Annotated in this window: 50 protein-coding genes (1 of these 50 only partly in view); 31 read left to right on the top strand and 19 right to left on the bottom strand. The window is 74.0% G+C overall.

The annotated features are described in order from the left end of the window. Positions 1-75 precede the first annotated feature (75 nt). Entirely contained in the window at positions 76-471 is a 396-nt protein-coding gene (locus ACFPGP_RS02445) for a hypothetical protein (RefSeq protein ID WP_378586376.1), read from the bottom strand. 249 nt (positions 472-720) lie between these two features. On the opposite strand from ACFPGP_RS02445, the gene ACFPGP_RS02440 reads away from it, so the two are divergent. Further along, positions 721-972 (top strand): WhiB family transcriptional regulator, encoded by a 252-nt coding sequence (locus ACFPGP_RS02440; RefSeq protein WP_011755173.1) that lies wholly within the window; start codon positions 721-723, stop codon positions 970-972. Positions 973-990: 18 nt separating this feature from the next. On the opposite strand, the gene ACFPGP_RS02435 is transcribed toward ACFPGP_RS02440, so the two are convergent. Next, a complete protein-coding gene (locus ACFPGP_RS02435) occupies positions 991-2,469 on the bottom strand; it encodes a sensor histidine kinase (RefSeq protein ID WP_378586374.1) in 1,479 nt (492 codons plus the stop codon). 90 nt (positions 2,470-2,559) lie between these two features. On the opposite strand from ACFPGP_RS02435, the gene ACFPGP_RS02430 reads away from it, so the two are divergent. The 5 genes from ACFPGP_RS02430 (at position 2,560) to ACFPGP_RS02410 (ending at position 6,212) form a co-directional block, all read left to right on the top strand. Continuing rightward, positions 2,560-3,405, top strand: a complete 846-nt coding sequence (locus ACFPGP_RS02430) for a DUF2785 domain-containing protein (RefSeq protein ID WP_378586371.1) — start codon at positions 2,560-2,562, stop codon at positions 3,403-3,405. Positions 3,406-3,429: 24 nt separating this feature from the next. Beyond that, positions 3,430-5,127 (top strand): acetolactate synthase, encoded by a 1,698-nt coding sequence (locus ACFPGP_RS02425; protein ID WP_378586369.1) that lies wholly within the window; start codon positions 3,430-3,432, stop codon positions 5,125-5,127. A gap of 7 nt (positions 5,128-5,134) precedes the next feature. Next, positions 5,135-5,641, top strand: a complete 507-nt coding sequence (locus ACFPGP_RS02420) for a GNAT family N-acetyltransferase (RefSeq protein ID WP_378586367.1) — start codon at positions 5,135-5,137, stop codon at positions 5,639-5,641. Next, on the top strand, positions 5,638-6,012 hold the full coding sequence (locus ACFPGP_RS02415; protein WP_378586365.1) for a thioesterase family protein: 375 nt from the start codon (positions 5,638-5,640) through the stop codon (positions 6,010-6,012). Before ACFPGP_RS02420 ends, ACFPGP_RS02415 begins: the two co-directional genes overlap by 4 nt. Before the next feature lie 125 nt (positions 6,013-6,137). Further along, complete coding sequence (locus tag ACFPGP_RS02410) at positions 6,138-6,212, top strand: 50S ribosomal protein bL37 (protein ID WP_369759046.1); 75 nt, start codon at positions 6,138-6,140, stop codon at positions 6,210-6,212. Between the two features lie 70 nt (positions 6,213-6,282). Here ACFPGP_RS02410 and rsrA read toward each other — a convergent pair whose 3' ends face one another. The 5 genes from rsrA to ACFPGP_RS02385 form a co-directional block, all read right to left on the bottom strand. After that, complete coding sequence (gene rsrA / locus ACFPGP_RS02405; RefSeq protein WP_378586362.1) at positions 6,283-6,543, bottom strand: mycothiol system anti-sigma-R factor; 261 nt, start codon at positions 6,541-6,543, stop codon at positions 6,283-6,285. Beyond that, on the bottom strand, positions 6,540-7,169 hold the full coding sequence (locus tag ACFPGP_RS02400; RefSeq protein ID WP_378586360.1) for a sigma-70 family RNA polymerase sigma factor: 630 nt from the start codon (positions 7,167-7,169) through the stop codon (positions 6,540-6,542). The genes rsrA and ACFPGP_RS02400 overlap by 4 nt, the downstream gene beginning before the upstream one ends. A gap of 63 nt (positions 7,170-7,232) precedes the next feature. After that, positions 7,233-7,904: an alpha/beta hydrolase family protein gene (locus ACFPGP_RS02395; protein WP_378586357.1), complete on the bottom strand. Its 672-nt coding sequence runs from the start codon at positions 7,902-7,904 to the stop codon at positions 7,233-7,235. Beyond that, the gene (locus tag ACFPGP_RS02390) at positions 7,901-8,668 is read right to left on the bottom strand and encodes an SOS response-associated peptidase (protein WP_378586355.1); all 768 of its coding nucleotides are present in this window, start codon (positions 8,666-8,668) and stop codon (positions 7,901-7,903) included. The genes ACFPGP_RS02395 and ACFPGP_RS02390 overlap by 4 nt, the downstream gene beginning before the upstream one ends. Positions 8,669-8,698: 30 nt before the next feature. Beyond that, complete coding sequence (locus ACFPGP_RS02385) at positions 8,699-9,361, bottom strand: hypothetical protein (protein WP_378586353.1); 663 nt, start codon at positions 9,359-9,361, stop codon at positions 8,699-8,701. Between the two features lie 235 nt (positions 9,362-9,596). On the opposite strand from ACFPGP_RS02385, the gene ACFPGP_RS02380 reads away from it, so the two are divergent. Genes ACFPGP_RS02380 through rsgA form a run of 4 tightly spaced genes read left to right on the top strand, consistent with a single transcriptional unit; the run spans position 9,597 to position 14,136 of the window. Beyond that, a complete protein-coding gene (locus tag ACFPGP_RS02380; RefSeq protein ID WP_378586350.1) occupies positions 9,597-11,216 on the top strand; it encodes a sigma-70 family RNA polymerase sigma factor in 1,620 nt (539 codons plus the stop codon). Between the two features lie 57 nt (positions 11,217-11,273). Further along, positions 11,274-11,804: a DoxX family protein gene (locus ACFPGP_RS02375; RefSeq protein ID WP_378586347.1), complete on the top strand. Its 531-nt coding sequence runs from the start codon at positions 11,274-11,276 to the stop codon at positions 11,802-11,804. A 35-nt stretch (positions 11,805-11,839) separates the two neighbouring features. After that, a complete protein-coding gene (gene aroA, locus ACFPGP_RS02370) occupies positions 11,840-13,147 on the top strand; it encodes a 3-phosphoshikimate 1-carboxyvinyltransferase (protein WP_378586344.1) in 1,308 nt (435 codons plus the stop codon). Then, positions 13,144-14,136: a ribosome small subunit-dependent GTPase A gene (gene rsgA, locus ACFPGP_RS02365; protein WP_378586342.1), complete on the top strand. Its 993-nt coding sequence runs from the start codon at positions 13,144-13,146 to the stop codon at positions 14,134-14,136. Before aroA ends, rsgA begins: the two co-directional genes overlap by 4 nt. Before the next feature lie 9 nt (positions 14,137-14,145). On the opposite strand, the gene ACFPGP_RS02360 is transcribed toward rsgA, so the two are convergent. Beyond that, positions 14,146-14,580: a DUF2231 domain-containing protein gene (locus tag ACFPGP_RS02360; RefSeq protein WP_378586339.1), complete on the bottom strand. Its 435-nt coding sequence runs from the start codon at positions 14,578-14,580 to the stop codon at positions 14,146-14,148. A 42-nt stretch (positions 14,581-14,622) separates the two neighbouring features. On the opposite strand from ACFPGP_RS02360, the gene ACFPGP_RS02355 reads away from it, so the two are divergent. Genes ACFPGP_RS02355 through ACFPGP_RS02340 form a run of 4 tightly spaced genes read left to right on the top strand, consistent with a single transcriptional unit; the run spans position 14,623 to position 16,723 of the window. After that, positions 14,623-15,513, top strand: coding sequence for an inositol monophosphatase family protein (locus tag ACFPGP_RS02355; RefSeq protein ID WP_378586338.1), 891 nt, complete (start codon positions 14,623-14,625; stop codon positions 15,511-15,513). Between the two features lie 56 nt (positions 15,514-15,569). After that, positions 15,570-16,001 (top strand): CBS domain-containing protein, encoded by a 432-nt coding sequence (locus ACFPGP_RS02350; RefSeq protein ID WP_378586336.1) that lies wholly within the window; start codon positions 15,570-15,572, stop codon positions 15,999-16,001. A gap of 45 nt (positions 16,002-16,046) precedes the next feature. Further along, on the top strand, positions 16,047-16,415 hold the full coding sequence (locus ACFPGP_RS02345; RefSeq protein WP_378586334.1) for an FKBP-type peptidyl-prolyl cis-trans isomerase: 369 nt from the start codon (positions 16,047-16,049) through the stop codon (positions 16,413-16,415). A gap of 11 nt (positions 16,416-16,426) precedes the next feature. Then, a complete protein-coding gene (locus ACFPGP_RS02340; RefSeq protein WP_378586332.1) occupies positions 16,427-16,723 on the top strand; it encodes a hypothetical protein in 297 nt (98 codons plus the stop codon). A gap of 4 nt (positions 16,724-16,727) precedes the next feature. On the opposite strand, the gene ACFPGP_RS02335 is transcribed toward ACFPGP_RS02340, so the two are convergent. From ACFPGP_RS02335 to ACFPGP_RS02320, 4 genes are read right to left on the bottom strand one after another with little or no spacing between them, the layout of a single operon-like run. Beyond that, the gene (locus tag ACFPGP_RS02335; RefSeq protein ID WP_378586330.1) at positions 16,728-16,943 is read right to left on the bottom strand and encodes a hypothetical protein; all 216 of its coding nucleotides are present in this window, start codon (positions 16,941-16,943) and stop codon (positions 16,728-16,730) included. A gap of 20 nt (positions 16,944-16,963) precedes the next feature. Then, complete coding sequence (locus ACFPGP_RS02330; RefSeq protein WP_378586327.1) at positions 16,964-17,959, bottom strand: hypothetical protein; 996 nt, start codon at positions 17,957-17,959, stop codon at positions 16,964-16,966. 51 nt (positions 17,960-18,010) lie between these two features. Beyond that, positions 18,011-18,262, bottom strand: coding sequence for an RNA-binding S4 domain-containing protein (locus tag ACFPGP_RS02325; protein WP_378586325.1), 252 nt, complete (start codon positions 18,260-18,262; stop codon positions 18,011-18,013). Beyond that, positions 18,255-19,523, bottom strand: coding sequence for a DUF445 domain-containing protein (locus ACFPGP_RS02320; protein ID WP_378586323.1), 1,269 nt, complete (start codon positions 19,521-19,523; stop codon positions 18,255-18,257). The genes ACFPGP_RS02325 and ACFPGP_RS02320 overlap by 8 nt, the downstream gene beginning before the upstream one ends. Before the next feature lie 213 nt (positions 19,524-19,736). On the opposite strand from ACFPGP_RS02320, the gene ACFPGP_RS02315 reads away from it, so the two are divergent. Further along, entirely contained in the window at positions 19,737-20,456 is a 720-nt protein-coding gene (locus tag ACFPGP_RS02315; RefSeq protein WP_378586320.1) for a response regulator transcription factor, read from the top strand. Positions 20,457-20,618: 162 nt separating this feature from the next. Here the strand turns inward: ACFPGP_RS02315 and ACFPGP_RS02310 are convergent, their stop codons facing one another. The 3 genes from ACFPGP_RS02310 to ACFPGP_RS02300 all read right to left on the bottom strand — a co-directional run bounded on the left by ACFPGP_RS02310 (position 20,619) and on the right by ACFPGP_RS02300 (position 22,904). Next, the gene (locus tag ACFPGP_RS02310) at positions 20,619-20,801 is read right to left on the bottom strand and encodes a hypothetical protein (RefSeq protein ID WP_378586317.1); all 183 of its coding nucleotides are present in this window, start codon (positions 20,799-20,801) and stop codon (positions 20,619-20,621) included. 149 nt (positions 20,802-20,950) lie between these two features. Next, positions 20,951-21,910 carry a universal stress protein gene (locus ACFPGP_RS02305; protein WP_378586314.1) on the bottom strand — a complete coding sequence of 320 codons (960 nt, stop codon included), beginning with the start codon at positions 21,908-21,910 and terminating at the stop codon, positions 20,951-20,953. 37 nt (positions 21,911-21,947) lie between these two features. Further along, entirely contained in the window at positions 21,948-22,904 is a 957-nt protein-coding gene (locus ACFPGP_RS02300) for a universal stress protein (RefSeq protein ID WP_378586311.1), read from the bottom strand. A gap of 234 nt (positions 22,905-23,138) precedes the next feature. Between ACFPGP_RS02300 and ACFPGP_RS02295 the strand changes: the two genes are divergently transcribed. Genes ACFPGP_RS02295 through ACFPGP_RS02280 form a run of 4 tightly spaced genes read left to right on the top strand, consistent with a single transcriptional unit; the run spans position 23,139 to position 25,848 of the window. Next, positions 23,139-23,714, top strand: coding sequence for a flavodoxin family protein (locus ACFPGP_RS02295; protein ID WP_378586308.1), 576 nt, complete (start codon positions 23,139-23,141; stop codon positions 23,712-23,714). Positions 23,715-23,744: 30 nt separating this feature from the next. Continuing rightward, positions 23,745-25,010 (top strand): type III sulfide quinone reductase, selenoprotein subtype, encoded by a 1,266-nt coding sequence (gene sqr / locus ACFPGP_RS02290; protein ID WP_378586306.1) that lies wholly within the window; start codon positions 23,745-23,747, stop codon positions 25,008-25,010. Continuing rightward, a complete protein-coding gene (locus ACFPGP_RS02285) occupies positions 25,007-25,321 on the top strand; it encodes a TusE/DsrC/DsvC family sulfur relay protein (protein ID WP_378586303.1) in 315 nt (104 codons plus the stop codon). Before sqr ends, ACFPGP_RS02285 begins: the two co-directional genes overlap by 4 nt. Before the next feature lie 11 nt (positions 25,322-25,332). Then, positions 25,333-25,848 carry a DsrE/DsrF/DrsH-like family protein gene (locus ACFPGP_RS02280; RefSeq protein ID WP_378586301.1) on the top strand — a complete coding sequence of 172 codons (516 nt, stop codon included), beginning with the start codon at positions 25,333-25,335 and terminating at the stop codon, positions 25,846-25,848. Between the two features lie 12 nt (positions 25,849-25,860). Here the strand turns inward: ACFPGP_RS02280 and ACFPGP_RS02275 are convergent, their stop codons facing one another. Both ACFPGP_RS02275 and ACFPGP_RS02270 read right to left on the bottom strand, forming a co-directional pair. Next, positions 25,861-27,603, bottom strand: coding sequence for a sensor histidine kinase (locus ACFPGP_RS02275; protein WP_378586298.1), 1,743 nt, complete (start codon positions 27,601-27,603; stop codon positions 25,861-25,863). Positions 27,604-27,692: 89 nt separating this feature from the next. Beyond that, positions 27,693-28,367: a response regulator gene (locus tag ACFPGP_RS02270; protein ID WP_378586295.1), complete on the bottom strand. Its 675-nt coding sequence runs from the start codon at positions 28,365-28,367 to the stop codon at positions 27,693-27,695. Positions 28,368-28,538: 171 nt separating this feature from the next. Here ACFPGP_RS02270 and ACFPGP_RS02265 point away from each other — a divergent pair, with 171 nt between their 5' ends. The 6 genes from ACFPGP_RS02265 (at position 28,539) to cydD (ending at position 36,709) form a co-directional block, all read left to right on the top strand. Further along, positions 28,539-29,129 carry a CBS domain-containing protein gene (locus tag ACFPGP_RS02265; RefSeq protein WP_378586293.1) on the top strand — a complete coding sequence of 197 codons (591 nt, stop codon included), beginning with the start codon at positions 28,539-28,541 and terminating at the stop codon, positions 29,127-29,129. 141 nt (positions 29,130-29,270) lie between these two features. Beyond that, the gene (locus ACFPGP_RS02260; protein ID WP_378586292.1) at positions 29,271-29,750 is read left to right on the top strand and encodes a hypothetical protein; all 480 of its coding nucleotides are present in this window, start codon (positions 29,271-29,273) and stop codon (positions 29,748-29,750) included. Next, positions 29,747-30,733, top strand: a complete 987-nt coding sequence (locus ACFPGP_RS02255; protein ID WP_378586289.1) for an Acg family FMN-binding oxidoreductase — start codon at positions 29,747-29,749, stop codon at positions 30,731-30,733. The genes ACFPGP_RS02260 and ACFPGP_RS02255 overlap by 4 nt, the downstream gene beginning before the upstream one ends. Before the next feature lie 118 nt (positions 30,734-30,851). Next, a complete protein-coding gene (locus ACFPGP_RS02250) occupies positions 30,852-32,300 on the top strand; it encodes a cytochrome ubiquinol oxidase subunit I (RefSeq protein ID WP_378586287.1) in 1,449 nt (482 codons plus the stop codon). Positions 32,301-32,315: 15 nt separating this feature from the next. Beyond that, complete coding sequence (gene cydB / locus ACFPGP_RS02245) at positions 32,316-33,371, top strand: cytochrome d ubiquinol oxidase subunit II (protein WP_378586285.1); 1,056 nt, start codon at positions 32,316-32,318, stop codon at positions 33,369-33,371. Then, positions 33,371-36,709, top strand: a complete 3,339-nt coding sequence (cydD, locus tag ACFPGP_RS02240; protein ID WP_378586283.1) for a thiol reductant ABC exporter subunit CydD — start codon at positions 33,371-33,373, stop codon at positions 36,707-36,709. Before cydB ends, cydD begins: the two co-directional genes overlap by 1 nt. 65 nt (positions 36,710-36,774) lie before the next feature. On the opposite strand, the gene ACFPGP_RS02235 is transcribed toward cydD, so the two are convergent. Further along, complete coding sequence (locus tag ACFPGP_RS02235; RefSeq protein WP_378586281.1) at positions 36,775-39,522, bottom strand: bifunctional acetate--CoA ligase family protein/GNAT family N-acetyltransferase; 2,748 nt, start codon at positions 39,520-39,522, stop codon at positions 36,775-36,777. Positions 39,523-39,630: 108 nt separating this feature from the next. On the opposite strand from ACFPGP_RS02235, the gene ACFPGP_RS02230 reads away from it, so the two are divergent. The 6 genes from ACFPGP_RS02230 to ACFPGP_RS02205 all read left to right on the top strand — a co-directional run bounded on the left by ACFPGP_RS02230 (position 39,631) and on the right by ACFPGP_RS02205 (position 46,447). Continuing rightward, on the top strand, positions 39,631-40,554 hold the full coding sequence (locus tag ACFPGP_RS02230) for a universal stress protein (RefSeq protein WP_378586279.1): 924 nt from the start codon (positions 39,631-39,633) through the stop codon (positions 40,552-40,554). A gap of 18 nt (positions 40,555-40,572) precedes the next feature. Further along, on the top strand, positions 40,573-41,496 hold the full coding sequence (locus tag ACFPGP_RS02225) for a universal stress protein (RefSeq protein ID WP_378586277.1): 924 nt from the start codon (positions 40,573-40,575) through the stop codon (positions 41,494-41,496). 50 nt (positions 41,497-41,546) lie between these two features. Further along, positions 41,547-44,318 carry a pyruvate, phosphate dikinase gene (gene ppdK, locus ACFPGP_RS02220; protein ID WP_378586391.1) on the top strand — a complete coding sequence of 924 codons (2,772 nt, stop codon included), beginning with the start codon at positions 41,547-41,549 and terminating at the stop codon, positions 44,316-44,318. An 86-nt stretch (positions 44,319-44,404) separates the two neighbouring features. Continuing rightward, positions 44,405-45,139 (top strand): hypothetical protein, encoded by a 735-nt coding sequence (locus ACFPGP_RS02215; RefSeq protein ID WP_378586274.1) that lies wholly within the window; start codon positions 44,405-44,407, stop codon positions 45,137-45,139. After that, positions 45,136-46,026 carry a hypothetical protein gene (locus tag ACFPGP_RS02210; RefSeq protein WP_378586272.1) on the top strand — a complete coding sequence of 297 codons (891 nt, stop codon included), beginning with the start codon at positions 45,136-45,138 and terminating at the stop codon, positions 46,024-46,026. The genes ACFPGP_RS02215 and ACFPGP_RS02210 overlap by 4 nt, the downstream gene beginning before the upstream one ends. Positions 46,027-46,063: 37 nt before the next feature. Further along, positions 46,064-46,447 carry a carboxymuconolactone decarboxylase family protein gene (locus ACFPGP_RS02205; RefSeq protein WP_378586269.1) on the top strand — a complete coding sequence of 128 codons (384 nt, stop codon included), beginning with the start codon at positions 46,064-46,066 and terminating at the stop codon, positions 46,445-46,447. Positions 46,448-46,483: 36 nt separating this feature from the next. On the opposite strand, the gene ACFPGP_RS02200 is transcribed toward ACFPGP_RS02205, so the two are convergent. Then, on the bottom strand, positions 46,484-46,731 hold the 3' end of the coding sequence (locus ACFPGP_RS02200; RefSeq protein WP_378586266.1) for a histone deacetylase family protein. The gene runs 832 nt beyond the window's last position; 248 of the gene's 1,080 nt are visible here — the last part of the coding sequence; its start codon lies off the right edge, out of view; it ends in the stop codon at positions 46,484-46,486.

Genomic DNA, 46,731 nt, shown 5'->3' with positions numbered 1-46,731 from the left:
TCCCATTCGGAGGTTCTCGTTCGTTCAACCAGGCTCGCCGCTACCAACGTCCTGGCCGGGTACAACTAGCGCGCCTCAGCGTGAGCGGGGCTCGTCGGAGAGCGCCTGCATGCTCGCCGGGTGCAGCACGCCCACGGCGACGACCAGGGCGACGACCGCCAGGCAGATCGCGACCCAGGTCGTCTCCCCGCCGCGGAAGCTCCACGCGGTGCCCAGCTGGATCAGCTGCGCCAGCAGCACCGGGCTGCGCGCCCAGGCGCGGCCACGGTGGAGGTACCAGGCCAGCAGGACCAGCGCGAGGCCGTACGCCGCGAAGAAGATCGTCGTGGTCAGACCCATGGTGAGCCGGTCGGAGCTGAGGTTGCCGAGCTCGAGCACGGCGAACAGCACCAGCAGCACACCCTCGACGCCGACCAGCGAGGCGGCGACGACGAGGGGCGGCGGCATCACCGCGGGTCGCTCGTCGCTCACGGAGCCCACTCTAGGCAACCGCCGGGAGCGCCCCGGAGAGCGGTCGCCGACGCCCGGTCTGGACGGTTGTGATGAAGCGAACCCGCACGACACCGGCTCAGGGGTTGTTTCACGATCAAATCGTTGCCACGCTAGGGGGCGCGCTCGTGAAGGTGTTCACAGCCTCTTCGGCGTGCCCACGAGCAGCCGCACGTCGTCCCCCCGGACCTGCGGCACACGAACTGCGAAGGAAAGAGGAACCCTCCAGCCATGGATTGGCGCCATCGCTCTGCGTGCCTCGACGAGGACCCGGAGCTGTTCTTCCCGATCGGCAACACCGGCCCGGCCATCCTCCAGATCGAGGAGGCCAAGCAGGTGTGCCGTCGCTGCGAGGTGCGCGAGCAGTGCCTCGCGTGGGCGCTCGAGGCTGGTCAGGACCACGGCGTCTGGGGTGGCCTCAGCGAGGACGAGCGTCGCGCGCTGAAGCGCCGCAACGCCCGGGCCCGCGTCCGCACCGCCTGATCCGGGGCTGCCGCCGGCTCACGCCAGCGGGACGTCGACCACGACGCGGGTGCCCGGTCCTCCCGGCACCGGCCCCAGGCTGAGCTGCCCGCCGAGCTCGGACTCCACCAGCGTGCGCACGATCGAGAGCCCGAGGTTGGTCGAGGAGTCGAGGTCGAAGCCCTCGGGGAGCCCGCGCCCGTCGTCGTCGACCACCACCCGCAGCCGGCCCATCAGCCGCCCCGGGGAGACGGTGACCGTGCCGCCCGGCCCCTCGGGGTCGTAGCCGTGCTCGGCGGCGTTCTGCAGCACCTCGGTGAGCACCATCGCCAGCGCGGTGGCCGCCTCCGAGGAGAGCTCGCCGAAGCTGCCCTCGCGCCGCACGCGGACGCGGCCCTCGGTGACGCCGACCTCGCTGACCATGACGCCGAGCCGGTCCACCACGTCGTCGAAGGCGACGTACTCGTCGACGGTCTGGCTCAGGGTCTCGTGCACGATCGCGATCGAGCCGACACGGCGCACCGCCTCCTCGAGCGCGGACCTCGCCGCCGGCTCGTCGATCCGGCGGGCCTGCAGCCGCAGCAGCGCGGCCACGGTCTGGAGGTTGTTCTTCACCCGGTGGTGGATCTCGCGGATCGTGGCGTCCTTGGTCACCAGCTCGCGGTCGCGCCGGCGCAGGTCGGTGACGTCGCGGAGCAGCACCAGGGCCCCGATGTGGTCGCCCTGCGGCCGCAGCGGGATCGAGCGCACGATCAGCGAGACGCCCTCCCCACCCTCGGCGCCGAGCTCGGTGTCGCGGTACGCGCGACCGCCGAGGACCGCGCTCAGCGTCTCCTCGTCGGGCCGTCGCCGCGGCGGCACGAGGTCGCGGGTGGCGTCGGCCAGGCTCAGCCCGGCGAGGTCGCCCGAGAGACCGAGCCGCCGGTAGACCGAGAGCGCGTTGGGGCTGGCGTAGACGGTCCGGCCGGCGGCGTCCACGCGGACGAAGCCGTCACCCACGCGCGGTGAGTCCGCGTGGTCGCTGCGCGGCCCCGGGACCGGGAAGAAGCCGTGGGCGATCATCTGCGTCAGGTCGGCCGCGGTCTGCAGGTAGGAGAGCTCGAGGCGGCTCGGGGTGCGCACCCCGAGCAGGTTGGTGTTGCGGGCCACGACGGCGATCACCCGGTCGCCGCGCCGCACCGGGATGGTCTCGACCCGCACCGGCACGTCGTCGCGCCACTCCGGGTCGCCCTCGCGGACCAGTCGGCCCTGCGCCCACGCCGCGTCGAGCATGGGCCGGCGCCCGACCGGGACGAACGTGCCGACCACGTCGTCCACGTACGCCGTGGGCCCGGTCGTGGGGCGCATCTGGCCCCCCGCCCAGAAGCCGCGGCCCTCGCGGTCGGGCAGCCAGAGCACGAGGTCGGCGAAGGACAGGTCGGCGATGATCTGCCAGTCCGCCTGCAGCAGCTGGAGCCACGCCACGTCCTCCTCGGAGAGGTCGGTGTGGCTGCGCACCAGCTCGGACAGGGAGGGCACGGGGACAGCCTAGGAGGGGTGCCCGGGGGGCCGTCCGCGGTGGGGGGACACCCTTCCGACGCCGATCGGGCGGCTGGCAGGATGTGCCGCATGTCGGGCTCCTACTGGAAACAGGTGGTCGATCACGACTTCGTGGTTCCCCAGGACCGTCCCCTCGACGACCTCACCGCCGAGCTGACGCGGATGCTCGGGTCGACCGACCCGGCCCAGCGCGACGACACGGCGTACACGGCTCTGGGCACCTGGACCGAGCGCGGCGTCTACGACGACCTGCTCGCCGGGCTCGGGGACGGCATGGCGGCCGGCCTCACGGTGGGCCTCGGCGAGAAGGGCACCGACTCCGTCTTCCGGCGGAGCTTCTCGGTGCTGATCCTCGCCGAGTGCCTGGCGCGCGACAACGTGGCGGCGCTGGTGCCGAGCGCGAAGGTCCTGGAGTGGGGCGACCGGATCGCGACGTGGTACCTCCGCGAGCGCGACCTGCGCGGCCACGTGCCCGGCAAGGGCTGGGCGCACGCGGTCGCGCACGGCGCGGACGCCATCGGCGAGCTCGCCCGCTCCCCCCACCTCGCGACGTCGGAGCTCACGGTGCTGCTCGACGTGATCGGCGAGCGGCTCAGCCTGCCCGTCGACGAGCTCTTCAGCCACGGCGAGCCGGACCGGATGGCCCTGGCCACGATGCACATCCTGCGCCGCAACGCCGTGCCGCTGAGCGTGCTCGAGCCGTGGGTGGCGCGGCTGGTCAGCATCGCCACGACCAAGGTCCGCGCCGGCACCGACCCCTTCCTGCTCCGCGGCAACGCCGAGACCTACCTGCGCGCGCTCTACCTCCAGCTGGCCCTCGCGCCGCACCCACCCGGCGTACGGTCCGACCTGCTGCTGTGCCTCGTCGACGCGCTCAAGCGCACCAACCCGCACTACCTCACCGCCCGCGGCTGACAACTCGTCGGTAACCTGCGCTGCATGAGCGACGCGGCAGCACCCCCCGAGGGTCCCGAGGACGGCACCGACACCACGCTGAGCGGCCACGCGGGTGAGCTCGCGGTCGCGGTGGCCCGCGCCCACGGCGTGGAGACCATGTTCACGCTCTCCGGCGCCCACGTCTTCCCGATGTACGACGGGGCGGTCAAGGCCGACCCGCCGATGCGGCTGCTCGACGTGCGGCACGAGCAGACGGCGGCGTTCGCGGCCGAGGCCACCGGCAAGCTGACCCGCGTGCCGGGCCTGGCCGTGCTGACCGCCGGCCCGGGCGTCACCAACGGTGTCAGCGCGATCGCGCAGGCCCAGTTCGCGGGGTCGCCGATGGTCGTCGTCGGCGGGCGCGCGCCGGCCAACCGGTGGGGCAGCGGCAGCCTGCAGGAGCTCGACCAGCCGCCGATCGTCGCACCGATCGCCAAGGCCGCCCGCACCCTGCACACCGCCGACGCCGTGCTCGAGGGCATGGACACCGCCTTCACCGCCGCCGGCAGCCCGCACCGCGGGCCGGTCTTCGTCGACGTGCCGATGGACGAGCTCTTCAACTCCGCCTCCGGCGCCCTGCCCGCGGCCGGCCACGCCCGGGGCGCCGACCCCGACCCCGACGCGGTCTCCGAGATCGCCGAGCTGCTTGCCTCGGCCACGCGCCCGGTGCTGGTGCTCGGCACCGACGTCTGGGCCGACGGCGCCGAGGAGGCCGCGCTGCGCCTCGTCGAGGGCGCGGGCCTCCCGACCATCACCAACGGCATGGGCCGCGGCATCGTGCCCGGCGGCCACCCGCTGCTCGTCACCAAGGCCCGCGGTGCGGCGTTCGGCGGCGCCGACCTCGTCGTCGTGGTGGGCACCCCCCTCGACTTCCGGCTCGGGTACGGCGTGTTCGGCGGCAAGGACGGCGCGACGCCGGCCCAGGTCGTGCACGTGGCCGACTCCCCCGGGCAGGTCTCGGGCCACGCGACGCTCGCCGCCTCGGTCAGCGGTGACCTGACCGCCGTCCTCGACGGCCTCCTCGAGGCACTCACCCAGGTGGTGCGGCGCCCCGACTGGTCGACCTGGGTGAGCGAGCTGCAGGACACCGTCAGGGCGGCCACCGAGCGTGACGCCGCGCTGCTCGGCGCCGAGGCCGACCCGATCCACCCCGCCCGCATCTACGGCGAGCTGGTCCCGCGGCTGGCCGACGACGCGGTGGTGATCGGCGACGGCGGCGACTTCGTCAGCTTCGCGGGCAAGTTCGTGGAGCCGAAGCGCCCCGGAGGCTGGCTCGACCCGGGCCCCTACGGCTGCCTCGGGGCCGGGCTCGGCGCGGCCATCGCCGCGCGCCTGGCCCGCCCCTCCGCGCAGGTGGTGCTGCTGCTCGGCGACGGCGCGGCCGGCTTCTCCCTGATGGACGTCGACACGCTGGTGCGGCACGGACTGCCCGTCGTGATGGTGATGGGCAACAACTCCGCGTGGGGCCTGGAGAAGGGCCCGATGCAGATGCTCTACGGCTACGACGTCGCGGCCGACCTGGCTGCCCGCACGCCGTACGACCAGGTGGTGACGGCGCTCGGTGGCGCCGGGGAGACCGTCACCGACCCCCGCCGGATCGGCGAAGCCCTCGACCGGGCCTTCGCGTCGAACGTGCCCTACCTGGTCAACGTGATCACCGACGTCGACGCGGCGTACCCCCGCACCACCTTCGGGATCTGAGGCACCGGTGCGGCTGCGGCGGGCCACGCCCCACGACTACGCCCGGGCGGGCGAGATCACGGTCGCCGCGTACGCCGACTTCACGCTCGGACCCGCCGACCCCTACGTCGCGCACCTGCTCGACGCCGCCACCCGCGACCGCGAGGCGGAGCTGTGGGTGGCGACCGACGACGACGGGACGCTGCTCGGCTGCGTCACGCTGTGCCCACCCGGGTCGCCCTGGCGCGAGCTCTCCGCCGACCACGAGGGCGAGTTCCGGATGCTCGCCGTCGCCCCGGAGGCGCAGGGCCGCGGCGTCGGCGAGGCGCTCGCCCGCCTCTGCCTCGACCGGTTCCGGGCGGAGGGCTGCACCGCCGTCCTGCTCTCGAGCCTGCCGGACATGACGGCGGCGCACCGCCTCTACGACCGGCTCGGCTTCGTCCGGCTGCCCGAGCGCGACTGGGAGCCGGTGCCGGGCGTCTCGCTGATCGCCTTCCGCCTCGACCTGACCGACCACCCCGAGGAGCCGGCATGACCGACCTGACCGCCAGCCTCGGCTTCACCGTCGGCGACGACGACACCGCGCTCGCCGTCGGCTCGGGCAGCCTGCCGGTGCTCGGCACCCCGCGGCTGCTCGCCTGGTGCGAGGCCGCCACCTGCGCCGCGATCGAGCCCGCCCTCCCCGCGGGCGGCACCAGCGTCGGCACCCGCGTCGAGCTCGAGCACCGCGCCCCCAGCGCCGTCGGTCGCACCCTCGAGGTCACCGCCACCGCCACCCACGTCGACGGCCGCCTGCACCGCTTCGCCGTGGCCGCCCGCCACACCGATGGCGACCGCGCGGTCGTCGCCACCGGCGAGGTCACCCGCGTCGTCGTCGACGCCGAGCGCTTCCTCTCCCGCCTCTGACACGCTGACCCGCCGTTAGTTGACGGCGGGTCAGCGTGTGTCACCCCGATTTCCTCCTGCCGGGGGTGTCTGGGACCATGGGCGCTGGCCCCGACGGGCCGACGACGTCTCGATCAGGAGGAACCATGGGCAAGACCGGCCGCAAGCGCCGCGCTCGCAAGAAGAAGGGCGCGAACCACGGCAAGCGCCCCAACGCCTGAGCGCAGAAGCACCCGAGCCCCCGATCGTCAGGTCGGGGGCTCGCTCGTCGGTACGACGGGTGGCGGGGCGTCAGCCCTCGGTGATCCGGACCTGGACCTCGCGGATCCGCAGCAGCACCCGCTCGCGGAGCTCGGCCGGCGCCGACTCCGAGCACGAGCGCGCGACCAGCGCCTTCACGGTCCGCTGGAGGTCGTACTTCTCCAGGCAGGGGTTGCAGGCGTCGAGGTGCATCCGGACCGCCGAGCGGTCGGCCTCGTCGAGCTCGTTGTCGAGGAGGTAGACGATCTGCTCGAGGAAGTCGGCGCAGTCTCCCGGCTCGTGCTGGCTCATGACGTCTTCCCTTCCCGTCCGGCGGGCAGCAGGTCGTGGGCTTGGGCGTAGTCGGACAGCATGTCGCGGAGCTGCCGGCGACCACGGTGGAGCCGCGACATCACGGTCCCGATGGGGGTCTCCATGATCTCGGCGATCTCCTTGTAGGCGAAGCCCTCCACGTCCGCGAGGTACACCGCCAGCCGGAACTCCTCGGGCAGGCGCTGGAGGGCGTCCTTGACCTGGGAGTCGGGCAGGTGCTCGAGGGCCTCCATCTCGGCCGACTTCAGGCCGCTGGAGGTGTGGGACGAGGCGCGCGCGAGCTGCCAGTCCTCGACGTCCTCGGACATCGACTGCTGCGGCTCCCGCTGCTTCTTGCGGTAGGAGTTGATGAACGTGTTGGTCAGGATCCGGTAGAGCCACGCCTTGAGGTTGGTGCCCGGCCGGAACTGGTGGAAGGACGAGTACGCCTTCGCGAAGGTCTCCTGGACCAGGTCCTCGGCGTCCGCGGGGTTGCGGGTCATCCGCATCGCGGCCGAGTAGAGCTGGTCGAGGAACGGCAGCGCGTCACGCTCGAAACGAGCCTGTCGCTGCGCCTCGGTCTCCGTGGCGACGTCCACGGTCTCGGGGTTCTGGGTCTCTGTCATCGCCCCCCAGCGTACGCGGGTGACGGGTGGATCGAGGACGGCCAGCATGTCCGTCCCAACACGTCAGGTCGGCGAGTGATTCCCGGCGTCCGCGCCCACGACCTCGCGGACCACCCACTCGAGGGTCGCCTCCACGACCACCTCCATCGCCTCGGCCTCGGTGAGCCCCGCCGAGCGGGCGACGGCGAAGCCGTGGTCGGCGCCGGGGACGACCGTCAGGTCGAAGCGCGGGTCCTCAGGGAACTCCTCGGGCCGGCCCATCGGGTCGCGCTCGCCCTGCACGACCAGCGTGGGCAGGCCGGCGCCGAGCAGCTCCTCGAGCCGCGAGCGCTCCGGCTTGCCGGGCGGGTGCAGCGGGAAGGAGAGCGCGAGGCACCCGCTGGCACCGAGCATGCGGGCGCAGCGCGCCGCGGACCGGGCTCCCGCGGAGCGGCCGCCGACGACGAGCGGGGTGCGGGTGCGCAGCGCGTTGGCGGCCGCGGTGAGGCCGACGTCGAGCGTGGCGGGCGCCGTCGCGACCTTGCGGCCGGCGGTGCGCCACGGCTGCTCGAAGCGCGCGACGGTGATGCCGTTGCGGGGCAGCGCGGCCGCGAGGGCCGCGAGGTCGCGGGTGTCGATCCCGTTGCCCGCCCCGTGCGACAGCAGCAGCGTGGCGATCGGCCGCCGGGCGCGGTCGACGACCAGGCGCCCCTCGCCGTACGGCGTGGCGATCGGTCGCGGGTCGGTCGCGCTCACGTCAGTGCCTCCTCGAGCGGGATCGGCTCGACCAGCTCCGGGCCGTTGTTGCGGACGTTGCTCACCAGCGTCGAGACCGGGAAGGCCTCGAGCCGGCCCGGCGCCGCCGGCACGAGGAGCCCGAGCAGGTCGTCGCGAGCGGAGGTGCGCGGGTCGAGCCACGCGCCCCACCGCTCGCGCTCGACCATGAGCGGCATCCGGTCGTGGATGTGGCCGAGGTCGTCCTCGGCGTCGGTCGTCAGCACCGTGCACGTCCAGCGGAACCGGTCGGGGTCGTCGTCACCCCTGGTCGGGTCGCGCCAGATCTCGTAGAGCCCGGCCATGGCCAGGCTGCCGCCGTCCTTGGGACGGATGAAGAACGGCTGCTTGCGGGGCTTGCCGGCCGCGGTGAGCTGGGAGGTCGGGTACCACTCGAAGTAGCCGTCGGCCGGCAGCAGGCACCGACGCGCGGCGAAGGCGCGGCGGAAGGCGGGCTTCTCGGCCACCGTCTCCATCCGGGCGTTGATCATCCGGTTGCCGATGGAGGGGTCCTTGGCCCACGAGGGGACCAACCCCCAGGTCAGCACGCGCAGCTGGCGCTGCGGCTCCTCGACCGGGGCCTCGCCCTCGGCCGGCCGCGGCGGGCGCTCGACGACGGCGTACACCTCCTTGGTGGGGGCGACGTTCCAGTCGGGCGCCAGGGGCGCGGGCACGCGGCTCTCCTCGACCTCGAACTCCTCGATGAGGTCCTCGGGGCGACGGCTCGACGCATAGCGACCGCACATGCGGTCAGGCTAGTGGGTGGCGCGGACAGGTCAGGCGCGGGCGAGGTCGGCGATCGCGAGCGCCGCGCCCTCGGCGACCGGGGGCAGGCCCTCGACCCAGACCCGCGGCGACAGGGCGGTCTCACCGCCGCCACCGACCAGCCGGCGGACGAGCCGCACCCGCTGCGGCAGCCGGTCGTCGCGCACGGTGAGCACGACGATCCGGTCGCGGCCGAGGCGGGCGAGCGTCTCGGGACCGGTGAAGACCGCCCGCAGTGCCTCGGCGTGGCGTGCGGCGGCGAGCTCGCGGCCGAGCACGTCCGCCCCGGACGGCAGGTCGTCGACGAGCGGGGCGACCTGCGCGGCCGGCTCGGGGTCGACCACGACGAGGGCGTACTGCTCGTGCCCCGGCTCCGCCCCCGGGGCGGGGCGGTAGATCTCCGCGACCCGGGCCTGGAGGTGGGCCAGGCTGGCCAGGCCGGTGACGGGGTCCTCGCAGGAGAGGTGGTGGAGGTACCCGAGGGTGGCCTCGCTCCAGCCGAGGGCCAGTGCCCGGGTCTCCTCGAAGCCGGGCACGGCGCCGAGCACCGTCGCGGCCGCCGCGTGCAGCGCGTCGAGCGCCTCGGGCAGGGAGAGCCCGTCGGCGGCCAGCTGCCGGCCGGCCACCGTGCAGGCGTCGACGGAGCCCGCCCCGGTGGCGAGAGCCTCCCCCACTGCCTCGAACCGCGGCGGCAGTGCCGCTCGCTGGCTCGCCGACAGGTCCGCTCTCGTGCCGGGCCGGGCAGGAGAGGCCGTCCTCGCGCGCCCCGCGAAGATCCCCACGCCAGCCCTTCCTCTCCGTCGAACTGACTGTTGAACGACGCAGGCGAGCACCCATGACGCCGTTCGACGAAGATTTCCGATTCCCTGCCGAGGCTCTCTCGCGCGCCCGGGCGTCATCTTTCGCCGGGTGCGTCGTTGCACCCTCGTGGAGGGCATGCTGCGGGTCGAGGACGCCGCGGACGCCGAGCTCATCTCGGCGGTCCGCGACGGGGACCTCGACGCCTACGGGGAGCTGTTCGGCCGTCACGTCGACGCCGCCCGCCGCCTGGCGCGGCAGCTGGTGCCGCCCGCCGACGCCGACGACCTCGTCTCGGAGGCCTTCACCAAGGTGCTGGTCGTGCTCCAGCGGGGTGGCGGGCCCGACCTCGCCTTCCGCGCCTACCTCCTCACCGCCGTCCGCCGGCTGCACGTCGACCGCATCCGCGCGACGTCGCGGCTGCACACCACCGACGACATGGAGGCCTTCGACCCGGGCGTGCCGTTCCGCGACACGGCGGTCGAGGGCTTCGACAACGCCGCCGCGGCCCGCGCCTTCGCCTCGCTGCCGGAGCGGTGGCAGATGGTGCTCTGGCACACCGAGGTCGAGGGGCAGAAGCCGGGCGACATCGCGCCCCTGCTCGGCTTGAGCGCCAACTCGGTCGCGGCCCTCGCCTACCGCGCCCGCGAGGGGCTGCGCCAGGCCTTCCTCTCGATGCACGTGCAGGAGCTCGACGAGGACACCTGCACCTGGACCCACCAGAACCTCGGCGCCTACGTGCGCGGCGGCGCCTCGAGGCGCGACGCGGCCAGGGTCGAGGCGCACCTCGCCGAGTGCCGCCGCTGCACCGCGATCCACCTCGAGCTCACCGAGGTGAACTCCTCGCTCTCCGCGATCATCGCCCCGCTGCTGCTCGGTGCCGCGGCGACGGCGTACGTCGGCAGCAGCCTCGGTGCCCTCGCAGGTGCGGCCGGCGCCGCCGCGGCCGGCAAGATGACGGTGCCGGTGCTGCTCGACCGGGTCAAGGACCTCGCGGTGGCGAACGTCCCGGCCACCGCCGCGGGCGTGGCCGCGGCCGTCGCCGTCGCTGCGGTCGGCACCGGCACCTGGCTGACCTCGCGCGAGGACGAGGTGCCGACCGCCCGCGAGCCGGCCGCCACGGCGCAGGCGGTGCCGGGAGGTGCCGACCGCGAGCCCGTCGCCCGGGGCGCCCGGCGCGATCCCGCACCCCGGGACACGGCCGGGGACGGTCCCGGGTACCCCGCGTCGTACGCCGTGCCCCCGACGGACGCGACTGCACCGCCCTCACCCACCTCAGCTGCCGGGGCGGCGGAGCCGACGTCCCCCGAGACGGGCCCGGGCGACCCTCCGGGTGGGCCCTCGACCCCGCCGCCGGCTCCGCCGCCGGACCCCTCGACACCGCCCGGCACGCCCGCGCCCGGGCCCGACCTCGCGGTCTCCGCGGAGGCCTCGGCGACGCCCGGCGGGCTCTACCACGTGGAGGTGGCGGTCAGCGGCTTCGAGCGCGGCGTGACCGGCACGCTGGCGGTGGCCGGGGACGGCGTGCAGGCGACGCTGACCCTCGACGGGCGGTGCTTCGACGCGTCGCCGGACGCCGCGACCTGCACGGCCGACGGACCGACCACCTTCAGCTTCACCGCGCTGGCGCCGCTGCCGCCGGGGGCGTCGCTCACGTTCACCCTGACGCCGGACGGCGGTCCGGCGGACGCCGACCCGTCGGACAACCGGGTGGTCGTGCCGCTCGGCTGACCGGACCGGTCGGGGGTCGACGGTGTGACGGCTGGCCCCGGCGGGTAGGAAGGGGGCATGACCGTCAGCCGACTGATCGCCCGCCCGATGCTCGCCTCGATGTTCGTCGTGGGCGGGGTCAACGCCCTGCGCAACGTCGACCGCACCGCCGCCAAGGCCCAGGCGGTCACCGACCGGGTCGTCCCGCTGGTGCAGAAGGCCGCGCCGTCCCTCCCGATCCCGACCGACCCGGCGACGCTGGTGCGCCTCAACGCGGTGGCCCAGATCGTGGCGGCCGGCGCCCTCGCGACCGGCCGCGCACCCCGCCTCTCCGCGGCCGTGCTGGCCGCGTCGCTGGTGCCCACGACGGTGGCCGGCCACCGCTACTGGGAGGTCTCCGCGGAGCCCGCCCGCTCCCAGCAGCGCCTGCACTTCTGGAAGAACGTCTCGATGCTCGGCGGCCTGATCATCGCCGCCGGCGACACCGACGGCCGCCCCGGCGTCGCCTGGCGTGCCCGCCGGGTCGCCCGCGACGCCAAGCGCGAGGCGCGCCACCTCACCCGCAGCGCCCGGCAGGAGGCCCGCCTGGCCGCCGCCAAGGTCGGCTGAGGCTCGCGACCCGGGCAGGCCCTAGCCTTGGGCGGGTGACGACCGCTCCCGCCGGCGCCCCGACCGAGGCGCCCTGGCCCGCGCCGCGGGCCCGCACGCCCGTGCGCGCGACCGTGTCGCTGCCCGGCAGCAAGTCGATCACCAACCGCGCGCTGGTGCTGGCCGCGCTCGCCGACGGTCCGTCGGTGGTACGCCGCGCCCTGCGCTCGCGCGACACCACCCTGATGGCCGCTGCCCTCGCGGGCCTGGGCGCGGAGGTCGACACGTCCGGGGAGGACTGGCACGTCGTGCCGCACGCGTTCGCCGGAGACACGCAGGTCGACTGCGGACTGGCCGGCACCGTGATGCGGTTCGTGCCGCCGGTGGCCGGGCTGTCGACCGGGCGCGTGGCCTTCGACGGCGACCCGCACATGCGCCGGCGCCCGGTCGGCGAGGTGCTGACCGCGCTGCGCACCCTCGGCGTCGAGGTCGAGGACGGGGGTCGCGGCGCGCTTCCCTTCACCGTGCGCGGCACCGGCAGCGTGCCGGGCGGGCGCGTGGTGATCGACGCCTCGGCGTCGTCGCAGTTCGTCTCCGCGCTGCTGCTGGCCGGCGCCCGCTACGACGACGGGGTCGACGTGCGCCACGACGGCAAGCCGGTCCCCTCGCTCCCCCACATCGAGATGACCGTGGGCATGCTCCGCGAGCACGGCGTCGGCGTGGACGACTCCGGCGTCAACCGCTGGGCGGTCGCCCCCGGCCCGGTCGCCGCGCTCGACCGGGTGGTCGAGCCCGACCTCTCCAACGCCGCACCGTTCCTCGCACTGGCGGCCGTCAGCGGCGGCACGGTCGTGGTGCGCGACTGGCCGGAGCGCACCACGCAGGCGGGCGACGCGCTGCGGGAGGTCCTGGCCGCCTTCGGCTGCACCGTCGGCCGGGTCGCGGAGGGGCTGGAGGTCACGGGGCCGGCGGACGGGCTGGCCGGCGTCGACCTCGACCTGCACGACGTGGGCGAGCTGACGCCCGTGGTCGCCGCGCTGTGCGCGCTGGCCGGCGCTCCGTCGTACCTCCGCGGGATCGGGCACATCCGCGGCCACGAGACCGACCGTCTGGCCGCGCTGGCCCGCGAGCTCGGGGGGCTGGGCGCCGGGGTGACCGAGCACGCCGACGGGCTGTCGTTCGTGCCGGCGCGTCTGCACGGCGGGCTGTTCCACACCTACGCCGACCACCGGATGGCCCATGCCGCGGTGGTGGTGGGGGCCGCGGTGGACGGCGTGCTGGTCGAGGACGTCGCGACGACGAGCAAGACCTTCCCCGACTTCGCCGGCTTCTGGGCCTCGCTGCTGGAGATCGGGTCCGCGTGACGACCGGCCGCTACTCCGAGCACGACCACGAGCACTACGAGCGCCCCCGTCGGCGCACCCGGCCGCGCACCAAGGAGCGGCCCACCTACGACGACGCGGTGGACGGCGTGGTCGTGACGGTCGACCGGGGACGGTTCACCCTGCTCGTGGACGGACACGTCGTGAGCGCGGTCAAGGCCCGCCCCCTGGGCCGCAAGGGCGTCGTCGTCGGCGACCGCGTGCGTGTCGTGGGCGACACCTCCGGCGACACGGGCACGCTGGCCCGGATCGTCGAGGTCTCCGAGCGGACCACCGTGCTGCGCCGCACGGCCGACGACGACGACCCGGTCGAGCGCGTCGTGGTCGCGAACGCCGACCAGCTCGTGGTGGTCACCGCCCTGGCCGACCCGGAGCCCCGGCCGCGGCTGATCGACCGCGCCCTGGTCGCGGCGTACGACGCCGGCATGGCGCCGCTGCTGTGCCTGACCAAGTCCGACCTGGCCGACCCCGAGACCCTGCTCGTGACCTACCGGTCGCTGGGGGTGCCGTGGGTGGTGACCCGGCGCGACGGAGACCTCGACCCGCTGCGCGAGGCCCTGCGCGGGCGCACGAGCGTGATGGTCGGGCACAGCGGGGTCGGCAAGTCGACGCTGGTGAACGCGCTGGTGCCGGGCGCCGACCGCGAGATCGGCCGGGTGAACGCCGTGACCGGGCGTGGGCGGCACACCTCGACCTCGGCCTACATGCTGGCGCTGCCGGGGGGCGCGGGCTGGATCATCGACACCCCCGGCATCCGGTCCTTCGGGCTCGCGCACGTCGACCCCGTGCAGCTGATCGGCGCCTTCCCCGACCTCGACGCGCTCACGGACGCGTGCCCGCGCGGCTGCACGCACGGGGGCGACGAGCCGGAGTGCGGCCTCGACGAGGCCGTCGCCGAGGGGCGCACCGACCCCGACCGGGTCGACTCGTTCCGGCGGCTGCTCGCGGCCCGCAGCGAGCCGGCGTACTGACGGCCGGGCTCAGCCCCAGACGGCGCGGGCCCCGGCATCGCCGGTGAGCACGACGGCGACCAGCGTGGCCAGCGCGGTGACGACCAGCGCCAGCGTCGTGACCAGCCGCAGCACCCCGGGGCGGGGGTGCGCCCACCCGGCGGCGACGGCCACGACGCTGAAGGCCAGCGCGCACCACAGGGCGATCCAGGCGCGGTCGACGTGGGTCTGCACCTGCGCCAGCTGCTCGAGAGCGGGCTTGCTGTTGAGGAAGCTCCGCCCCGTGACGTACGCCGCGACGACGGCGAGGCCCGCGGCGGCGGCGAGCGCGACCATCGGCCACCGCAGGCGGTCACGCCACGACGGGACGGCGGCGTAGAGGAGGGCGACGACGGCAGCCACCGGAGCGAGGACAACGGCCGCATGGATGACGAGCGGGTGCAACGGGAGTCCGTTGATCTCCATGGCAGGCACGCTAGTGGAGCCCGATGAGAATAGTGTGAGGACGTGCCCGACTACACCGACGACCTCCGGCTGGCGCACGTGCTCGCCGACGACGCCGACTCCCTGACGACAGGGCGCTTCAAGGCCCTCGACCTGCACGTGATGAGCAAGCCGGACCTGACGCCGGTCACGGACGCCGACCACGCGGTCGAGGAGGGCATCCGGCGGACGCTGTCGCGGGTGCGCTCGCGCGACGCCGTGATCGGCGAGGAGCACGGCACCACCGGCCACAGCCAGCGGCAGTGGATCGTCGACCCGATCGACGGCACCGAGAACTTCCTGCGCGGCGTGCCCGTCTGGGCGACGCTGATCGCGCTCGCCGTCGACGACGAGGTCGTGCTCGGCGTCGTGTCGGCGCCGCAGCTCCAGCGGCGCTGGTGGGCCTCGGTCGGGAACGGCGCGTGGACCGGGCGCTCGCTGCTCAAGGCGACGCCCTGCCAGGTCTCCGACGTGCGCCGGCTCGAGGACGCCTCGCTCTCCTACGCCTCGCTCGGTGGCTGGGAGGAGCACGGGCAGCTCGACGACTTCATGGCGCTGTCGCGGCGCTGCTGGCGCACCCGCGCCTACGGCGACTTCTGGTCCTACATGCTGCTGGCCGAGGGCGCGGTCGACATCGCGGCGGAGCCCGAGCTCGCGCTCCACGACATGGCGGCGCTCGACATCGTGGTGCGCGAGGCCGGCGGCCGGTTCAGCAGCCTCGACGGCACCGACGGCCCCTTCGGCGGCAACGCGCTGGCGACCAACGGGCACCTGCACGACACGGCGCTCGCCTTCCTCGGCACCGCCCGGGCCGACGCCGACGACCCCGACAGCCGCGCCGCCGGGACCGGCTCGGTGCACGAGCTGCGGGCACGCCGTCCCGTCCCCGCGGACGACCCCGATGCCGAGGCCTGACTTTGGGCTAGCGTGGGACCTGTCCACTCACGGGGGGCCACAGACGGAGGCGAAGCATGCGGATCAGTGAGGTTCTCGGCGCGAAGCCGAGCCCGGACGTCGTCACGATCACCCCCGACGCGGGCGTGCGCGACCTGATCGCGCGCATGGCCGAGCACAACGTCGGCGCCCTCATCGTCAGCGCCGACGGCACCCACGTCGACGGCATCGTCTCCGAGCGGGACGTCGTGCGGCACCTGCACCACGACGGCACCGTGATCAACAACGTCGTCAGCGCGATCATGACCGCCGAGGTCGAGACCTGCGAGGAGTCGACCACCCTCGACGAGCTGATGCAGACCATGACCGAGCGCCGCATCCGCCACGTCCCCGTGGTGCGCGAGGGCGAGCTGGTGGGGATCATCTCGATCGGTGACGTGGTCAAGCACCGCATCAACCAGCTGCAGTTCGAGCGCGACCAGCTCGACCACTACGTGCACCAGACCTGAGCACCACCCGACCCGCGCACCCGACCGGAAGGACACCCCTCCCCCATGGAGAAGCCCGAGATCGACTTCGTCGACCCGGAGCCCCCGACCGAGCTCGTCGTCACCGAGATCACCGTCGGTGACGGCGCCGAGGCCACGAGCGGATCGACCGTGTCGGTGCACTACGTGGGGGTCGCGCACTCGACGGGCGAGGAGTTCGACGCGTCGTACAACCGCGGCGCGCCGCTGCAGTTCCGCCTCGGCATCGGCCAGGTCATCTCCGGCTGGGACCAGGGCGTCCAGGGCATGAAGGTCGGCGGCCGCCGCCAGCTCGTGATCCCGCCGCACCTCGCGTACGGCGACCGCGGTGCCGGCGGGGTGATCAAGCCCGGCGAGACGCTGGTCTTCGTGGTCGACCTGCTCGAGGTCAGCTGAGCGAGCGGCCCGTGGGCCGGCACGGCACCGTGTGGGTGGCGTGGCTCGACCCCACGGCGGATCCCGTGCCCGGCGAGGACGGCCGCGGAGCCGCCGGGTGGGAGGCGTCGTGGCAGCCCGACGGTGTCGGGACGCGGCCGCTGGAGGACGCGTGGTTCGAGACGCTCGACGAGGCGCTGGCCTGGGCGGGCGCCCGCACCGACTCGGTCGTCGTGCGGCCGTGGTGGGACCAGAGCCGCTACTACTGGGCGGGCAGCAGCCACGACCCCCGTGGCCTGCCGCGGCTGGGCCCTCCGCCGAGGGGCTGAGGCTTCAGCCCCGACGTTGACGGTGGACGTGGTCGGCAGCCACCACCATCGCCGTCACCAGCACGCCGGTGAACAGCGGTTCGATCACGTCGTCGCCGACGCCGAGCGTGTGGCGCAGCACGCCGAGCACGACCACGCCGACCACCGCGACCGCGAGGCCGAGCAGGAGCCCGGTCGCGATGGTCACGATCTCGGCGTCCTTGCGGTCGCGCGTCCTCACACCGCCATCGTGCACCACGGTCACGGTCGCGGCGCGCCGTCTCGCAGTGACGTTGCAGACAGGTACGGCCCCAGTGCGGCGTCGTCGAGGTCGGGCCAACGGCGGACCACACCGGCCAGGAGGTCGGCGACCTGGACCCGCGGGTCGTCGCGCGAGTCGACGGTGACCAGCCCGGCCAGCGGCGACGGCCCACCACCGGCGGCCAGCACGGCCTGCAGCCGCAGCAACCGGCCGGGGGTGAGGGCGCTCTGCTCGTCGTGGACGACCAGCACCTGCCGCTCCCCCGCGCTCCAGTGCAGCACCGTCTCGGCCAGCGCCGGCAGCAGCGGCTCGAGCGGCGGCGGGATCGACCGGTCGTCGCGCGAGAGCCGGGCGACGACCGCCCGCACCCGCTGAGGGTCGAGGCGGGCCAGCACGCCGGTCGCCCCGGCGGTCAGCCCCGCGCGCAGCAGGGCGTCGCGGGCGGCGAGGAAGCGGGCGACCCGGTCACGGTCGCCGTCGCGGTGCCGCTTGGTGCGGACCAGGTCGACGAACGCCGCGAGGAAGCCGGTCCACGCGGTCCCCCGGAGGCGACCGTCGCGGTAGACCGCGAGCGCGGCGGCGGGCTCGGCCCGCGAGAGCCGGGTGCCGGCGGCGTACGACGGGTCGACCAGGAACAGGTCGAGCACCCGCGTGACGAGGAAGTACTCCTTGTCGACGATGTGGACGTGGGCCCGTCCGGCGAGCACCGCGAGCAGCCACGCCGATGCCTCACCGGCGTGCGGGCTCCGGAAGAACTGTGCCGACTTGAGCTCCCCCAGCGACCAGCGCGAGCCCGACCGCAGCTCGGCGACCAGCGCCGCGGCCTCCGTGACGTCGAGGTCGGTGCTCGCGTGCGTGAAGACCGGCGTGGCGGGGTCGAGGAGGTTGGTGCCGGAGAACCCCGACTCGTCGCAGGCGACCTCCACGACCTCGCCCGTCGCCGGCGCCACCGGCGCGAGCCCGCCCTGGAGCGGGAGCCTCGGACCTGTCGCCACGCCCGCCATGCTCGCCCGCGGTCGGTCGGGGCGCCACCGGATTGCGCGCTGCTACCAGGGCAGGCCGTCGTCGACCTCGCCGGTGACGACCCGCGCGGCGGCGGCACCGAGGGTGACGACGTCGCCGGCGACGAGCTGGCGGCCGCGGCGGGTCTCGACCTCGCCGTTGACGCGGACCTCGCCGGCCGCGAGGAGCGGCTTGGCCTCGGCGCCGGTGTCGACGAGGTTGGCGAGCTTGAGGAACTGCCCGAGACGGATGACCTCGTCGCGGATGCCGACGTCGTACGGCGTGGGGTCAGCCACCGAGCACCACGCTCACGCCGTGGATCAGCACGCCGACGAGCCCGCCGACGATCGTGCCGTTGATCCGGATGAACTGGAGGTCGCGGCCCACGTGGAGCTCGATGCGCTCGGCCGCCTCCTTGCCGTCCCAGCGCTGGATGGTGTGGGTGATCACGGCGGTGAGCTCGGTGCCGTAGCGCTCCACGGCGAAGACCGCACCGTCGGCGACGACGCCGTCGAGGCGCCGGCGCAGCGTGTCGTCCTCGAGCAGCCGCCCGGCGAAGGCGACCAGCTCGCCCTGCAGGCGTTCGCGCAGCGGACCGCTGGGGTCGCGCAGGGCGCCGAGGAGGGCCCGGCGCAGGGCGTTCCAGAGCGAGATGCCGGTGGCGGAGAACTGCGGGTGGTCGAGCAGGCGGTTCTTCATCTGCTCGGCGCGGGCCTGGGTGTCGGCGTCGAACAGCAGGTCCTGGCCGAGCTGCGCGAGCATCGAGTCGAGCGCCTCGCGGGCGTGGTGCCGCGGGTCGGCCCGGATGTCGGCGAGCCAGCGGACCGCCTCGAGGTGGATCCGCTGGGTGACCGCCTCGTTGAGCCGCGGCGGCGCCCACCAGGGCGCCCGCTCGCTGAGCACCTCGGTGAAGGTCTCCTCGTTCTCGAGCAGCCAGCGGTGCAGCTCCTCGAGCGCGAGGTCGACGACGCCGTGGTGCAGGTCGTCGCGCACCATCTCGACCACGAAGGTGCCGAGCAGCGGTGCGATCGGCTCCTCGCGGAACCGGGGCACCAGCACCTGCTCGACCAGATCGGCGACGTGCCGGTCCTCGACCTTCGACAGCCCGATGCTGGCGACGTCGGCGACCTCGTCGACGACGCGGCGGGCGTGCGCGGGCTCCGCCAGCCAGCGCCCCAGCCGCAGGGACACGTCGGCGGCGGCGACCCGCTCGCGGATGATCGTCTCGTGCAGGAAGTTCTCGCCGAAGAACTCCTCGAGCCCCTTGGCGAGCTCGTCCTTGCGCTTCGGGACCAGCGCGGTGTGCGGCACCGGCAGGCCGAGCGGGTGGCGGAAGAGCGCGGTCACCGCGAACCAGTCCGCGATGGCACCCACCATCGAGGCCTCGGCGCCGGCGTTCACGAAGCCCCAGAACCCCGTCATCCCCCGGGTGGCGAGGTAGACGGCAGCGGCGAAGAGGAGCAGTGCCACGGCGAGGGTGCGCATCCGGCGCAGCCCCCGACGTCGTACGGCGTCGGCGGCGGGGTCGGCCATCATCAGGGCGGCGGTGGCACTCATCGAGCCGATTGTTGCGTACGGCGCCACGCGGCGACTCCACGCGGGCCCGAAGTCCCCCCACGGGCGTAGTGGTCAAGGTACTGTCTGCGTGTCGTCGTGAGGTTCACAAGTGCCTGACAGCAGCGCTGGCTAACCTTGAGCCTTGGGAGAGGACACACCGCGGAATTTCGGGCGCCGCGGGAGAACAGACCCGCACGACCCGACTGGAGGTGCATGGTGCAGCCGCAGACCGCGCTGGTGATCGAGGACGATGCCGACATCCGGCAGCTCGTCACCGACATCCTGACCGGCTCCGGGTGCGAGGTCCACCAGGCCGCGACAGGACGTGACATCGAGCAGTTGCTCCAGGAGCACAAGCCCGACCTGATCACGCTCGACCTCGGCCTGCCCGACCTCGACGGCCTCGAGGTCTGCCGCCGGATCCGTGAGCTCAGCGACGCCTACGTCATCATGCTCACCGCGCGCGCCGAGGAGAGCGACCGCCTGATCGGGCTCCACGTCGGCGCCGACGACTACATGAGCAAGCCGTTCTCCTCCCGCGAGCTCCGGGCCCGGGTGACCGCGCTCTTCCGCCGTCCGCGCCACATGGTCGGCGTCTCCAGCAACGGCGCCGCCGTCGGCTCCCCGACGCTCGACGCCGGGGGTGGCCTGTCCATCTCCCAGGACCGTCGCGAGGCGAAGGTCGGCGAGCAGACCCTGCCCCTGACCCGCACCGAGTTCGACTTCCTCGTGCTCCTCGCCAGCCGTCCCGGGCAGGTCTGGGACCGCGGCTCGATCGTCAAGGAGCTGTGGCAGTCGGAGTTCCACGGCTCGACCCACCTCGTCGACGTGCACGTGGCCAACCTGCGGCGCAAGCTCGACAAGGCCAGCCCCGGGACGGTCTGGATCCACACCGTCCGCGGCGTCGGCTTCCGGCTCGACCCGCCTGCCTGACGGGCCCCGGGCCCGACGCGACGACCCCACCTCCCCGGCCACGCCCCGGGCGCAGGCTCCTGGCTGAGCCGCCGGTAGCTGCGGGGTGAGGGAGACGCAGCGGGAGAGTGGCGGCCCAGCCAGGGGTTCAGCACGGGGCCGGACGACGCCGACCCCGCGGGCTCAGCGTTCGCGACCCCCGGACGCGGGCGCTCCGGCGCGGTCGCCCTCGGCGGCCGGACCGGCCGGCTCCGTCGGGTCGGCCCCGTCCAGGACGGCGTCGTCGAGCAGGCGTCGCCCGGCTGCGTCGACCTGGTCGACCAGCTCGTGCTCCAGGAACGGGCCCGTGGTCCGTGCGAATTGCATCTCGATCTCCCTCATGACGGGCGGCACCCCCTGGCCGCCCGGACCTCAGCCGTTCTTGAGGCTTTCTTGAGGATAGGGCGCGGGACGGCACCGTGTCCGGAGGACCGGCGATCTGGCTAGACCGCGCAAGCGGCCCGGCAGCGGCGGGGTCACTCCCCCGTCTCGACCACCATGACCGGGCCCTCGGAGTGACGCAGCACGCTGCGGGCCACCGGCCCGAGGTGGCTGCCGACCGGCAGCGAGGGGTGCCGGCGGCCGAGCACCAGCAGCTCCGAGCGGTGCGAGGCACGCACGAGGGCGTCCACCGGGCGCTCCCACACGACATCCCAGGTCACGCTGACCTCGGGGTGCGCGTCCACGAGGTGGCGGGTGGCGTCCTCGAGCTCGCGGCGGGCCTCGATCAGCAGCTCCTCGCGGGTCTGGTCCTGGAAGACCACGCCCTGGTAGGGCTGCGGCACCCACGCGGCGCGCAGCACGTGCAGCGCGGCACCGGTCGCGGCGGCCCGCTCGAGGGCGCAGCCGATCTCCGCGGCGCCGGAGGTCTCGGGGTGGTCGACCGCGGCGGTCACGATCCGGGGCCGGGTGGGCGACCGGCGCCAGCCGGGGGGCACCGAGAGCACCGGGACGTGCGCCCGGGCCGCGACACCGTTGGACACCGACGAGGTCACCAGTCGCTCGAGCCGGCCGAGGTCGCGGCGCGGCAGGAAGACGACCTCGGCGCCCGCGCTGCGCTCCACCAGCGTGGCCACGACGGGTCCGAAGAAGAGCTCGCTCGTCACCGGGACGTCGTCCCCGAGGCGCTCACGCAGCCCGTCGGCGGCCGCGGTCAGCACCCGCCGACCGACCTCGCCGAGCGAGGAGTCGACCTGGCGGACCTGGTCACTGCTGGCCGGCACCCCGATCGTCACGTGGACGACGTGGGCGAGCTCGATGCCGCAGCCGCGGGTGCGTGCCTCCTCGGCAGCCGCGTCGAGGGCCGCGTCGTCGAGGCCGCCCGCGGGCACGGGCAGCAGGACCCCGATCGTGGTGCCGGTGGCGCCGCCGCCGGTCTCCGTGGCCTGCTGGGTGGCCTGCTGGGTGGTGCCGGTGGTGCTGGTGTCGGTGGTCATGGCGGGATCCTTCCTCCGCGGTTTCGGGCCGGAGCGGTCACGCGTTGGCGGGGACCGGCCGCTCGCTGACCTCGTCGTCCTGGAGCAGGTGGTTCGGCGGGAGGATGCGCACCGGGCAGTGGGTCGAGCGCAGGACGGCCCGGGCGGTGCCGCCGAGGTGCACGGTCATCGGCAGCCCGTGGGCGCGGCGGACCAGCACCAACTGGTCGGCCTTGTCGGACGCGGTCACCAGGGCGTGGGCCGGGTGGTCGTGCACGACGCGCAGCTCGACGTCGACGTCGGGGAAGCGCTCGCGCAGCGGGGCCACCAGCTCCTCCATCTGGTGGCGGGCGCGGCCGCTCCACTCCTCGGCCGCGAGCCGCGACTCGATGATGTCGTCGTAGCCACCGGGCAGCTTCCACGCGTGCAGGACGGCCACGCCGTCTCCGCGCTCGGCGGCGGTCTCGAAGGCGTCGGCGAGGAGCTCGGTCGCGTGCTCGGTCGACTTCACGCCGACCAGCACCCGGCCGTGCTCGACCGGGGAGTCCCACCCGGGCGGGACGACCACGACGGGCACCGAGGCCCGTCCGGCGACGCCGCACGCGGTGTTGCCGACGACGAGGTGCTCGAGGAACGAGCGGTCGTCGCGACCGACCACGAGGAGCTCGGCGTCGGCCGCGCCGGCGGCCAGCTCCGCGGCCCGGGAGCCGTGGCGCAGCACGGAGGTGATGACCAGGTCGGGGGCCAGCACTGCGGCCTCGCGCTCGGCCCGGCCGAGGACGGTCACGCCGGTCTCGGTCAGGCTGTCGGAGGGGTACATCGGCATCATGGGCGTCATCGCGACGTAGTCGGGGACGACGTGCACCAGTCGCAGCGCGGTGCCGAGGCGGCGCGCCTCCTGCACGGCGTACCTGATGGCGCTCGAGCTGCCCCGCGAGCCGTCCACCCCGACGACGACCGGCCGGCGGGTGTGCGCCCGGTCGGCCCGACCCGACTGACCCGACTGACTGCTCATGACCTGGCCTCCTCGCCGTCGTCGGCAGCCCCATGCCGCCACCTCCATCGTGGGCACGGGCCTCCGGGAGCGGGCAGGGACCTCCGACACCGGAACACCGGACCTAGTGCCCCCTGTCCCCTGACTGCGGACCCGTGCGGCCACGAGAGCCGGGGACGAGGGTGGGACCAGAGCTGAGAGCAACCCAGCGGTGTCCGCCGTGCGCGGACGCCTGTGACGTCGAGGAGGACCCCGATGCAGGACTCCACCGAGCAGACGGAGCGCACCGCGCCGACCGGGCTCCTGGTCTACGAGTCGATGTTCGGCAACACCGCGCAGGTGGCCCAGGCCGTGGCCATGGGGCTCCGCGAGGGCGGCATCGACCTCGAGGTCGTGAACGTCCGTGACCACCCCACCCCGGAGAAGGCCGCCGAGGAGTGCGACCTGCTCGTGGTCGGCGGCCCGACGCACGGGTTCTCGCTCAGCCGCCCGAGCACCCGGCACGACGCGGTCCGCCAGGGTGCACCGCTGTCCGCGGAGGAGCACGGGCTGCGTGAGTGGATCGCCGCGCTGCCGCCCCGGGACGAGACCCGGCTGGCCGCGACGTTCGACACCCGGGTGACCAAGGTCCGCCGGCTGCCCAAGGCCGCCGCGAACCGTGCCGGCCGCCTGCTCCACGGCCACGGTTTCGACGTCATCACCAAGCCCTCGGGCTTCCTGGTCGAGGACGTCTCCGGCCCGCTCGTGCGCGACGAGCTGCAGCGGGCGCAGGCCTGGGGCCGCGACGTCGCCACCACGGCCACCCGCCGCCTCGCGGCGTCCAGGAACTGACCGGCCGAGGCCGGTCGAGAGGAGACGACGATGGGACACCAGCTGCTGGTCCTCGGGGCCGGGACCGCCGGGACGATGGTGGTCAACAAGCTGCGGCGACTGCTCGACCCGGAGGAGTGGGCGATCACCGTCGTGGACCGGGACGACGAGCACCACTACCAGCCGGGCTACCTGATGGTGCCGTTCGGCTCGATGGCGCCGGAGGCGGTCGTGCGGTCGCGGCACGCCCAGCTCGCGGACGGCGTCCGCTTCATCACCGCCGAGGTCGACCGCATCGACACCGATGCCGACGTGGTGCTGCTGGCCGACGGGACCCGGCTCCACTACGACCAGCTCGTCATCGCCTCCGGGACGACGCCGCGCCCCGACCAGACGCCGGGCATGGACGGCAGCCTGTGGCGCGAGAGCGTCCACGAGTTCTACACGCTCGAGGGAGCGGTCGCGCTGCGGCAGGCGCTCGAGCACTTCGACGGCGGGCGGCTCGTGGTGCACGTCACCGAGCTGCCGATCAAGTGCCCCGTCGCCCCTCTGGAGTTCACCTTCCTGGCCGAGAGCTGGCTGCGTGAGCACGGACGGCGCGACCGGGTCGAGATCGTCTACGTGACCCCGCTGTCGGGTGCCTTCACCAAGCCCGTCGCGTCGCGCCGCCTCGGTCACCTGCTCGAGGAGCGCAAGGTGCTCGTGGAGCCCGACTTCATGGTCGAGCGCATCGACGAGGAGAAGCACGCGCTGGTGTCGTTCGACGAGCGCGAGGTGCCCTTCGACCTGCTGGTCACCGTGCCGCTCAACATGGGCGCCGACTTCGTGGCCCGCTCGGGCCTCGGTGACGAGCTCAACTACGTGCCCGTCGACCGCGAGACCTTCCTGGCCACCGGGCACACCAACGTCTTCGCCATCGGCGACGCCAGCAACATCCCGACGTCGAAGGCCGGGTCGGTCGCGCACTTCTCCGTCGACGTCTTCGCCGAGAACTTCCTCGACCACGTCGCCGGTCGGCCGCTGACCCACCGCTTCGACGGGCACGCCAACTGCTTCGTCGAGAGTGGCGACGGCAAGGCGCTGCTGATCGACTTCAACTACGACGTCGAGCCGCTGCCGGGCAAGTTCCCGCTGCCGTTCGTCGGCCCGATGACGCTGCTCGACGAGAGCCGCGTGAACCACTACGGCAAGCAGGCCTTCCCCTGGGTCTACTGGAACGTCCTGCTCCCCGGCCGGCCCCTGCCGCTCCCCGCGGCGATGTCGATGGCCGGCAAGTCGATCCCACCGGAGACCCGGATGACAGGAGAGGACGCATGAGCACCACCACCATCGACGGCCACGTGCTGCACGTCGACGCCGAGGGGTTCCTGACCGACCCCGCGGAGTGGGACGAGCAGGTGGCCACCAGCCTGGCCCACCAGATCGGCATCGAGCTCGGCGAGCCGCACTGGACCGTGCTGCGCTACCTGCGCTCGGACTTCGCGGAGAACCACGAGACCGCGACCCTGCGCCGCGTCAGCACCGCCCTCGGCATCCCCGTCAAGCAGCTCTTCGAGCTGTTCCCGGGCAAGCCGGCCAAGAAGATGGCGTACGTCGCCGGGCTGCCCAAGCCCCGCGGGTGCGTGTGAGAGGACAGACGATGACCACCACCACTCCCGAGACCGCCCCGCTCGTCCCGTCGTTCGGCTCGGAGCAGTCGGGCCGCACGCTCGCGATCATCTGCTCCAAGGGCACCCTCGACATGGCCTACCCCGGGCTGATCCTGGCCAACGCCGCGCTCGGCGAGGGCGTCGAGGTGCACGTGTTCTTCACCTTCTGGGGCTTCGACATGATCAACCCCCAGCACATGGGCGACCTCAAGTTCACGATGCTCGGCAACACCGCGACCCACATGCCCCAGGGCCTCGGCGGCCTGCCCGGCATGACCGCGATGGCGACCCACAAGCTGCGCAAGTCGATCGCCGAGCTCGACGTCCCCGACGTCCCGGAGTTCCTCGAGCAGATCGTGGACTCCGGCGGCCACCTGTGGGCGTGCCGGATGTCGGCCGACATGCAGCACCTGACCGAGGACGACCTCTACGACCGCGTCGAGGGCATCATCAGCGCCAGCGACTTCATCGAGAAGACCGAGGGCGCGCAGCTGCTGTTCATCTGACCGACCGGCCGGTCAGCGCGCGGACGTCGCCGCGGGCACCGACCACTCCACCGTGGTCCCCTCCCCGGGGGCCGAGACGACGGTGCAGTGCCCGCCGAGGCGTTCCGCGCGCCGGCGCATGTTGGCCAGGCCGCTCTCGATCGCGTCCTGCGGCAGGCCGCGGCCGTTGTCGCGCACGGTGAGCGTCACGGCCTCGCCCGCGCTCAGCGCGACCCAGACCGACGTCGCCTCCGCGTGCCTCGCCGCGTTGGAGAGCGCCTCGCCGAGCACGGCGAGCACGTCGGGGGCCGCGGTGTCGTCGACCAGGGTGCGGACCGGTCCGTCGAAGGTGAGGCTGGGCCGGAACTTGAGCGTGCCCGCGGCCCGGTCGACGATCCGGGTGATCTCGGCCTGGATGTCCTCCCCCTGGTCCATCGAGCCGAGGGCGAAGATCGTGCGCCGGATGTCGCGGATCGTGGCGTCGAGGTCGTCGACGGCCGAGTCGAGGCGACCCGCGAGGTCGGGGTCGTCGGTCAGCCGCCCCGCCGACTGCAGGCCCAGCCCCACCGCGAACAGGCGCTGGATGATCAGGTCGTGCAGGTCGCGCCCGATCCGGTCACGATCCTCGAAGAGCACGAGCCGCTGCTGGTCCTCGCGCGCACGGGCCACCTCGAGCGCCAGCGCCGCCTGCTCGGCGAAGGCGATCGGCAGCGCGAGGTCGAGGGCGTCGAAGACGTCGCGACGGTCCTTGCGCCACCCCAGAGACATCGCCCCCTCGACCCCTGCTGCCGCACGCAGGGGCACGACCAGCCCGGGCCCGAGCTCGGTGAACCCGAGCTCGGGAGACTGGGCCTGGGGCCAGGGGCTGGCCGCGAGGTCCTCGACGACGGTCGGCTCGCCCGAGCGCATCACGCGGGCCGACAGCGAGTCGGCCGCCGCGGCCGGGGGCAGCGCCATCGCCGGGAGGTCGACACCGGCCAGCGCGCGGACGGCGACCGCACCGTCCGTGTCGAAGGCCATGATGCCGGCGATGTCGGCGTCGGCCACGGTCATCGCGTGCTCGACCAGGGTCTGCAGCCGGGTGTCGGCGTCGGGCTCGATCATCAGCAGCCGGGTGACCTCGGCCGTGGCCGCCAGCCACTGCTCGCGACGCGCCGCCTCGGCGTGGAGGCGGGCGTTCTCGATCGCCACACCCGCGGCGGCGGCCAGCGCGACCACGATCGACTCGTCGTGGTCGGTGAAGTCACCCCCGCCGGCCTTCTCGGTCAGGTAGAGGTTGCCGAACACCCGCTCGTGCAGCCGGACCGGTACGCCGAGGAACGAGCGCATCGGCGGGTGGTCGGGCGGGAAGCCGAAGGACTCCGGGTGGGCGGAGATGTCGTGCAGCCGAATGGGCTCGGGGTGGTCGATGATCCACCCGAGGATGCCGTGCCCCGACGGGAGGTCCCCGATCGCCTTGATCTGGGCGGGGTTGAGCCCGTGCGTGATGAAGCGGTCGAGCCGGCGCTCCTTGCCCACGCCGAGCACGCCCAGCGCGACGTACCGCGCGCCGGCCAGGTCGGCGGCCACCTCGATGATCCGCCGGAGGAGCTCGTCGAGCGAGAGGCCTGCGGCCATGGTGACCACGGCGTCGAGCAGCAGCTCCCAGCGCTCGCGCTCCTCGAGCACCTCGTTGACACGGCCCAGCACCTCGCGGAGCAGCTCGTCGAAGGCGGTGTCGCGCAGGCTTGAGAGCTCTTCGGACTCCCCCGCGTGGCGCGGCTCAGCGGACCCCATGTGACCCCTCCTCCCGGCGCTGCGGCCTCCGGGAGGAAACCTACCCTCTCGCTGTGCGGTGCGGGCGCTGCCCGCAACGCACGACGGCCTCAGCTGGGCTTGTGCTTGTGCGCGAAGATCGCCGCCTGGGTGCGGCTCTCGAGGCCCAGCTTGGCCAGCATCGAGGAGACGTAGTTCTTCACCGTCTTCTCCGCGAGGTACATCGTGCCGGCGATCTGCCGGTTGGTCATGCCCTCGCCGATCAGCTCGAGGATGCGCTGCTCCTGGGCGGTGAGCTGCTCGATCGACGGGTCGGCCTTGGGCCCGGAGCGGAGCCGCTCGAGCACCTGGGCGGTCACCGCCGGGTCGAGCATCGACTGGCCGGCGGCCACGCGGCGCACGGTGTCGATGAAGTCGGTCCCCTTCACCTGCTTGAGGATGTAGCCGGCGGCGCCGGCCATGATCGCCGAGAAGAGCGCCTCGTCGTCGTCGTACGACGTCAGGATGAGCGCGGCGATCTGGGGGTCGCGGGAGCGGATCTCGCGGCAGACGTCGATGCCCGACCCGTCGGGCAGGCGGGCGTCGAGGATCGCGACGTCGGGGCGCAGCGCCGGGATCCGCCGGGCGGCCTCCTCGGCCAGCCCGGACTCGCCGACGACGATGATGTCGCCCTCGGACTCGAGCATCTCGCGGATCCCCCGGCGCACGATCTCGTGGTCGTCGAGGAGGAACACCTTGATCGGCTCGGTGGCCTCGGTGCTGTCGGGGGCGGCAGGATCGGACATGGTGACCAATGTAGGCGGTCCAGCCCTCTTTGCGGGGGATGGCGATGGGCCTACCTCTGACGGGACTTTGGTCCCTCCCCGCGGCTGCCCCCGGGGTCAAGGGTGGAGGCGAGGACCCGTGCACGGGCGGCGACCGTCGCCGGCGGGTCCGGGGCAAGGAGGGCCGCAGCCATGCTCGTCCAGGACGTGATGACCCCGCACCCCGTCACCGTGCGGGTCTCGGCGAGCGTCAAGGAGGCGCTGGCGCTGCTGGCCAAGTACGGCGTGACCTCGCTGCCGGTCGTGAATTCCGCCGGCCGGATCAGCGGCGTGGTGAGCGAGGCGGACCTGATCCGCGAGACGGTGGCCAGCGACCCGCGGCTGCGCGAGATCCCCGTGGAGGTCGCGCCGGTGCACACCGCCCGGACCGTCCAGGAGGTCTTCACCCCGATGCCCGTGACCGTCCGCGCCCACGACGACCTGTCCCGCGCGATCGAGCTGATGACGACCACCAGCGTGAAGTCGCTGCCCGTCGTCGACGAGCACGACCGCGTCGTCGGCATGGTCAGCCGCAGCGACGTCGTCAAGCTCCTCGCCCGCGCCGACAGCGTGATCGAGGGCGAGGTCGACGAGCTGATGCGCTCGCTGGGGCACGGCGACTGGCTGGTGGAGGTGCACGACGGCGTGGTCGAGGTGACCGGGCCGGCCGACCGCAGCGAGCGCAGCCTCGCGCAGCTGGCGGCCAACACCGTTCCCGGCGTGGTCGAGGTCCGCGTCTCCTAGCCGGGCACGACCCGCGGGCCCGGGTGCCCGCGAGCCGCCGCCGATGGTCACGACGGCTTCGGGACCTATGCCCCTACGGCCGGTGTGACGCGCACCGCAGGGTTGGTCACGTCCATCGGACTCGGGGACGGAGGAGGAGAGATGACGCAGGCTGTGCAGGACCGGGTCCTCGCCGCGCCCGGACGGCGCCACCCCCACCTGGGGCGGCAGCTGGTCGGCGGCTTCTACCTGGTCATGGGCGGGGTCCACCTCGGGCTGGTGTCCGCGGACACCGGGGTCTACCGGACCTTCGCCGACGAGGCGCTGTTCGGCTTCGTCCGTGACGGCTGGGCCGACATCGTGATGCCGCACATGGCCGTGTGGGGCCTGCTGCTGATGGCCGGCGAGATCACCCTCGGCACCCTGCTCCTGGTGGGTGGCCGGGCCGCCCCGTGGGGCTGGGCCGGCGTGATCGCCTTCCACCTCCTGCTCCTGCTCTTCGGCTTCTGGGCCTGGGCGTGGGCAGTCCCCGCGCTGGTCGTGCTCGTCCTGCTCGCCCGCCACGACCTCCGGGTCGCGGCCGAGGAGGCCGCCGGCACCGACGACAACCGCAAGCACGACGTGGAGGAGGTGGCCGCGTGACCGCTCGCGACCTGAACGGAACTGTGGACGACGCCACCCTGCGGGAGGTCGTCCGCCTGGCCTGCCGCGCCCCGAGCGTGCACAACACGCAGCCGTGGCGCTGGCGCATCGACGGCGCGCGCCTCGAGCTGCACGTCGACCGCTCCCGCCAGCTCACCGTCGCCGATCCCGACGGCCGTGACCTGCTGATCAGCTGCGGAGCGGCCCTGCACCACGCCGCGGTCGCCGCCGCCGGGCTCGGCGTACCGGCCCACGTGGTGCGGTTCCCCGACGCGTCCGACCCTGACCACCTCGCCACGCTGACCCTCGCGCCGGGCTCGCGCACGCCGCGGGCGCTGGCCGAGCTGCACGCGCTCGAGCAGCGGCGCACCGACCGGCGCCGGTTCACGTCCTGGCCGATCCCCGACGAGCGGCTGGCCAAGCTGGCGGCGTCCGTCGAGCACCACGACGTGCACGTGCTGCCGCTCACCGACGTGTCCGTGCGGTTCCGCGTCGAGCTGCTGATCAGCCGGGCGATGACGCTGCAGGACGGCGACGAGGCGCTGGGCGAGGAGCAGCGGCGCTGGATCGACCACAGCCGCTCCGACGGCGTCCCGTCGGACCGGGTGCCGGACGTCGACGTCTACCCGAGCCACCGCCGCTCGCGCTTCTCCCCGCCGCCGAGCCAGGACTCGCGGCACCAGCTCGTGGAGAGCACCGACGGCCTGCTGGCGATCTGCACCGAGAAGGACGACCGCACCGGGTGGCTGGAGGCCGGCGAGGCGCTCAGCGGCCTGTGGCTGCACGCCACCACCGACGGCCTGTCGGTCGTGCCGCTGAGCCAGGTGATCGAGGTCGCCGAGACCCGCGTCGCCCTGCGGCACGAGGTGTTCGGCGCCCTGGTGGCGCCGCAGATCCTGCTGCGGATCGGCTGGCAGGAGATCGCCCGCAGCGAGCTCGAGCCGACGCCGCGCCGTCCGGTCGAGGACGTCCTGCTGCCCTGAGGCCGTCGCGCGGGACGGGACCTTCGTCCTCCGGCGAGGGGACCCCTGACCATGACCGGTCGGTCGGGGTCGTTCCTAGCGTGTGACCGTCCGGTCCGTCCCGTTCTCAGGAGACCCCGTGGATCCGCTCGACATCGCCAGGTGGCAGTTCGCGATCACCACCGTCTACCACTTCCTCTTCGTCCCCATCACGATCGGACTCTCGGCCATGGTGGCCGGCTACGAGACCGCGTGGATCCGCACCAAGAACCCCCGCTGGCTCCGGATGACCAAGTTCTTCGGGAAGCTGTTCCTCATCAACTTCGCCATCGGGGTGGTCACGGGCATCGTGCAGGAGTTCCAGTTCGGGATGAACTGGAGCGACTACTCCCGCTTCGTGGGCGACATCTTCGGCGCCCCGCTCGCGGTCGAGGGCCTGCTCGCCTTCTTCCTCGAGTCCACCTTCCTCGGGCTCTGGATCTTCGGCTGGGACCGCCTGTCCCCGAAGGTGCACAACGCCTGCATGTGGCTGGTGCACCTCGGCGTGCTGTTCTCGGCGTACTTCATCCTCGCGGCCAACTCCTGGATGCAGCACCCCGTCGGGTACGAGTACAACCCCGACACCGGACGTGCGGAGATGAACGACTTCGCGGCCGTGCTCTTCAACAAGGTGCAGCTGGTCACCTTCCCCCACACCGTGCTCGCGGCGTACATGACCGCCGGCGCCTTCGTGGCGGGCATCAGCTACTTCCTCTACGTGCGTGACAAGACCCCGTCCGAGGACCGCGGGATGTACCGCAACGGCGTGCGCGTCGGCGCCGTGGTGCTGCTGGTCGCAGGCATCGGCGTCGCGATCTCCGGCGACGTCCAGGGCAAGATCATGACCGACGTCCAGCCGATGAAGATGGCCGCGGCGGAGGCGCTGTACGACACGGAGAGCTCGGCCGGCTTCTCGATCTTCACGATCGGGACGCTCGACGGCTCCGAGGAGACCTTCTCGATCAAGATCCCCAACCTGCTGTCCTTCCTGGCGACCGGGGATCCGTCCGCCGAGGTGCAGGGCATCAACCAGCTGCGTGACCAGTACGAGCAGACCTACGGGCAGGACCCGGGCGCGACGTACTACAGCCCCGACGGCTACGTACCGATCATCCCGCTCACCTACTGGTCCTTCCGGATCATGATCGGGCTCGGCGTGCTCGGGGCCCTGGCCGGCATCTGGCTGCTGTGGGCCACCCGCAAGCCCGACCGGCTGCCGACGAGCCGGCTGCTGTGGTGGATGGCGGTGACGCTGCCCTTCATGCCGCTCTTCGCCAACTCCTTCGGCTGGATCTTCACCGAGATGGGCCGCCAGCCCTGGGCCGTGTTCGGGTTGATGACCGTCGACACGGCCGTCTCCCCCGAGGTGTCGGCCACGGAGATGATGATCTCGCTGGTCACGCTCACGCTGCTGTACGGCGCCCTCGCGGTGGTCGAGGTGAAGCTGATGCTCACCTACATCAAGCGCGGCGCCGACCCCGCCCCCGACGACCTGGCCCCGCCGTCGCCCGACAGCGACGCCGACCGTCCGCTCGCGTTCGCGTACTAGGACCGGAGAGAGACCATGGAACTGACCACCATCTGGTTCAGCCTGATCGCGATCCTCTGGATCGGCTACTTCACGCTCGAGGGCTTCGACTTCGGCGTCGGCATGCTGCTGCCGATCCTCGGCCGCAACGAGAAGGACCGCCGGGTCATGATCAACACGATCGGCCCGGTCTGGGACGGCAACGAGGTCTGGGTCCTCGTCGCCGGCGGCGCGACCTTCGCGGCGTTCCCGGAGTGGTACGCCACGCTGTTCAGCGGGTTCTACCTGCCGCTGCTCCTCATCCTCGTCGCCCTGATCGTGCGCGGGCTCGCGTTCGAGTACCGCGGCAAGCGTGACGACGACGCCTGGCGGGCCCGCTGGGACCTCGCGATCATCGTGGGCTCCTACGTGCCGGCGCTGCTGTGGGGCGTCGCCTTCGCCAACATCCTGCGAGGCGTCCCGATCGACGCGGACATGGAGTACGTCGGGGGGTTCTTCAACCTGCTCAACCCCTACGCGCTGCTCGGCGGCCTCACCACCCTGATGCTCTTCATCACCCACGGTGCGGTCTTCATCTCACTGAAGACCGACGGCCCGATCCGCGCCGAGGCCCGGGCCCTGGCGATGCGCCTGGGCCTCGGCGCTGCCGTCGTCACGGTGGCGTTCCTGGTCTGGACCCAGCTCGACACGGGCTCGGCCGGCTCCGCGGTGGCGTTCGTCCTGGCGGCGCTCGCGCTCGTCGGTGGCCTCGTCGCCATCCGCGCGGGCCGCGAGGGCTGGGCGTTCCTCGGGACGTTCGTGGCGATCGCGCTCGGCGTGGCCGGACTCTTCCTGGCGCTCTTCCCGGACGTGATGCCGACCTCGCTGTCCGACGGCGTCAGCCTGACCACGACCAACGCCTCCGCGACGGACTACACGCTGAAGATCATGACCGTCGTGGCGCTGATCTTCACGCCGATCGTCCTCGGCTACCAGGCCTGGACCTACTGGGTCTTCCGCAAGCGGATCAGCACCCACCACATCCCGGACCCGGTCCCCGAGCCTGCCGCCGTCGCCGTCGGTGACAGCGGCGGAGGAACGACGCAGGACTGATGCGGCCCTTCGACCCCCGGATCCGGTCGCAGCTCGCCCCCGCCCGGCGCCCCCTCCTCGGGGTGGTGGCCGCCGGGGTCGGGGGCAGCCTGCTGCTCATCACCCAGGCCTGGGTGGTGACCGGACTCGTGGTCGCGGTCGTCGAGGGTGACCCGACCGGGGCCTGGCTGGCCGCGGTCGCCGCCGTCTTCGTGCTGCGCGCAGGGCTGGGCTGGACGTCCGACTGGGCCGCGGCACGTGCGGCGGCCACGGTCGGGACATCGCTGCGGCGACGGGTGGTCGCGGCGGTGCTGCGCCGGCACGGTGACGGGCACCCGCCGGCCTCGTCGAGCGCCGAGCTGGCGGTCCTGGCCACCCGCGGCGTCAGCGCCGCGGAGCCCTACCTCACGCGCTACGTGCCGGCCGTGGTGCTGGCCTCGATCCTGCCGCCCCTGACGCTGGTCGCGATCGCGACCCAGGACCTGCTGAGCGCCCTCATCGTCGCCCTCACCCTGCCCCTGGTGCCGGTCTTCGGCGCCCTGGTCGGGCTGGCGACGCGGGACCGCGCCCAGGAGCAGTGGCGCGAGATGTCCTCGCTCTCGGGCCACTTCGTCGACGTGGTGAAGGGGCTGCCCACGCTCGTCGCCTTCCGCCGGGCGCGTGCCCAGTCGGACCGGATCGCCACGTTCACCGACCGCTACCGCCGGGCGTCGCTGGCGACGCTGCGGCTGGCGTTCGCATCCTCGGCCGTGCTCGAGCTGGTCGCCACGCTCAGCGTCGCGCTGGTCGCGGTGGTGGTCGGCGTGCGGCTGGCCGAGGGCCACCTCTCGCTGTCGACCGCACTGGTCGTGCTGCTGCTGGCGCCGGAGGCCTACTGGCCGCTGCGCCGGATGGGCGCGGAGTTCCACGCCGCGGCCGAGGGCGTCGCGACCTTCGAGGCCGTGGCCGCGCTCGACGGCGCCGAGGACGAGCAGGACGTGGTCGACGCGGCCGCCGCCGCCGACCAGGCGCTCGTGATCACCGACCTGACCGTCGTGCACCCCGGTCGCACCGTGCCGGCGCTCGACGGCGTCAGTGCGGTCATCCCGTCCCGCGGCGTCACGGCGCTCACCGGTCCCTCGGGCTGCGGCAAGTCGACGCTGCTCGCCGCGATCGCCGGGCTGGTCCCCGTCGAGAGCGGCTCCGTCACCGCGGGCGGTCGCCCGGTGGGCGGGGACGCGTGGCGCGCCCAGGTCGCCTGGCTGCCGCAGCGGCCGGTCTTCGTCACCGGCTCCATCGCCGACAACCTCCGGGTCGGCACGCCCGACGCCGACGACGCGCGCCTCTGGGACGCCCTGCGCCGGGTCGCGCTCGAGGAGCGCGTGCTCGCGCTGCCGAGCGGTCTCGACGAGGTCGTCGGCGAGGACGGCACGTCGCTGTCGGCCGGGGAGCGCGCCCGCCTGGCGCTGGCGCGGGTGCTCGTCGACGACCGGCCGTGGGTGCTGCTCGACGAGCCGACCGCCCACCTCGACGAGGTCACCGAGGTGATCATCGCCGACACGATCGCCGAGCTCGGGCGCTCCGGTGCGGTGCTGGTGGTCGCGCACAAGCCGGCCCTGGTGGGGCTCGCGGACCTCGTGGTGTCGCTGCCGGCCCCCGCACCCGTCGCTCCCCCGGAGCACCACGCGCCCGCGCCTGCCCGTCGTACGGCACCGGCCCCGGAGGCGGAAGCCGTGCCCGAGGAGGAGCCGCAGCGCAGCTCGCGCCGGGCCCTGGCGGCGAGCACCGCCCTGGGCGGCCTCGCGTCGGCTGCCGGAGTGGCGCTGACCGCGACCGCGGGGTGGCTGATCGTCCAGGCCTCGACCCAGCCGCCGGTGCTGACGCTGCTGGTGGCGATCGTCGGCGTGCGCACCTTCGGTCTCGCCCGGCCGGTGCTGCGCTACGCCGAGCGCGTGCGGTCCCACGACGTCGCGCTGCGGCTGCTGGCCGAGCGCCGCGTCCAGGTGTACGACGCAGTGGTACCGCTGGTGCCCGGGCGCCTCGGCCGCCGCCGCGGCGACGTGCTGACCTCGATCGTCGACGACGTCGACAGCGTCGTCGACCGCGAGCTGCGGGTGCGCCTGCCCGTGCGCGGCAACGTGTTGGTGGCGGTGCTCGCCGCCCTGGTCTCCGCGCTGATGCTGCCCCGCGCCGGCGTGCTCGTGCTCGGCACCTGCCTGGTCTCGGGGGCCCTGGGCCTCGGACTCGCGCGGGCCGGCGCCGGCCGCGCCGAGCGGCGTGCCGTGGAGCGGCGGGCCGAGCTCTCCGCGACCGTGCTCGAGATCCTCTCGGTGGCGCCCGAGCTGGTGATGTGGCGGGCCGGTGACCGGGCCGCCGAGCGCGTCGCCGCCGCCAGCCGTCGCCTGGCGTCGTCCTCGGTCGAGGCCGCCCGCTGGCTGGGCGGCGCCCGCGCGGCCGTGCTGGTGGTGCACGGGCTCGGCGTCGTGGCGATGGCCGCCCTGGCGGCGCCGGCGGTCATCGCCGGCACCCTGTCGGGTCCGCGCGCGGCGCTGCTGGTGCTGGTGCCCCTGGCACTCGGCGAGGTGGCGGCGCAGATGCCCGACTCGGGTGCGCTCTCCGCCCGGACCGACGCCGCGGCAGCGCGGCTCGACAGCCTGGAGCGTCGCGCCCCCGCCGTCCGCGACACCGTGCCGGGCCCGGCACCGATCGGCACCGACCTCGAGCTCAGCCACGTGTCCGCCGGCTGGGACCGCGGCCAGCGGGCGCTCGTCGACCTGTCGCTGCGGGTGCCCGCCGGTGCCCGCGTGGGCCTCGTCGGCGAGTCCGGCTCGGGCAAGAGCACGGTGGCCGCGCTGCTGCTGCGGTTCCTCGACCCGGCCCGCGGAGCGGTGCTCCTCGGCGGCCGCGACCTCTACCGGGTCGCCCTCGACGACGTCCGCGCCCGCGTCGGGCTGGTGGACGACGACCCGCACGTCTTCGCGAGCACGCTGGTCGAGAACGTCCGGCTGGCGCGCCCCTCGGCGACCGACGCCCAGGTCGAGGCGGCGCTGCGGCGGGCCAGCCTCGGGCCCTGGCTCGACACGCTCCCCGACGGCCTCGACACCTGGATCGGCGAGGGCCACGCCGCCGTCTCCGGAGGCGAGCGCGCCCGGATCGCGGTCGCCCGCTCGCTGCTCGCGGAGCAGCCCGTGCTGGTGCTCGACGAGCCCACCGCGCACCTCGACCACGCCACCGCCGAGGAGCTCGCCCGCGAGGTGCTGCTCAACCCCGACGAGCGCACCATCCTGTGGATCACCCACGACCCCGTCGGCCTCGACCTGGTCGACCGCGTGGTCGAGCTGGCCGGCCCGTCGCGCGTCGTACCCCTCGTGCGGCGGTAGGCACCCGACCGGACGTCATACGTCCTGCCGGTCGGGACCGGCGAACCGTATGACGCAGCGGCCCGTCAGCGGCCGCGCAGCTGCCGCGGGATGCCCGCGTCGACCGGGCGCCCGGCGGTCAGGCGGATCTTGACGTCGACCAGCACCGCGCCCCGGGGCCCGACGAGCACCGGGTTGAGGTCGAGCTCGGCGATCTGGGGGACGTCCTCGGCGAGGCGGCCGAGCCGCACCACCAGCTTCTCGAGCGAGGCCACGTCGGCCCGGGGGGAGCCGCGGAAGCCGTCGAGCAGCGGCCACACCCGCAGCGACCGTACGGCGCGGGCGGCGTCGCCGCGGGAGATCGGCGGCAGCAGGAACACGCGGTCCGCCCACAGCTCGGTCGCCGTGCCGCCCGCCGCGACCATCACCAGCGGCCCGAACTCCGGGTCGCGGACGACCCCGAGGGCGATCTCGACGCCGCGGGCGACGGGCTGGATCAGCACCGGCACGTGCGGCCGGCCGACCTCGCGCTCGAACTCCCGCACCGCGGCGGCCACCTCGACCGGTGATCCCAGCCCGACCCTCACCAGCCCGCGGTCGGTGCGGTGGAGCACGTCGCGGGCGCCGGCCTTGACCGCGACCGGGTAGCCGATCTCGGTCGCCACCCCCGCGGCCGCGACCGCGTCGGTCGCCAGCTCGCCGACCGGGGCCAGATCGTAGTCCGCCACCAGCTCGCGCACCTCCCGGACGCTCAGCCAGCCGCGTGAGCCGGCCTGCACCGAGGCCGTCAGCAGCTGGTCGGCGACGGTGCGCGCTCGTTCGGCCCGGGCTGGGTCGACGGGTTCGGGGGCCTGGCGGGCCAGCCGCTGCCAGGCGGCGTACCGCGCCGCGCGGGCCAGCGAGCGCACCGCCGCGTCGGTGGAGCGCATGGTGGTGATGCCGGCGAGACCGTGGGTGGGCGGCGTCAGGCCGCCCATGGGCACCAGCACGACGGGGATGGCCGGGTGGGCCCCGCGCACCTTCGCGATCCGGCGCATCGAGGCCACGGAGTCGCTCACGCCGGTCGCCACCAGCACGACCACGAGCGCGTCGATCTCGCCCGAGCGCAGCAGCTCGTCGGCGATGGCGGCCATCGCCCGGGGCTCGCAGCCGGCCCCGGCGTCGACCGGGTTGCCGGTGCCGGCGGTGCCCAGCACGTGGCGCGAGAGCCGGGCGCGCATCCGGTCGGAGAGCTCGGGCACGACGAGCCCGTGCTCGTCCGCGACGTCGGCCGCCAGCACCCCCATGCCGCCCGCGTTGCTGAGCACCCCGAGGCGCGGCCCCGCCGGCAGGGGCTGCTCCTCGAGCAGCAGCGCGGTCTCGGCGAGGTCCTCGGCGCCGTGGCAGGAGATCACGCCCGCCTGCGCGAAGAGCGCGTCCACCCCGACCCCCGGTGTCACGGCGGCCGCCGTGTGCGAGAGGCCGGCCCGGCGCCCGGCGCCCGAGCGCCCGCCCAGCACGGCGAGCAGCGGCTTGCGCTCGGCGAACCGGCGCGCGAACCGCGCGAACTTCGGGGCGTTGCCGAACGACTCGAGGTAGAGCGCGGCCGCCGTCACCCGCGGGTCGTCGCGCCACGCGGCGAGCAGGTCGTTGCTCGAGACGTCGGCCTTGTTGCCCAGCGAGACGAAGGAGCCGACGCCCAGGCCGAGCTCGCGCGCCACGTCGGAGAGCACGATCCCCACGCCCCCGGACTGCGAGGCGACCGCGAGGCCACCCGGCGGCGGCACGGAGCCGCTGAAGGTCGCGTCGAGGGAGATGTCGGGGTGGTTGGACATCAGCCCCAGGCAGTTGGGGCCGACCAGCCGGATGCTGCGGCTGCGGGCCAGGTCGACCATCGTGCGCTGCAGCCGGGCGCCCTCCTCGCCGAGCTCCTCGAAGCCCGAGCTGATCACCACCGCCGCGGGCACGCCGGCGTCTGCGGCGTCGCGGAGCGTGGCGACCACCCGGCGGGCGGGCACCGCCACCACCACCAGGTCGACCGGCTCGGGCAGGTCCGCGAGGTGGCGCGTCGCCCGGACGCCGTCGACCTCCGTCGCCTGCGGGTGCACCGCCCACAGCTCCCCGCGGTAGCCGCCGGCCACGATCGAGCGCAGCACCGCCGCGCCGACGCCCGAGCCGTCACGCCGGACCCCGGCCACGGCCACGCTGCGCGGGTAGAGCAGCGGCTGCAGCGACCTGGTCTCGGCCCGGCACTCCCGCTCGTCGGCGGCCTCGACCGCCTCGGCCGAGGCCACGGTGTCCATCTCGACGTGGACGGTGCCCGACTCCGCGTGGCGCCTCACCGCGAAACCCGCGTCGAGGAAGACGTCGATCATCGCCCGGTTCTCACCGAGCACCTCGGCGACGAAGCGGCGCATGCCGAGAGCACGCCCGGCCGCGGCCAGGTGCTCGAGCAGCAGGCTGCCGAGACCGACGCCGTGCAGCGTGTCGTCGACGACGAAGGCCACCTCGGCCACCTCGGGCTCGATCGGCTCGGCCGTGGCCAGGGCGACCACCCGGCCCTGGCGCTCGACCAGCAGCGCGAGCGGGCCGTTGTCGCGACGCAGGTGCTGCACGTACTCCTCGGCCGCACGGCGGCTCGGGGAGAAGAAACGCATCCGCAGGTTGTCCGGCGACATCCCGGCGTGCAGCGCCGAGAGCGCCTCGGTGTCGTCGGGGGTGGCCACGCGGACCCGGCCGATGGTCCCGTCGGCGAGGAGGACGTCGGCCGGCGTCGGCAGCGGCTGGCGCAGCTCGAGCGTCTCGACGCCATCGACCCCGCCGAGGTCGGCCGCGGGGCCCTCGGTCGTGCTCACCGCCCCATCGTCCGGTCCCGGACGCCGCGGCGGTCAGGGTCCAATGTCCCCCCGCCCGGGGGTCATCCGTCCGTTCCCCCCGGACCTCCGGGCGGGGAGGCTGGGGCCATGGGCACCCAGGCAGCGGGACTCCCCGCCGGTGCGGTCGTCGTCGGTGTCGACGGCTCCACCGCAGCGCGACGCGCCGTGGACTGGGCCACGTCGTACGTCCTGGCGCACCGCAGGGACGACGCCGCCCCGCGGCCCGTGCTCATCGCCTACGCCACCGGACGCCCCGAGGGCGGCTCGGCGCTGCCGACCGCCTCCCCCGTCGCGGTCAGGATGCTCGTCGACAACCGGAGCCACGGCCTGGTCGCGCTCGACCGCGCCACCGCCCGCGTCCGCCAGCTCGTCGCGGCCGCCGGCCTGCCCCCGCGCGAGGTGGCCGTGCACACCTGCATCCACGAGCTCGACCCCCGCGTGGCCCTCCTCGAGCTCGCCGAGCGCGCCCACCTCGTGGTCGTCGGGGACCGCGGCAACAGCCGCGTCGACCGGCTGCCGGTCGGCTCGGTCAGCTCGGCCGTCGCGGCCCTGGCTCCCTGCCCGGTCGTGGTGGTACCGGCCGAGCACCACACCGTGCGGCGCCCCTCGGTCGTCGTCGGCGTCGACGCGGGACACGGCGCCGACCGGCTCGAGCAGGCCGAGCCCGTGCTCGAGTTCGCCTACCGCGAGGCCGCGGCCCGCGGGCTGCCGCTGGTGCTGCTCGCCGCCCTGCCGACCGCGGGTCACGTGGTCGAGGCCCGCGAGGGCCTGCTCCTCACCCGGCGGGCGCTGGGCGAGAAGTTCCCCGACGTCGACGCCAGCCTCGAGCTCGCCGTCGGCACCCCGGCCACCGCGCTCCTGCGTGCCGCCGCCGAGGCCGTGCTCGTCGTCGTCGGCCGCGGTGCCCCCCGCCACGCGCCGGGACACCCCGGCACGGGCGCCCTCGCCGCCGTCGTGGCCGAGCAGTCCCCCGTGCCGGTCGCGGTCGTGCCCGTCAGCCCCGCCCGGTAGGGCGAGGAGGAGGTCGTCATGAGCACCGAGATCCCCCGCGGCGCCGTCGTCGTCGGCGTCGACGGCTCCGACCACGCGCAGCGGGCGGTCCGGTGGGCCGCCGACCACGCGGCGGTCGAGGACCGTCCGCTGGCCCTGCTGCACGCCGCCGCCCCGCCGTCCCCGCTCGGCACCACGTGGCTCGACACCATGGGCGTCGACCAGGTGATGATCATCGAGGAGGTCACCGAGTCGTCGAACCGGCTCCTGGCCGAGGCCGCCGCCACCGCCACCGCCGACCGGCCGGGGCTGGCCGTGCACCAGGTGCTGCGGCTCTGCGACCCGCGCCAGGCGCTGCTCGACGCGGCCGCCGACGCCTCCCTGATCGTCGTCGGCTCGCGCGGCCTCGGCGCGGTGCGCGGCATGCTGCTCGGCTCGGTGGGCAACGCCGTCGCCAAGCACGCTGCCTGCCCCGTGGCCGTCGTACGCCAGCGGGACGCCGGCGGGCCCGGTGCTGCCGGCGTCGTCGTCGGCGTCGAGGGAGGCCCGGCCGACCCCGCCGTCGTCGAGCTCGCGTTCCGGTACGCCGCGTCGCACGGCCTCACCCTCACTGCGGTGCACTGCTTCTGGGACGAGGTCCGGGTCGCCGAGGGGTCGCACGACGTCCCGGACGACGAGCCCGGCCTCGACGACCAGCGGCAGCTGCTCGCGGACGCCCTGCGCGACGGCCGCGAGAAGTTCCCCGACGTGTCCGTGCGCGCCCAGCTGACCCGTGGCTTCGTCGACGACCGGCTGGTGCGCGCCTCCCTCACCGCCGAGCTCGTGGTCGTCGGGCACCGCCGCAAGAAGCTGCTGACCGAGCTGATCTACGGCTCGCTCGCCCCTGCCGTCGTCGAGCACGCGCACTGCTCGGTCGCCGTCGTCCCCAGCACCGAACCCAGCACCGGAAGGATCCACTCGTGACCTCCACCACCCCCGCCTCCGACCTCTCCCGCTCCGGCGGGGACGAGCCGGTGGACCGACCCGCGACCACGTCGCGGCACAGCACCCCCGAGCAGACCTGGGTCTTCGACTTCGAGGACGGCAACAAGGAGCGCAAGGACCTGCTCGGCGGCAAGGGCGCGAACCTCGCCGAGATGGTCAACCTCGGCATGCCGGTGCCGCCCGGCTTCACGATCACCACCGAGGCGTGCCGCGCCTACCTGGTGGCCGGCGACGACCCCGCGGGGCTGTTCGAGCAGGTCGACGAGCACCTGTGGACGCTGGAGCAGAAGATGGGGCGCCGGCTCGGTGACCCCGACGACCCGCTGCTGGTCTCGGTGCGCTCGGGGGCGAAGTTCTCCATGCCCGGGATGATGGAGACCGTCCTCAACATCGGGCTGAACGACGTGTCCGTGGCCGGCCTGGCCCGTGCCAGCGGCGACGAGCGGTTCGCGATGGACTCCTACCGCCGCCTGCTGCACATGTACGGCACGACGGTGCTCGGTCTCCCCGGCGAGGAGTTCTCCGCCGAGATGGACGCGCTCAAGGAGCGCCGCGGCGTGCGGCTCGACGTCGACCTCGACGTCGACGACCTGCGCGCGCTGGTCGCGTCGTACCAGGAGATCGTGCTGCGCGGCTCCGGTCGGCCCTTCCCCCAGGAGCCCCGCGACCAGCTCACCGGGGCCGTGCGCGCGGTCTTCGAGTCGTGGAACACCCCGCGTGCCATGCTCTACCGCCGCCAGGAGCGGATCCCGGAGGACCTCGGCACGGCGGTGAACGTCCAGGCCATGGTCTACGGCAACCGCGGCAGCGCCTCCGGCTCCGGAGTCGCCTTCACCCGCGACCCGGCCAGCGGCGCGCCCGGCGTCTACGGCGACTACCTGGTGAACGCCCAGGGCGAGGACGTCGTCGCGGGAGTCCGCAACACGGTCTCGCTCGCCGACCTCGCCGAGCTGGACCGCCCCTCGCACGAGGCGCTGCTGGAGGTGATGGCCAGGCTCGAGCAGCACTACCGCGACCTGTGCGACATCGAGTTCACGATCGAGGACGGCCACCTCTGGATGCTCCAGACGCGCGTCGGCAAGCGCACGCCCGAGGCGGCGTTCAGGATCGCCAGCACGATGATCGACGAGGGCCTGATCGACGCCGACGAGGCGCTGGGCCGGGTGACCGGCGCGCAGCTCGCGCGGCTGATGTTCCCCCGCTTCGACCCCGAGGCCCGCCGCAACCTGGTCGCGACCGGCATGAACGCCTCGCCGGGTGCAGCCGTCGGCCGGGCCGTCTTCGACTCGGCGACCGCGGTGGCCTGGGCCGAGCGCGGCGACGCGGTGATCCTGGTCCGCAAGGAGACCACGCCCGACGACCTGCACGGCATGGTCGCGGCCACCGGCATCCTCACCAGCCGCGGTGGCAAGACCTCGCACGCCGCCGTGGTCGCCCGCGGCATGGGCCGCACCTGCGTGTGCGGCGCCGAGGCCATCCACGTGGACGCCGAGCACCGGCAGGCGCGCCTGCGCAACGGCAACGGCGACCACCTGGTCATCCACGAGGGCGACGTGATCTCGATCGACGGCACGACCGGCGAGGTCTTCATCGGCGCGGTGCCGGTGGTCTCGTCCGTCGTCGTCCGCCACCTCGAGGGCGAGCTCGGCGACCCGCACGACGCGGACGCCCACGGCGAGCTGGTCGTCGCGGTCTCCCGCCTGCTCAACCACGCCGACGCCGTACGACGCCTGGAGGTGCGGGCCAACGCCGACACCCCCGACGACGCGGGACGAGCCCGGCGGTTCGGCGCCGAGGGCATCGGCCTGTGCCGCACCGAGCACATGTTCCTCGGCGAGCGCCGCGAGCTGGTGGAGAACCTGATCCTCGCCGAGAACGAGGAGGAGCGGCTCGCGGCCCTCCGGGCGCTGCTGCCCCTGCAGCGCGCGGACTTCATCGACATCCTCGAGGCGATGGACGGGCTGCCGGTGACGATCCGGCTGATCGACCCGCCGCTGCACGAGTTCCTGCCCGACCTGACCGACCTGGCCGTGGCCGTGGCGCTCGAGGACGAGCGCGGCAACAACGACTCGCGCCACCACCGCCTGCTCGACGCGGTGCGGAGGCTGCACGAGCAGAACCCGATGCTCGGCCTGCGCGGCGTGCGCCTCGGCATCATGATCCCGGGCCTGGTGCGGATGCAGGTGCGGGCGGTGCTCGAGGCCGCCGGTGAGCGGATCCTCGCGGGCGGTGACCCGCGACCGGAGCTGATGGTGCCGCTCGTCGCGGACGAGCGCGAGCTCGAGCTGGTGCACGGGATGATCGCGGAGGTGGCGGCGGCCGTCGCCGCGGAGCGCGGCGTCGAGGTCGGCCACCTGGTCGGCACCATGATCGAGCTGCCCCGCGCGGCTGTCACCGCCGACCGGATCGCGCGCTGCGCCGACTTCTTCTCCTTCGGCACCAACGACCTGACCCAGATGACCTGGGGCTTCTCGCGCGACGACGTGGAGTCGTCGTTCTTCAGCGAGTACCTCGACCACGGCATCTTCGCGGTCTCCCCCTTCGAGTCGATCGACCGCGAAGGGGTGGGCGAGATGGTGCGCATCGCGACCCGCCTCGGGCGCGAGACCAACCCGGCGCTGCACATCGGTGTGTGCGGGGAGCACGGCGGCGACCCCGAGTCGATCGAGTTCTTCGAGGAGGTCGGCGTCGACTACGTGTCGTGCTCGCCGTTCCGGGTGCCGGTCGCCCGCCTCGAGGCCGGACGCGCCGCGCTGGCCGTGAGGGACGGGGCCCGGTCCGCGGGCGCCTCGACCGCCTGACGCAGCGACGACCGACGGGCCGACGGCCCGCGGGTGGAGGACCTTCTCCCCTGCAGGCCGCCGGGCCGACGGACGATGCTGGGAGCGTGAGCACGGCAACCGCTCCTCCCGTCCCTGCTCCCCCGCCGGTGGCACCGCCCCGGCGCTCGTGGACGCCCGGTCGTGTGGTCGGCGTCGTCGGCGGCTCCCTCGCGCTCCTGGTCGCGCTCGTGCTGCTCGCCGCCGGCGCGTTCCTGCGGCTCGGCGACGGCTTCCTGCGCGACTCCGACGGCTACCTGTCGACCTCCGAGATGAGCTTCGACTCACCGGGGTTCGCAGTGCGCTCGCAGTCGGTGCACCTGCCCGGCTGGGGCGACGACCAGCGGCCGCAGGACTGGCTCGGCACCGTGCGGGTGCAGGCCCACGCCCTCACCGACGACGGCGTCTTCCTCGGCATCGCCCGCACCTCCGACGTCAACGCCTGGCTCGACGGTGTCGCGCACACGCGGATCGTGCGCCGCGACGGCGACGGCACGGTCACGACGTACGTCGACGGAGGTGCGCCGGTCACCGCTGCCCGGGACGCGGACTTCTGGGTCGCCTCGACCGACGGCCCCGACCAGCAGACCCTCACGTGGGAGCCCGAGGCCGGCACCTGGTCGCTCGTGGTGATGAACGACCAGGGGACCCGCCCGGTCTCCACCGACGTCAGCGTCGGCGCCGAGCTCCCGGTGCTCGACCGGGTGACGCTCACCCTCCTGCTCTCCGGGCTGGTCTTCCTCGTCCTCGGCGTCCCCCTGCTCTGGTGGGGCGCAGCCCGCGCGGGACTGCCACGGCCGTGAGCACCCTGCGGTGGTACGGCGCCGGCCTGCTCGCGATGGCCGTGCTGCTGGTGGCCGACCTCGCCGGCGGCCCGATCGGCGCCGACGACATCGACTACGGCATCTCGGAGTCGATGTGGAACCAGCTGCTCGGCCTCGAGCTCGTGACGCTCTTCCTGGTGCTGCCGTGGACGGTCGCGGCAGCGGTGCTCGCCCTGCGTGGCCACGGCTCCGCCCCGCTGCTCGGCTTCGCGCCGAGCGCCTACACGACGTACATGTACGCGCAGTACGTGCTCGGCCCGCAGTACGACAGCTACCAGCCGGTGGTGCTGCTGGAGGTGGCGCTCACGTCCGGCGGCCTGCTGCTGTGCCTCTGGTCGTGGTCGCTGGCGCGCGCGCTGCCGGCGCCGCCCACCACACCGCGCCGGCAACGCGTGCTCGGGCTGGTGCTGCTCGGTCTGGCCGCCTTCGTGCTGCTGCGCTACCTGCCGGGCCTGGTGGACACGGTGGGCCAGTCGCCGATCCCGACCGAGTTCGCCGACGCGCCGACCTTCTACTGGTCGATCCTGCTGCTCGACCTGGGCGTGGTCGTGCCGCTGACGGTGGCCGCCGCCGTCGCGGCGCTGCGCGGCACGCCGGCCGGCGTCCGCGCGCCGTACGCCGTGCTGGGGTGGTTCGCCCTCGTGCCGCCGTCGGTGTTCGCGATGGCCGTGGTGATGGTCGCCAACGACGACCCCAACGCCTCGGTGCCGACCACGGTGCTGCTCGGGGTGGCCTCGCTGGTCTTCGGGGTGGCCGCCGCGCTCGTGCTGCGGCGCCTGTTCGGCCCGGGACGGGCGACCCCCGCGGACGGGACCGATGACCCTGCTCGCGTGCCGGCGCGCGGGGCAGAGTCGGAGACGTCCTGACCACCGGCCACCACCGCACGCCAGGAGGCGTTCCACCATGACCGTCACCGCCGACCACCCCGTCACCACGCACGGGCACGGGCAGGCCGTCCTCGACGAGCTCTCCCCCCTGCACCGCAACCTGCGGCGTGCGGTGCCCGACGTCTACAAGGGCTTCGGACAGCTGCACCACGCGGCGTTCGAGGAGGGCGCGCTCGACACGAAGACCAAGGAGCTGATCGCGCTCGCCATCGGCGTGACCGAGGGCTGCGACGGCTGCATCGCCTCGCACGCCCGCGCCGCCGCCCGGGCCGGCGCGAGCCGCCAGGAGGCCGCCGAGGCGATCGGCGTCACGTTCCTGATGAAGGGCGGCCCCGCCACCATCTACGGCCCCCGCGCCTACGACGCCTTCTGCGAGTACGTCCCCGCCGACCCCGAGTGAGCGCTGACCCGCCGTTAGTTGACGGCGGGTCAGCGATCAGGTGGCGTGGCCGGAGAGGTACGCCGCGACCAGGCCGCCGAGGGTGGGCAGGTGGTAGCCGCCCTCCTGCACGACGACGGCGGGCAGGTCGGTGCGGGCGAGGAACTCCCCGGCGATCCGGTAGCCCTCGGCGGTGACCTCGAGCGGACTCTCGGGGTCGTCCGCGGCCGCGTCGACGCCCAGCGAGACCACGAGCGCACCGCAGCCCGCGGCGCCCACCCAGTCCGCGAGGGTGCCGACCGCGT

It is taken from the genome of Nocardioides taihuensis (assembly GCF_042657275.1).
In the GTDB taxonomy this organism is placed as follows: Bacteria; Actinomycetota; Actinomycetes; order Propionibacteriales; family Nocardioidaceae; genus Nocardioides; species Nocardioides taihuensis.
This window is presented reverse-complemented; position numbering and strand designations above follow the sequence as displayed.

Bases quoted from the DNA above. Each gene is read 5' to 3' on its own strand.
- ACFPGP_RS02440 (WP_011755173.1), top strand. From the start codon at position 721: ATGGATTGGCGCCATCGCTCTGCGTGCCTCGACGAGGACCCGGAGCTG.
- ACFPGP_RS02430 (WP_378586371.1), top strand. From the start codon at position 2,560: ATGTCGGGCTCCTACTGGAAACAGGTGGTCGATCACGACTTCGTGGTT.
- ACFPGP_RS02425 (WP_378586369.1), top strand. From the start codon at position 3,430: ATGAGCGACGCGGCAGCACCCCCCGAGGGTCCCGAGGACGGCACCGAC.
- ACFPGP_RS02415 (WP_378586365.1), top strand. From the start codon at position 5,638: ATGACCGACCTGACCGCCAGCCTCGGCTTCACCGTCGGCGACGACGAC.
- rsrA (WP_378586362.1), bottom strand. From the start codon at position 6,543: ATGAGCCAGCACGAGCCGGGAGACTGCGCCGACTTCCTCGAGCAGATC.
- ACFPGP_RS02400 (WP_378586360.1), bottom strand. From the start codon at position 7,169: ATGACAGAGACCCAGAACCCCGAGACCGTGGACGTCGCCACGGAGACC.
- ACFPGP_RS02390 (WP_378586355.1), bottom strand. From the start codon at position 8,668: ATGTGCGGTCGCTATGCGTCGAGCCGTCGCCCCGAGGACCTCATCGAG.
- ACFPGP_RS02375 (WP_378586347.1), top strand. From the start codon at position 11,274: ATGACCGTCAGCCGACTGATCGCCCGCCCGATGCTCGCCTCGATGTTC.
- ACFPGP_RS02360 (WP_378586339.1), bottom strand. From the start codon at position 14,580: ATGGAGATCAACGGACTCCCGTTGCACCCGCTCGTCATCCATGCGGCC.
- ACFPGP_RS02350 (WP_378586336.1), top strand. From the start codon at position 15,570: ATGCGGATCAGTGAGGTTCTCGGCGCGAAGCCGAGCCCGGACGTCGTC.
- ACFPGP_RS02345 (WP_378586334.1), top strand. From the start codon at position 16,047: ATGGAGAAGCCCGAGATCGACTTCGTCGACCCGGAGCCCCCGACCGAG.
- ACFPGP_RS02320 (WP_378586323.1), bottom strand. From the start codon at position 19,523: ATGAGTGCCACCGCCGCCCTGATGATGGCCGACCCCGCCGCCGACGCC.
- ACFPGP_RS02315 (WP_378586320.1), top strand. From the start codon at position 19,737: ATGGTGCAGCCGCAGACCGCGCTGGTGATCGAGGACGATGCCGACATC.
- ACFPGP_RS02310 (WP_378586317.1), bottom strand. From the start codon at position 20,801: ATGCAATTCGCACGGACCACGGGCCCGTTCCTGGAGCACGAGCTGGTC.
- ACFPGP_RS02305 (WP_378586314.1), bottom strand. From the start codon at position 21,910: ATGACCACCGACACCAGCACCACCGGCACCACCCAGCAGGCCACCCAG.
- ACFPGP_RS02300 (WP_378586311.1), bottom strand. From the start codon at position 22,904: ATGAGCAGTCAGTCGGGTCAGTCGGGTCGGGCCGACCGGGCGCACACC.
- ACFPGP_RS02295 (WP_378586308.1), top strand. From the start codon at position 23,139: ATGCAGGACTCCACCGAGCAGACGGAGCGCACCGCGCCGACCGGGCTC.
- sqr (WP_378586306.1), top strand. From the start codon at position 23,745: ATGGGACACCAGCTGCTGGTCCTCGGGGCCGGGACCGCCGGGACGATG.
- ACFPGP_RS02285 (WP_378586303.1), top strand. From the start codon at position 25,007: ATGAGCACCACCACCATCGACGGCCACGTGCTGCACGTCGACGCCGAG.
- ACFPGP_RS02280 (WP_378586301.1), top strand. From the start codon at position 25,333: ATGACCACCACCACTCCCGAGACCGCCCCGCTCGTCCCGTCGTTCGGC.
- ACFPGP_RS02275 (WP_378586298.1), bottom strand. From the start codon at position 27,603: ATGGGGTCCGCTGAGCCGCGCCACGCGGGGGAGTCCGAAGAGCTCTCA.
- ACFPGP_RS02270 (WP_378586295.1), bottom strand. From the start codon at position 28,367: ATGTCCGATCCTGCCGCCCCCGACAGCACCGAGGCCACCGAGCCGATC.
- ACFPGP_RS02265 (WP_378586293.1), top strand. From the start codon at position 28,539: ATGCTCGTCCAGGACGTGATGACCCCGCACCCCGTCACCGTGCGGGTC.
- ACFPGP_RS02260 (WP_378586292.1), top strand. From the start codon at position 29,271: ATGACGCAGGCTGTGCAGGACCGGGTCCTCGCCGCGCCCGGACGGCGC.
- cydB (WP_378586285.1), top strand. From the start codon at position 32,316: ATGGAACTGACCACCATCTGGTTCAGCCTGATCGCGATCCTCTGGATC.
- cydD (WP_378586283.1), top strand. From the start codon at position 33,371: ATGCGGCCCTTCGACCCCCGGATCCGGTCGCAGCTCGCCCCCGCCCGG.
- ACFPGP_RS02230 (WP_378586279.1), top strand. From the start codon at position 39,631: ATGGGCACCCAGGCAGCGGGACTCCCCGCCGGTGCGGTCGTCGTCGGT.
- ACFPGP_RS02225 (WP_378586277.1), top strand. From the start codon at position 40,573: ATGAGCACCGAGATCCCCCGCGGCGCCGTCGTCGTCGGCGTCGACGGC.
- ACFPGP_RS02205 (WP_378586269.1), top strand. From the start codon at position 46,064: ATGACCGTCACCGCCGACCACCCCGTCACCACGCACGGGCACGGGCAG.